Consider the following 54,576-nt stretch of genomic DNA (forward strand, 5'->3'; position numbering starts at 1 on the left):
ATCCGGTCGCGGACCTGCGGGTCGTCGCTGTAGAGCAGGACGGTCTTGGTACTCATGCGCTCATCCTAAGCGGTGAAGTGATCTCGTGGTCGTGCGGTGCGCCGTCCGCGTCGGCCTGCGCCGACCCGGCCGCCGCGGCGGCGTCGGCAGCCGCCTGCGCGGCCTCCTCGCGGTCCAGCTGGCGGTCGATGCGGGCGGCCTCCTGGCGGGACTGCTTGATCCACTGGACGACGAGGACCGCGAGCATGGTGACCGAGACGAGCTCGCCGCCCGCCCACAGCACGCCGCCCGCGGTCACCTGGTCGGCCCAGGGATCCATCCAGGACAGGTTCAGCGACGGATACCAGTCGCCGCCGAGGAGGGTCTTCTGCTGCATGATGGTGAGCCCGAGCACGGTGTGAAACGGAACACTCAACAGCATCAGCAGCGCGCGGGCCGGATACGGCCAGCGTCCCGGCAGCGGGTCGCGGCCCAGCAGGGGCCAGAAGAACAGGCAGCCGGTGGCGATGAAGTGCGCATGCATCACCTCGTGCAGCCACTCGTGCCGCAGCGTCTGCTCGTACAGGCTGGTGAAGTACAGCGCGAACGGGTTGGCCACGAAGATGCCGAACGCGACCAGCGGGAACGCCAGCACCGCGGCGACCTTGCTGTGCAGCGCCGCCAGCAGGGTGCGGCGGGGGCGTGCGGGCAGCGTACGCAGGGCGAGCGTGACCGGCGCACCCAGCGCCAGGAAGATCGGCGCGACCATGGACAGCGCCATGTGCTGCAGCATGTGCACCGACAGCAGCGTGGTGTCGTAGCCGCCGATCCCGCTCACGGTGACCAGGGCCAGCGTGCCCAGACCGGGACCGAGGAAGGCGATGGTGCGCCCCACCGGCCACCGGTCGCCGCGCATTCGCAGCCGGTGGGTGCCGTAGAGATATAGCGCACCCGCCAGCAGCAGGCCGACCGCGAGCCACGAGTCGAGCCGGGCTCCGGTCACCAGTGTCGCCACGGTGAACGGGGGAGTCTCGGCGGTCAAGGTCGCAACGTGCGAGGTCAGCGCGATGAAATGATCGACAGGCGGCACCACCCGAGGCTAGACCGTCGTCGGCGGCGGCACTTCGCCGGGTCGCGACACGCCGCCAACCAGGCACCCCGACGCTCACCGATGCAGGTAGGGGGCAATAATGACCGCGTGACTGCCGCCTCAGCCATCGACAAGAGCAGGATCCACTCCCTGACCAGGCCCAACATGGTCAGCGTCGGGACGATCGTGTGGCTCTCCAGCGAACTCATGTTCTTCGCCGCGCTTTTCGCGATGTTCTTCGCGATCCGCGCCGCGGACTACGATCAGTGGATCCAGCACTCCCACGTGCTCAATCTCCCGTACGCGGTGTTCTTCACGACGATCCTGGTGCTGTCTTCCATCACCTGTCAGATCGGCGTGCTGCGCGCGGAGCGGGGTGACGTGTACGGGCTGCGGCTCTGGTTCACCATCACGTTCCTGATGGGCCTGACGTTCGTGCTCGGCCAGGTGAACGAGTACCGCGTGCTGGTCAGCGAGGGCATCAAGATCAACGCTGACGGGTTCGGGTCGATGTTCTACCTGACCACGGGCTTCCACGGCCTGCACGTGACAGGCGGTCTGATCGCCTTCATCATCTACATGATCCGCACCACCATGGGACGGTTCACGCCGGCGCAGGCGACCTCGGCGATCGTGGTGTCGTACTACTGGCACTTCGTCGACGTGGTCTGGGTCGGCCTCTTCTTCATGATCTACCTGCTGGAGCGGATGTGAGCTCGGCCATGACACCAGACACCCCACGCCCGGCGGCGGGTGCGCCCAAGCAGCGCGGCCGAGCACGCCGGCGGCTGAACTCGGCGCTGCGCATGTTCGCCGCGCTGGTCTTCGCGGGCGGCATCTACGCGATCGTCGCGCCCGGCGGAGCCCAGGGCGCCGCCCCGCTCACCCCGGCCGCCGAGGCCGGCAAGGCGCTGTACGACGTGAGCTGTATTACCTGCCACGGCGCGAACGCGCAGGGCGTGGCCGGCCGCGGTCCGAGCCTGATCGGCGTCGGTTCTGCGGCCGTCGAGTTCCAGGTGGAGACGGGCCGCATGCCGGCCGCCCGCCAGGAGGCACAGGCCGAGCGCAAGGACCCGCAGTACACCGTGGACCAGGCCCGGCAGCTCGGCGCGTACATCCAGGAGCTGGGCGGCGGCCCTCAGCTCCCGGAGGGTGAGGACTTCGCGTCCAAGGGCGACATCGCCCGCGGCGGTGAGCTGTACCGGATCAACTGCTCGTCCTGCCACGCCTTCTCCGGCGGCGGCGGCGCGCTGTCCAGCGGCAAGTTCGCCCCGAGCCTGGAGCCGGCCACCGACCGGCAGATCTACGCGGCGATGCTCACCGGACCGCAGAACATGCCGGTCTTCGGTGACAACGAGCTGTCGCCGCAGGACAAGTTCGACATCATCGCCTACGTGCAGAACCTGAAGAGCGACAGCGACCCGGGCGGCTGGGGCCTCGGCCGGTTCGGCCCGGTCACCGAGGGCCTGGCCATCTTCCTGGTCGGCGTCGTGGCTCTGGTTTTCGCAGCGCTGTGGATTGCGGGTAAGTCATGAGTGACACGAACACCCAGGTGCGCGACGCCGCGGGCGTCGACCTGGACAATCCGAACCTGACCAGGTTCGACATCGTGCGCGAGGGTGCGCGGCGCGACGGCGTGGAGATCGTCCACTACGAGCCGCAGTACCCGCCGGGCTCGAAGGGCGAGCGGCGCATGACCCGCATCGTCGCCTTCTTCTTCCTGCTCACCGGCATCATGTCGACCCTGTTCGTGATCGCCTTCATCTGGTGGCCGTGGGAGTACCAGCTCGGCCCGCACGCCAGCAAGTACTACACGCCGGTCCTCGGCCTGACCCTGGGCCTGGCCCTGGTCGGCGTCGGTCTGGGCATCCTGACCTGGGGCAAGAAGCTGCTCCCGCACGAGATCGCGATCCAGGAGCGGCACGACGGCCCGTCGTCGCCGGAGGAGCAGAAGCTCACCGGCACCACGCTGCAGTACCTCGGCGACGAGATGGGCCTGGGCCGGCGGCCGATCCTGAAGTGGTCGCTGCTCGGCCTGGCCCCGCTGGGTCTGGCCGCCGCGGCCGTGCCGATCGGCGCGCTGATCAAGGACCCGCACCACCCGGACATCCTGTTCAAGACGGGCTTCGCCGGCGCCACGCCGCAGAACCCGATCCGGCTGATGCACGACGACGGCACGCTGGTGCGGCCCGAGGAGGTGAGCACCGGCGGTCAGATCACGGTGTTCCCGAACATCCCGGGTGGGGCCAGCAACCACTACGCCGACTCGCCGACGCTGCTCATCCACCTCCGGGAGGACGACGCGGCCAAGCTGAACGGCCGGCTCTACACGATCAACCAGGGCAGCACCTGGAGCAGCTTCGTGGCCTACTCGAAGATCTGCACCCACGCGGGTTGCCCGGCGAGCCTGTACGAGCAGCAGACCAACCGTCTGCTCTGCCCCTGCCACCAGTCCCAGTTCCTCATCACCGACAACGCCCGGCCGATCTTCGGCCCGGCGACGCGGTCCCTGCCCATGCTGCCCATCAGCGTGGACAAGGAGGGCTTCCTCGTGGCGACCGGCGACTACAAGGTGCCGGTCGGGCCGGCGTTCTGGGAGAAGGACTGACCATGAAGCGTCGCAAGGTTGACCTGAAAGCCCTCCCGGGCAAGACCGCGCAGGAGGTGGACACCCGGCTGCCGGTCGCGACCCCGTTGCGCGGCATGCTGAACAAGGTGTTCCCCGACCACTGGTCGTTCCTGCTGGGCGAGATCGCGCTGTTCTCGTTCATCATCCTGCTGCTGACGGGCACGTTCCTCGCGCTGTTCTTCGAGCCCTCGCTGCAGGAGGTGCACTACGACGGCTCGTACCTGCCGCTGCAGGGCGTGGGCATGTCGCGGGCGTACGAGACGGCGCTGGACCTGTCGTTCGACGTGCGCGGCGGCCTGATCATGCGGCAGATGCACCACTGGGCGGCGCTGCTGTTCATGGCCGCGATCGTGGTGCACATGTTCCGGATCTTCATGACCGGTGCGTTCCGCAAGCCGCGCGAGCTCAACTGGATCATCGGTCTGAGCATGTTCTGGCTGGGCTTCACCGAGGGCTTCGCCGGCTACTCGCTGCCCGACGACGCGCTGTCCGGCACCGGCCTGCGCATCGCCTCGGCGATCATGCTGTCCATCCCGGTGATCGGCTCCTGGGTGACCACGTCGCTGTTCGGCGGCGAGTTCCCCGGCGAGATCATCCTGTCCCGGCTGTACATCCTGCACGTGTTCCTGCTGCCGCTGATCCTGCTCGCGCTGGTCAGCATCCACCTGGGTCTGGTCTTCGTGCAGAAGCACACCCAGTGGCCGGGGCCGGGCCGGACGAACAAGAACGTGGTCGGCGAGCGGTTCGTGCCGCGCTACGTCATCAAGCAGGGCGGCTTCTTCATGCTCGTCTTCGCGGTCATCGCGCTGATGGGCGGCCTGTTCCAGATCAACCCGATCTGGCTGTTCGGCCCGTACGAGGCCGCGGTCGTGTCCGCGGGCAGCCAGCCCGACTGGTACGTCATGTTCCTCGACGGCTCGACCCGTCTGATGCCCGCCTGGGACATCAGGGTCCTCGGCTACAACATCCCACCGCTGTTCTGGCCCACGGTCGTGCTGCCAGGCATCCTGTCGGTGCTGCCGATGGCGTATCCGTGGATCGAACGGCGCTGGAAGAAGGACTACGCGTCGCACAACCTGCTGCAGCGTCCGCGTGACGTGCCGGACCGCACCGGTCTGGCCGCCATGGCGCTGGCGTTCTACCTGGTGCTGACGATCTCCGGCGGCAACGACATCGTCGCCGACAAGTTCCACATCAGCCTGAACGCGATGACCTGGGCGGGCCGCATCGGCATCCTGATCCTGCCGCCGCTGGCGTACTACTTCGCCCGCCGTCTCTCGCTGGGCCTGCAGCAGCACGACCGCGAGGTGCTGGCGCACGGCGTCGAGACCGGCATCATCAAGCGGCTGCCGGACGGGCGGTTCGTCGAGGTGCACCAGCCGCTGGTCGCCCCCGACGAGCACGGCCACACCGACCTGCCGTACGTCGGCTGGACGGTGCCGAAGAAGATGAACCGCCTCGGCGCGCTGGGGCCCGCCGTCCGCGGCTTCTTCCGGCCGATCGAGCAGCCGGCGCCGCCGCAGCAGGAGGAGCAGCCGCGCGAGGAAGTCACCTCCGGCAAACCCTGATCCGGCAACGGTTTGACGACGAAGGGGCACCCGCCGCGGCGGGTGCCCCTTCGTCGTCCGGGCGGTCGCGTGGGCACGGTCACACGGGCGGACGAGCCGATCCGGACGGATCTTGCAGGAGGGCCATGGCATAGTCGTGACTCATCCGACCCCCGGGAGGCAGCACATGTTCACGGCACACCAGGACGGCAAGCGCGGCACGGGCACCGCACCGGCGACGCGCGGGACCGCCGTTCCGCAGGGTGTCGCCCGGCACGCGATCTTCAACCGCGCGTGGTCCGTGAACTGCTGCGCGTCGACGCACACCGGCACGGGCTGCCGTCCGATGTCGCTCATGCCGAACTGATCCCGGCCCCGCCCGGCACGCTCGATGCCGCCCGGGCTCGCCCGCCCGTCGTAGTCTTCGCACAGGGACGGCGACGTGGGGGAGCGGCGATGCAGGACGCACTGGCGGCGATGCAGGCACTGGCCACGACGGCGGGGCGGGCCGATCCCTACCCGCACTACGAGCGGCTGCGCTCGGCCGGGCCGGTGGCGTCGCTGGGCGACGGGTTCGCCGTCGTCACCGGGTATGCCGAGGCCGACCAGGTGCTGCGGGACGCCTCGTTTCGGGTCACCGACGCCGTCGCGCTGGACCTGGCGATGCCCGGCTGGCGCACCGTCGCCTCCTGGCAGTGGTTGAGCCGCACCATGCTGTGGCACAACGCGCCCGACCACACCCGGCTGCGCCGGCTGGCCGGCTCGGCGTTCACCGCCCGCCGGGTCGCGGCACTGCGCGCCGACGTCACCGCGCTGGCCGAGGAGCTCGTCGAGCCGATCGCGGCCGCGGGCGGGCCGGTGGACTTCATGGACACGGTGGCGTATCCGCTGCCGGTGTCGGTGATCTGCGCTCTGCTCGGGGTGCCCGCCGCCGACCGGGACTGGTTCCGGCCGCGGGCCCATGACCTGACCCTGGCCCTGGAGGTGTTCGCCGGCGACCCCCAGGAGCTGGCCCGCGCCGACGCGGCAAGCGACGAGCTGGCGGAGTACTTCGTCGACCTGCTGGCGCGGCGGCAGCGCGAACCCGGCGACGACATGATCAGTGATCTGCTGGCGGCGGGCGCGGACGGCCGGATCGGCGGCGCGGAACTCGTCGCGCACCTGGTGCTGCTGCTGGTCGCCGGGTTCGAGACGACCACCAACCTGCTCGGCAACGGCCTGGCCATGCTGCTCGACCGGCCGGAGCACCTGGCCCGGCTGCGCGCCGACCCGGACCTGACCGCGGCGTACGTCGAGGAGATGCTGCGCCTGGACCCGCCGGTGCAGGTGACCTCGCGATACGTCGGACAGGACACCGAGCTGGCCGGAGTCGACCTGCGCGAGGGCACCGAACTGCTGGTGGTGCTCGCCGCGACGGGCCGGGACCCGCGCCGCTTCACCGCGCCGGACAGCTTCCTGCCGGACCGCCCGTCCGTGCCGTCACTGTCGTTCGGCGCGGGCGCGCACTACTGCCTGGGCGCGCCGCTGGCTCGGCTGGAGGCCCAGGTCGCCTTCCCGCTCCTGCTGGCCAAGCTGCCCCACCTGCGCTCCGCAGGCGTGCCCACCCGCCGCGACCGCCTCGGTTTCCGCGGCTACGCCACCCTGCCCATCACGGCCTGACGCCCCGCACCGCCTCTTGACCGTCGGACTTGCCTGGCACCTGTGCGTATCTTGGGCCCACATTCGCCCAGGTGCCTGGCAAATCGAAAGACCTTGGTGCGGATCCCGCCCGCGCCGGTTGCGGCGGGTGGTCAGTGGCGGATCGGGAGCCAGGCGGTGATGCGGGGGGCCAGGGCCGCGCCCGCCTTGACCCACTTGAAGTGGTCCAGGGGTGCGGCGGCGTCGGCGGAGCTGAGGTGGTCGCGGTGGACCTGCGCCCCGGGCAGGGCGGCGACCAGGTGGTCGGTGGTCTCCGGCGGGGTGTACTGGTCGTCGTCGACGCTGATCGCGAGCACCGGCAGGTCCACCTGGGACAGGCCCTGCCGGACGCCCAGGTGGGCGGGGAACAGGCCGTGGCGGGCGGTGTGGGCCCAGTCCTTGATGACGCCGCGGGCCTGGCGGCCGCCGAAGCCCCAGCCGGGCCAGACCCGCAGCACGGCGGAGACGGCGTTGACGAACTGGGTCATGGCGAGCACGCCGAGCCGCTGCCCGCGCGGGTAGGTGCGCCAGTACGGCAGCCCGACCGCGATCAGGACCAGCCCGTCCACGCTGTGGCCAGCCCCGCGGGCGGCTTCGCGGGCCAGGTGCAGCACGCAGACCTGCCCGCCGAGCGAGTGTCCGAGCAGGACCGTGGGCCGCCCGGCCCGGTGTTCGGCGAGCGCGTCGAGCACCGCGGCGACGTCGTCGGCGAGCTCGGTGTAGCCGTACCGGCTGTCCCGCGCGGGGCGCGGCGCGCTGGTGCCGGTGCCGCGCAGGTCGGCCACCGCGACGCCGAGGCCGGCCTCGTTCAGCGAGTGCGCGAAGCGGGTGTAGTAGCCGGCCGGCACGCCCATCGCCGGGAAGATGACGACCAGGGGCGCGTCGGGGGCCTGCGCCGGGTGGAGCTGGACGCCGAGCCGGTCGCTGCCGCGGTCCACGGTGAGCTGCATGGCAGCAGCCTAGACCGCGACGTTACTCGCAAGTAAGAAGCGCCGGGTGTGACGCGGGCCGCTCCGCGGGGGTCGCCCGCGTGCTCAGAAGCCGATGGCGAACGCCTGCTCCAGGTCGTGGCGCGAGTACGAGCGGAACGCGATGTGCGTGTCGGTGTTGAGCACACCGGGCACCTTCGAGATGCCACCCGCGATGACCTCGGCGATGTGGTCGAACTCGCGCACCCGTACCACGGCGATCAGGTCGACGCCGCCGGCGACGGAGTACACCTCGCTGACACCCTCCAGGTTGGCCAGCTCCTCGGCGACCTCCGGGATCGCGTCGGTCGCGCAGTCGATGAGAACGATCGCTGTGATCACCGGAGACTCCTCGCGTCGTGCGTCTGTCGATCATGAAGTTGTGGCCGCGACACGCCGTCGACCCGTGCCACAAGTTCATGATCACTGTATCGGGTCTACGGGGTCATGCTATGCCGCGGGGACGGTGAGGTCCCGGCCTACCCGGATCACGCGGTGCAGGTTCTCGTGCGGGGCGACGTACGCGCCGGGCCACAGCACGCAGTCGCGCACGGCACCGTCCACCCGGGAGCCGGCCCCGAGCACGCTGCCGTGGGCCTCGCCGGTGACCTGCACATCGTCGCCGAACAGGTTCACGCCGCCGGCGGCGTGCAGGTTCGCGGCGAGGTAGTCGGCGGGCGTGCCGCAGTCGAGGTAGCGGCCCGGCAGCGGGATCACGTCGAGCCGCCCGCTCTGCTCGGCCGGGCGCCAGGTGGTGCGCACCAGTTCGCGCGGCTTGTCGGGCAGGGCCGCGACGTCGGCGGCGGGCAGCAGCGAGGCGCCGGCGAAGTTGTAGCCGTGGAACGGGTCGGGCAGCCCGGCTTTGACGCCGTGCATCCGCACCCGGCTGCCGTCCCAGCCGGACAGCAGCGCCGCCAGGTCCTCCGGGGCGTCGGCCGCGACGTAAGCGTCGGCGTTGAGCACCAGCACCGCCCGCCCGTCGATCCAGCCGTGCAGGTTGCCCAGCGCGCCGGCGGTGCCCAGCGGTTCCTCCTCGAAGGACAGCCGCACCTGGCCGTCGACGTGCTCGGCGATCTGCCCGGCCAGCCAGTGCGTGTTGACCGCGACCCGGTCCGGGCCGGTCAACCCGACCTCGGCCAGCCGTTCGAGCGTGCGGTCCAGCAACGTCATGTTGCCGACCGGCACCAGTGCCTTGGGCCGCAGCATGGTCAGCGGCCGCAGCCGCGTGCCCAGCCCCGCGGCCAGCACCACGGCGCAGACGTCGTCGGGAGCTCTCATCGCGCCACGTCCACCTCGTCGCGCAGGTGCGCCTCCGGCCCGATGCCGTAGTGGCCGAGCAGCCGGGCCGTCGCCGGGGTCACCACCGGCAGCTCGTCGAGGGCGTGCCAGCGGGCCTCCCACACCTCCGCGCCGTCCACGCTGAGCGCGGTGCGGGCGGCGGGCACCCGGGCCGTGAAGACCATGTCCACCCAGTGCCCGCGGTGGTGCACCACCGCGTTCGGCACCGCCGGGGTGACCTGGTCGGGAGTGAGCCGGATGCCGGTCTCCTCGCCCGCCTCGCGGCAGGCCGCCATGATCGGGGCCTCCCGCCGCTCCAGCAGCCCGGCGGGCAGTGTCCAGCCGCGTCCCGGCGGCTGGCGCAGCAGCAGGATGCGCTCCGGGCCGTCGGCCTCGCTGTCGAAGATGAGCACCACCGAGCCCACCGAGTAACGCGCCGTCACCAGCTTGACCATCCGGCTCCGCCAGCGTGGCGGGATGCGGTAGAAGACGCCGTAGCCGAACGAGACGAGTTTCGTGCGCAGCGGCGAGCGCCGCTTCACCAGGCTGCCGGGATCGGCCGTGCGGGGCTCGTTCTTCACCTTGCCAGGCTAGTCGACGAGCGTCGCGGCGGCGTGGCAGCGGCTTCGCCGCGCGGGGCGACCACGTTCACCGGGGCCGCACGGCCCGCGTCGTTCTGGTTGTCGACGCTGGCGATGAGCTGATCGACGATGGTGTCCGCGGACACCCGGTGCTCGGCCACCGCGATCAGCAGCGTGTCGAGATCGGGGTAGTCCAGCGCCTGGGCGAGGCTGATCAGCCGCTGCTCGTCGGCGAGCGCCCGGTCCCGGCGGCGCAGGGCCAGCCCGATCGCGGCCCGGCCCAGCTGCAGCCGGTCGCTGACGGTGCCGGCGGCGACCTCCGGTTCGGTGAACCGGCGGCTCAGCCGCAGCCGGGCGTTGGGGGCCTTGACGAACTCGAGCCACTCCCGGCGCGGGCCGGGATGGTTGCGCGCCCGGCTGACCAGGATGTCGACCACGTCGCCGTCGGTCAGTGCGGCGTTGAGCGGGGTCAGCACGCCGTTCACGGTCGCCGCGACACAGCGGTCGCCGGTGCGGGTGCCCAGCTCGTATGCCACGTCCACCGGGCTGGCGCCCTCGGGCAGCAGCAGCTGGCGTCCCCAGGCGAAGACCTGGATCTGCTGCTCGGCCAGGTCGCAGCGCAGCGTCTCGACGAACTGCACCGCGTCCGGCGCGGCCTGCTCCAGGTCCAGCGCACGGCGCAGCCAGGCGTGCTCGCCGTGCTGGCGCGGCGCGGGCGCGACCTCCCGGGGGGCGGTGCGCGGGTTGAACACGCGCAGCGCCCCGCCGCGCCGCGACGGGCGGGTCGGGTAGCGGAACGGGGCGACGACGCCGTACTCCACCGCGCGGTGCATCTGCTCGGTGCGGATCAGCACCTCGACCATCTGGTCGCCTGGGCCCAGCACCGTGGTGTGCAGCGAGCGGTAGAGGTTGTTCTTCGGCGCCGCGATGAAGTCCTTGAACCGGCCGGGGATCGGCTTCCACTGCTGGTGCACCGCGCACAGGGCGGCATAGCAGTCGGGGTCGTCGCCGTCGAGGATCACCACGATGCGGGGCAGGTCCATCGGCACGGGGCTGCCCGCCTGCTGGGTGTCCTTCCAGATCGAGTAGTAGTGCCGCGGCCGCGGCTTCACCCGGCCGTCGAGCTTCTCCTTGCGCAGCGCGCCCCGGCCCAGCGTGACCAGGTTCTGGACGTAGTCGTTCCAGTCCGGGCGGTTGGAGACCATGCCGTCGATGCGCTCGTATTCCTCCGGGTCGAGGAAGAGCAGCACCTTGTCCTCGAGCTCGCGCTTGAGCGCCTGGATGCCGAGCCGGTCGCAGAGCGGCACCAGCACCTCGCGGGTCGCGCCGGCGATGCGGGCGCGTGAGGCCGCCGAGCGGGCGTCGAGGGTCTGCATGTTGTGCAGCCGGTCGGCGAGCTTGATGACGAGGACCCGGATGTCCTGCCCCGCGGCGACGATCATCTTGCGGATGGTCTCGGCCTCCGCGCGGGCGCCGAAGTGCGCCTTGTCGAACTTGGTGACCCCGTCGACCAGGTGCGCGACGTCCGGGCCGAAGTCCGCGCGCAGCTGCGCCAGGGTGTAGCTGGTGTCCTCGACCGTGTCGTGCAGCAGCGCCGCGGCCAGGGTCGTGCCGTCCATGCCGAGGTGGGCCAGGATCTCCGCGACGGCCAGCGGGTGGGTGATGTAGGGGTCGCCGCTCTTGCGCATCTGGCCGCGGTGCATGCGCTCGGCGACCAGGTAGGCGCGGCGCAGCAGGGCGACGTCGGAGCCGGAGTGCACCTGGTGGTGTGCCTTGATCAGAGCGGTGACCGGGTCGGCGGGGACGGTGGACCGTTCCCGTGCGTTCGGCCAGCTGAGCATCGCTCTGAGCCGGGTGGTGAGCATGCTCTCCCCGGCCCGGCCCGTGACCGGAATCCCCGCTGCCACCGTGGCGGCTTCCGCGTCCACTGAGGACACCCCCCTCACCGCGTGGAGGTGGAGCGTCGCGTGGCACGTACGCGGCCTCGACGCCCCGTCACGACTGCCCACTTCCGAGAGATCTCTGGATATCGCTCCATAGCCTAGTAACGAACGTCGTAGCCGAATGGTCAAGACCTTTCATGCGTTCGGTCAAGTAATGGCCGAACGGGTATGTCGACAGTGACGCTGCGGGGGCTAGCGCCCCGCCTGAAGGAGCATCTTCCAGCGCGCCGCGCCGCGGGCCGGGGAGGCCCAGCCCGACGTCGCCTCCACCAGGCGGGTCTCCGGGCGTTCGAGCCAGTCCAGGATCCGCTCGGTCTCCTCGGGCGTGGCCGCCGGTGTCGGGCCGGGCGCGGCGAGCACCGTCTCGGCGGTGGGCCGCAGCACGTCCAGGGTCCGTCGCGGATGGACGCCCGGCTCCGCGGTCGCCGCGGCGGCCAGCCGGCCCCGCCGCACGATGGCGATCTCCCAGGCGTTGCGCTCGGTGCGCCGGGCGGCGATCAGCTCCTCGATCGACGTCAGCGCGGACAGCCGCTGCATGCGCACGGCCGCCCGCAGGAAGGCGGCGAGCCGGTCGCGCACCGCCGCGGCGTCCTCGTAGCGCTGCGCGTCGGACAGCTTGCGGATGCGGGCCAGCAGCGGGTCCACCACCGCGTCCGGGTCGCCGTCGAACGCGGCCCGCAGCGGCGCGGCGGCCTGCGCGTCATACTCCTCGACGCTGATCGACAGCTGGCAGGGGGCCGGGCACTTGCCGAGCTCGGCCAGCGCGCAGGCGGGCGAGGCCTTGCGCGCCGACAGCCGGGGCGTGCACTGGCGCAGCGGCAGTGCCTCGTGGATGGCGTCCACCGCGGCCTGCGCCGTCGCCCGCCCGGCGAACGGCCCCAGGTAGGCGGCGCCGTCGGCGGTCAGCTGCCGGACCACGGACAGCCGGGGGAAGGCCTCGGCGGTCAGCTTCAGCCACTGCACCCGCTCGGGGTGCTTGGAGCGCCGGTTGTACGGCGGCGCGTGCACCGCGATCAGCCGCAGCTCGCGGACCTGCGCTTCCAGCGCGTGGGCGCACTCGACCGCGTCCACCCGCACCGCCGCGCCGAGCATCTCCTTGATCCGGGCCCGGCGCTCGGCGGCGGTGAAGTAGCTGCGCACCCGGGTGGCGATGTCGTTGGACGTGCCGACGTAGAGCGGGCGGTCGTCGGCGGCCCGGAACAGGTACACCCCCGGCGCGTGCGGCAGGTTCTCGGCCAGGTGCTTCTTGGCCCGCTGCACCGGCGCGACCGCCTTGACGAACTCGATGGTGTCGCCGAGCGTGTGCACCTTGTGCCCGCCGAGCCGGGCGATCAGCGCGTGCAGCACCCCCACGGTGGCCCGCGCGTCGTCCATCGCCCGGTGGTTGGGCTGGTCGCCGACCCGGAAGTAGGCGGCCAGGGTGCCCAGCTTGTTGTTGGGCACCTCGTCGCGCAGCAGCACGCGGCGGGCCAGCGCGACGGTGTCCACCACCCGCGGGTTGGGCCAGCGGTAGCCGTGCGCGGCACAGGCCGCCTTGAGGAAACCGGTGTCGTACGGCGCGTTGTGCGCGACCAGCACCGCGCCGGACAGGAACTCCAGTAGCGAGGGCAGCACCGCCTCGATCGGCGGGGCCTCGATCGTCATCGCGGTGGTGATGCCGGTCAGCACGGTGATGAACGGCGGGATAGGCACGCCCGGGTTGACCAGCGTGCCGAAGGAGCCCAGCTCCTCGCCGCCGCGCACCTTGACCGCGCCGATCTCGGTGATGCCCGCGCCGTCGGGCGCGCCGCCGGTGGTCTCCAGGTCGAGCACGACGAACGTGGTGTGCCGCAGGTCCAGCTGCAGGGGATCGGCCAGCATGCCGTCGAGGGTGGGCTGTTCGAATCGGTCACCGGGCGCGGCGGGGCGCGCGGACGGCACCTGGGACGGGGACGGCACAGACCGGACGCTAAACGTCCGGTACGACATGGGTGGTCGGCGGAGACGGCGAGCCGCGAACCTGAGCGACAAGATCGGTAAGTCGGTGGAACACTAGGACCATGTCAGCCGCTGAACTTTCGTTCGACGCCTCCTCCGGTGACCCGGTGGGGGCGGCTGACTTCATGCCTGAGCCGATCCTCTCCGAGCCCATCCGCCAGCGCGTGGTCGCCCTGGCGGCGGCCGTGCTGACCGCCCTGCCCAACGACGAGATGCCGGTCGCGCTACGCAAGGTCGCCAAGTTCGCGCCCAACCGCCGGGCCCGGCTCGGCGGCGCGGCCATCGCGGCGCAGCTCACCGCCGACTCGGTGTTCCGGCAGCGGATCAGCGGCCGGGTGCTGGCCGACGCGGGCGAGCTGGGCTCGGCGGTGCTCGGCGGCATGGCGCCGGCCGCCGCCGACCCCATCGAGGTCGCCGCGCTGGCCTACCTGGCCCGCCCCGCGGGCTGGCGCGAGCTGCTCGACGCCGCCGGGCAGGCGGTCGCCGCCGAGGCGGAGAGCACCGCCGTCGCCGAGCACATCCGCGACGCCGAGACGCGGGCCGCCCGTGCCGAGCACGACCGCGCCGTCGCCCGGGTCGAGGCCGACAAGCTGCGCGACGAGCTGGCCCGGGTGCGCGACGAGCTGGGCCAGGTGCGTGAGGAGGCCCGCGCGAGCGGCAAGGCGTTACGTGACGCGCAGGCCCAGCTCAAACGGGCCAACGAGCTGCTCTCCATCGAGAAGGGCCGGGCCGCCAAGGGGCATGGCGACCACGAGGCCGAACTGCGCCGGCTGCGGTCCCGGCTTGCCGACGCCGAGGCGGCGGCGGGGGACGCGCGCCAGGCCGCCCGCGACACCCGGGCCGTCGACGAGGCGCGGCTGTGGCTGCTGCTGGAGACCATCGGGCAGGCCGCCGTGGGGCTGCGCCGGGAGCTGGCGCTGGACCCGGCGAAGGTGCTGCCGGGCGACACCGTCGCGGCGGCGTACGCGGACATGGCCGGCGCCCCCACCGCGACCAACCGCGCCCAGGACGCCGACGACCCGGCGCGGCTGGCCCAGCTGCTCGCGCTGCCCAAGGCGCACCTGGTCGTCGACGGCTACAACGTGACCAAGCGCGGCTTCGCCGAGATGTCGCTGGAGCAGCAGCGCAACCGGCTCGTCAGTGGCATGGGCGGGGTCGCCGCGCAGACCGGGGCCGAGGTGACCGTGGTCTTCGACGGGGCCGAGCGGGTGCACGGCCTGCCCGCCCCGCCGCGCGGCGTGCGGGTGCTGTTCTCGCGCAAGGGCGAGACCGCCGACGAGGTGATCCGCCGCCTGGTCCGGGCCGAGCCGCCGGGCCGCCCCATCGTGGTGGTCTCCTCCGACCGCGAGGTCGCCGACGGCGTACGCCGCCACGGCGCGTACCCCATGAACTCCGAATCGCTGGTCCGCCGCCTCACCCGTAGCTGAGGCCCGTCCGGCCTTAGGATCGGGCGATGACGGTGCGGGGCTGGGCCTGGCTGACGTTGATCGTCCTATGTGGCGCGCTGGCGGTGGCCGTGGCGCTGCTGGTGCCGTGGCACCGGCCGCCCGCGCCGCGCGCCGACCAGCTCGCCGCGCTGGCCACGCTGCCCACCGACCGGGTCGAGCAGGCCCGGCAGCTGCGCGGCGAGCTGCGCTGGATCACGTACCCGGCGATGCTGGTCGGGCTGGGCGTGGCGCTCCTGCTGGGGCTGACCCCGCTCGGCTCCTGGCTGGTGGGGCTGGTGCCCGGCCCGTGGCTGGCCAAGGTGCTCGGCGGCGGGCTGCTGGTGCTGCTGGCCGCGGACCTGATCACGCTGCCGTTCGCGGCCTGGCGGCACACCGTCGCGGTGCGCTACGGGCTGTCCACCCAGGGCTGGGGCGGCTGGGCGGTCGACCTGCTCAAGGGGTACGCCGTCGGCGCGGTGCTCGGCGCGGTCGCCCTGCTCGGCTTCTACGGCCTGACCCGGCTGCTGCCCCGCTGGTGGTGGGCCGTCGGCGCGGTCGGCGCGGCCGGGCTCGTGGTGCTGCTCAGCTTCGTGTTCCCGGTGCTGGTCGAGCCGGTCTTCAACAAGTTCACGCCGATGGCCGACGGGCCGTTGCGCACCGAACTCATGGAGCTGGCCCGGCGCGACGGGGTGCCGGTGCGCGACGTGCTGGTCGCCGACGCGTCCCGGCGCACCACCTCACTCAACGCGTACGTCAGCGGCATCGGCCCGACCCGGCGCATCGTCGTGTACGACACGCTGCTGCGGGAGGCCCCCCAAGCGGAGATCGTCGCCGTCGCCGCACACGAACTGGGCCATGCGAAACGCGGCGACGTGGTGATCGGCACGGTCATCGGCGCGCTCGGCGCGGCGATCTTCGTGGTCGGGCTCTACCTGCTCGGCGCGTGGAGCTGGCTGCTGCACCGGGCCGGGGTCCAGTCGATCGCCGAGCCGCGCGCGATCGGGCTGCTGCTGGCCGTCGCCACGGTGGGCGGGCTGCTGGCGGGGCCGGCCCAGGCGTACGTGTCGCGACTGCTCGAAGCGCGCGCCGACGAGCACGCACTGGAGCTGACCGGGGACCCGGCCGGGTTCGAGCAGATGCAGGGGCGGTTGTCCCTGGTCAACCTCGGCGACCCCGACCCGCCCGCCTGGGAGCAGGCCCTCTTCGGCAGCCACCCCACCACGGTCGAACGCATGGCCGCCGCCCGCGCGTACGCCCGCGACCACTGACCGGCGTCGCGGTGCAAGATCGGTGTTTGCGGTCATGACCTGTGGGTGAAGCGCAGATCATGACACCAAAACGCGATCTCGGCGTTGCCGGGCGGGAATCGCACGCCCGGTAGGCTGCGCGGATGCGCTCGCTGCTGGTGACCAACGACTTCCCGCCCCGCCCCGGGGGCATCCAGCAGTTCCTGCACAACCTCGCGATCCGCCAGCCCGACGGCGAGCTCGTCGTCTACGCCTCGACCTGGCGCGACCCGAAGCAGTTCGACGCCGAGCAGCCGTATCCGGTGGTCCGGGACCGGACCGGGGTGCTGCTGCCCACACCGCGGGTGGCCCGGCGGGTAGCCGAGCTGGCCCGGGCGGAGGGCTGCGACCGGGTCTGGTTCGGCGCGGCCGCGCCGCTCGGGTTGCTGGCGCAGGGCCTGCGCAGGCGGGCGGGGATGCGGCGGGCCGTCGGCATCACGCACGGGCACGAGATCGGCTGGGCGGCGCTGCCGGGTGCGCGCAGCGCGCTGCGCCGCATCGCCGACGGCAACGACGTGCTCACCTACCTCGGCGAGTACCAGCGCGTCCGGCTGGCCAAGGCATTGGGGGAGCGGACCAGCCTGCAGCGGCTCGCACCCGGCGTGGACTCGGCGATGTACCACCCCGACGTGGACGGCGCGGCGGTGCGGGCGCGGCACGGGCTCACCGACCGCCCGGTGATCGTGTGTGTGTCTCGGCTGGTGCCGCGCAAGGGCCAGGACACGCTGGTACGCGCGCTGCCACTGGTGCGCCGCGCGGTGCCGGACGCGGCGCTGCTGCTGGTCGGCGGGGGACCGCACCGGCCGACCGTGCAGCGGCTGGCCCGCGAGCTGGACGTGGCCGACCATGTCGTGCTCACCGGATCGGTGCCGTGGGCGGAGCTGCCCATGCACTACGCGGCCGGGGACGTGTTCGCCATGCCGTGCCGCACCCGCAACCGGGGCCTCGACGTCGAGGGCCTGGGCATCGTCTACCTGGAGGCGTCCGCGGTGGGCCTGCCGGTGATCGCCGGCGACTCCGGTGGTGCGCCGGACGCCGTCCGCGAGGGCGAGACCGGACACGTGGTGGCCGGCCGTGACGTGGACGCGCTCGCCGCCCGCCTGGTCGAGCTGCTGTCCGACGACGCGCTGCGGACCAAGATGGGCGCGGCGGGCCGCTCCTGGGTCGAGCAGGAGTGGGGCTGGGACCTCCAGGCCCGCCGCCTACGCGCCCTCCTCACCGCCGAAACCCCCTGACCCGCACCCCGAATCCACCCGAACGACCGACCCGATTCGTGCGCCCGGTGGCGGCGGCTGGTCAGTCCTCGCGGGGCCACTCGTGGACGGGGATGTTCTGGTGCATGTGGGCCATGTAGCGCAGGAGCATCTCGCGGAGGGCTTCGGGGCGTTCCAGGCCGCCGCGTTCCAGACGGTGGACCGTGTCGATCTGCCAGGTCGCGCCGTTGCGGCGGAGCAGGCAGCGCTGCTCGATGATGCCCAGCAGCCGGTCCCGCTCGCGCGCCTCGACGCCCCAGCTCTCCAGGCCCTGGTGGGCCAGCGGCAGCAGCCGCCGCAGCACCAGCTCGTACGCGGTGAGGTAGCCCAGGTCGGGCCAGAACAGGTGGGCGCCGATGCCCTGGCGCGCGCCGGTGTAGAAGTTCTCGTCGGCCTGCTTGAACGGCATCCGGGACCACACCGGCAGGCCGCCCTCGGCCAGGGTGCGGACCAGCCCGAACCAGAACGCCGCGTTGGCCATGATGTCGACGACGGTGGGGCCCGCGGGCAGCACCCGGTTCTCCACCCGTACGTGCGGCATGCCGTCGGAGACGTCGTACACCGGGCGGTTCCAGCGGTAGATCGTGCCGTTGTGCAGGCGCAGCTCGGTCAGTTCGGGCACCTCGCCGCCGGCGAGCTGGTCGGCGGGGTCGTCCTCGGTGCTGATCGGCAGCAGCGCGGGGAAGTAGCGGACGTTCTCCTCGAACAGGTCGAAGACCGAGGTGATCCAGCGCTCGCCGAACCAGACCCGCGGGCGTACCCCCTGGGTCTTGATCTCTTCCGGCCGGGTGTCGGTGGCCTGCTTGAACAGCGGGATGCGGGTCTCGTGCCACAGCTCGTGCCCGAACAGGAAGGGCGAGTTGGCGGCGATGGCCAGCTGCACCCCGGCGATGGCCTGTGCGGCGTTCCAGTACGCCCCGAACTGCGCCGGGCTGACCTGCAGGTGCAGCTGTGCGCTGGTGCAGGCGGCCTCGGGCGCGATGGTGTCGGCGGTGACGGTGAGCGGGTCCGGCCCGTCGATGCTGATGCGCAGGTCCTCGCCGCGGGCGGCGAACACCTGCTCGTTGATGAGCGCGTAGCGGGGGTTGGCCGACAGCGCCGCGCCGGTCAGGTGCTCGGGGCGCAGCGTCGGCAGGATGCCGATCATGGTGGTGTGCGCGCCGACGGTCTGCGCCTTGTCCTCGGCAGCGTTCAGGCTGGCCCGGATCTGCTGCTCGTACGCCGTCAGGCCGCCCTTGGCCAGCTCCCGCGGCGGAATGTTGATCTCGATGTTGAACTGGCCGAGTTCGGTGACGAACGCGGGGTCGGCGATGGCGGCGAGCACCTCGGCGTTGCGCATCGACGGGTGGCCCTGCTCGTCGACCAGGTTGAGCTCGATCTCCAGCCCGGTGAGCGGGCGCTCGAAGTCGAACTGGGACTCGCCCAGCATCAGCGCGAACACGTCCAGGCACCGGCGGACCTTCTCCCGGTACAGCGCGCGGTCCGCGCGGGTGAAGACGTGCTGCTGCACCTTCTCGCCCATCGGGCTCACCACCCTCAGCGGGGTCCTCCGTTAATGTCCCATAGATCCCTGCCCGGCGGGAGGCGGTCGGAAACATGGGGAGCCCGCACGCGCGAAGGGCGCCCGACCGCCGTGCGGTCGGGCGCCCTTCGCTTCAGGAGCCCGTCGAGCGGGCTCCGCATGTCTAGGCCAGCCGGGCCAGTTCGGCCGTGATGGCCTCGCGGAGCTGGTCGTACTCCTCCGCCTTCGGGGAGACGAGGGTGTCGTGCTCCTCGGCGAAGCGCACCTCGTTCGGGTAGCGCCACACCGGGGTGTCGCGGAACTCCCGGGCCTCCCACGAGTAGCGGGGGTGGATGTGCGCGTGCAGGTGGTGCAGCGAGTTGCCGAGGATCTCGTAGTTGAGCCGGCGGAACGCGGGGTCGAAACCGTTGCAGGCGGCGAAGACCGCCTCACCCAGCAGGCCCATGTCGGCCAGGAAGTCCGCGCGCTGGGTGCGGGACAGGTCGGTGAGGTGGTCGGCGCCGTCCACGTCGGACAGCAGCACGCAGTATCCAGGCAGGTGCTGCGTGTCGCCGAAGACGGCGTATCCGCTGTTGAGCTTGGCCATGACGAGGGGGTTGTCGCCGCGCCGGGCCGCACCCAGCCGGTCGGTCCGCCAGTCGGTGAGCAGCTCGTCGCCGCTGGCGTGGGCGTGCCGGCCCATCAGGACAGGTTCGGGGCGTCGGGCGCCTGCAGCAGGCCGAGGCGCAGCGCGGTCATCAGGGCCTGGGCGCGGTTGGCGGCGCCCAGCTTCTCGTAGAGCTTCGAGATGTGGGTCTTGGCCGTCGACTCGCTGACGAACAGCTGCTTGGCGATGCCGGAGACGCTCATGCCCTCGGCGAGCAGCTTCAGCACCTGGCCCTCGCGCGGGCTCAGCTGCGGGCCGCTCGGGGTCAGTCGGCGCTTCATGGCCTCGGCCAGGTCGGCGGCGGTGAACGCGCTGGGCGCGCTGGCCGCGTGGCGGGCCGCCGCGACGACCTCGTCGGCCGGGGCGGTCTTGGGCACGAACGCGCTGGCGCCAGCCTCGAGCGCGCCGAAGAGCTGGTCGTCGCCGGCGTACATGGTGAGCACCACGATGCCCATGGTCGAGCTGGACTTGCGCAGCGTGCGGGTGGCCTCCAGGCCGCTGCCGTCGGGCAGGCGGAGGTCCATGATCACTACGTCGGGGTGCAGGGCGCCGGCCTGGCGTACGGCCTCGGCGGCGGTGCTGGCCTCGCCGACCACCTCGAACTGGCGGTCCCGCTCGAACGCGTGGCGAAGCCCCTTGCGGATCAGGTCATGGTCGTCGACGAGCAGGACTTTGGTTCGTCCTGTCGGCACAGTACTAGTGGACATGCCCGCTTTCTCCCCTTCTGGCACCCGCGCTCTGGCTGTGCGGGTGACACACGTTATCGCGTCGCCCGGCCCTCTTGTCGAGAGGAACCGCCCACGACCACGGCGACGGTGGTCCCCACCGGGTCCCGAGGCCTGATCTCGAGTCGGCCCCGGATACGTTCCGCCCTCTCCGCCATGATCGCAAGACCGTAGCGTCCGTCCGTACGCTCATCGGGTATGCCGCGGCCGTCGTCGGACACTTCGATCAGCCCGTATGGCGGGTCGACGGTGCAGGTCACCCACAGGTTCGCGGCATTCGCGTGCTTCCGCGCGTTGGTGATCGCCTCCTGCGCGATGCGCAGCAGCTCGGACTCGATCGAGGCCGGCAGCCGGCCCGCCTCGTCCAGCGACAGGTTCACCTTCAGCCCGGCCTGGTTGCCCGAGATGCGGGCGAACTCGGCGATGGCCGCGGTGAGCCCGCCGTGCCGGTCCACCTCGCTGCGCAGCTCGAACAGGCTCAGCCGCAGCTCGGTGATGACCCGCGTGATCTCGGCGCGGAGCACCCGCAGCTCCTCGGCGGTGTCCTTGGCGTCCTCGGGCAGCGTCGCCTGCGCGTTGTCCACGCCGTACCCGATCATCACGAGTTCCTGGGCGACGCCGTCGTGGATCTCGCGGGCGAGCCGCTGGCGCTCCTCGTTGGTGGCGATCGAGCGCACCTCCTCGAACAGCAGCGCGGCCTCCAGCCGCAGTGCCGCCGGGGTGGCCGCGGCGACGATCCGGCCGGTGAGCGCGGGCGGGTAGCCGTTGGTGCCGTCGCGCTCCAGGGCCACCAGGCCCACCGTGCGCACGCCGGCGATCAGGGGCACCACCACGGCCGAGACCGGGCCGGTCTGGTCGAAGGAGCGCAGCTGGGAGCGCCCGGAGACCTGCGGCTGCTGGCTGGCCCACGCGTCGGCGATGGCCGAGTCGGCGTCGAGGCTGGTCTCCCAGGCGGCCCGGGTGGAGGTGTCGTCGGCTTCCACGCCGAACTGGGCCAGCACCACCAGGCGTCCGGCCCCGCTGGCGGCCAGCACCGCGGCCCGCTGCGGGCGGCCGATCGGGCGCAGCTCCTCCAGCAGGTGCTCGGCGATGCTGCCCGGGTCGAGGGTGGCGCCGGGCAGCTGGCGGGCCACCTGGCGCAGCTGGGTGAGCAGGCGGGTGGCCTCCGCGTACGGCTGGGGGGTGCGGCGGATCAGCGCGGCCCGCTGCATGGCGCCGGTGGTGATGGTGCCGACCGCGGCCAGGATCAGCCACTGCGCGCAGGCGGCCAGGTAGCCGAAGTGGCTCAGCTGCCGGGTGCCGTCGGGCAGCACGGTCAGCCAGCCCGCCACGGCCAGCGTCAGCGCGGCGACGCTGAGCAGCCCGGCCGACTCCAGCGGGCGGTGGTTGAGCATCGCGGCGGTGATCGGCACGGCCAGGTAGGGCAGGATCGCCGAGGCGCCCGCCCCGTCGGACAGCGCGTACATCTGGTCGGCGGCCAGCGCGACGGCGCTCGCGCCCAGGCCGACAAGGACCGTCTCGGCGAACCTGCCCAGCGACGCGAGCACCGCGTGCCGGGGCGTGAGCACGCCCGGCAGCCCGGCCAGTGCCAGCAGGGCGACCCAGCGCAGCTCCGCCCAGTCCTTGGTGGCGGCCATGATCAGCACGCCCACCAGCAGCAGCATGGTGCCGCGTACGGCGATCGCGATCAGCTGTGAGGCCGGGATGCGCCGGAGCCGGCGCTTGGGGCGCTCAGCGGTGGTAGATGGCATCGATCTCCTCCGCGTACTCCTTCATCACGACCGCGCGCTTGACCTTCAGCGACGGGGTCAGCTCGCCGGTCGCCTCGGTGAAGTCACGCGGCAGGATCCTGAAGACCTTAATGCCCTCGGCCGCCGACACGGCCTTGTTGGCCTCGCTGACCGCGGCCTGGATCTCGGCGCGCAGGTCGGCGTCGTCGACGAGGTCCGAAACGGGCGTGTCCGGACGGTCGCGCGCGGCCAGCCAGCCCGGCAGCGCCTCGGGGTCGACGGTGACCAGCGCGGCGATGAACGGCTGCCGGTCGCCGACCACCATGCACTGGCTGACCAGCGCGTGGGCGCGCACCCGGTCCTCCAGCACGGCCGGTGCGACGTTCTTGCCGCCCGCGGTCACGATGATCTCCTTCTTGCGCCCGGTGATGCGCAGGAAACCGTCGTCGTCCAGCGAGCCCAGGTCTCCGGTGTGGAACCAGCCGTCGGCGTCGATCGCCTCGGCGGTGGCCGCCGGGTTGTTCCAGTAGCCCGGGAAGATGACCTCGCCGCGGGCCAGGATCTCGCCGTCGTCGGCGATGGCGATGGTCACCCCGGGCAGCGGCTGGCCGACCGTGCCGATCTTCTGCGCGCCGGCCCGGTTGAAGGTGATCGCGGGCGAGGTCTCGGTCAGGCCGTAGCCCTCCAGCACGTTGAGCCCGACGCCGCGGAAGAAGTGGCCCAGCCGCTCGCCCAGCGGCGCGCCGCCGGAGATCGCACTGTGGCAGCGCCCGCCCAGGGCGGCCCGCAGCTTGCCGTAGACCAGCTTGTCGAAGACCGTGTGCTTGATCCGCAGGCCCACCCCGGGACCCGACGGCGTCTCCAGGGCCTGGCTGTACGCGATCGCGACGGCCTCGGCCTTGTCGAAGATCGCGCCCTTGCCGCCGCTGTGCGCCTTCTGCCGGGCGCTGTTGTAGACCTTCTCGAACACCCGCGGCACGCTCAGCAGGAACGTGGGCCGGAACGCGCCCAGGTCGTCGACCAGGTTCTTCACGTCGGCGGTGTGGCTGGTGCGCACCCGGCCCTGCACCACGCCGATCTGCAGCAGCCGCGCGAACGCGTGCGCCAGCGGCAGGAACAGCACCGTCGAGGAGCCCTCCTGGAACAGGATGTCCAGCGCCGGGATGGCGTTGCCGATGTCGGAGAGCATGTTGCGGTGCGTCAGCACGCAGCCCTTGGGCCGGCCGGTGGTGCCGGAGGTGTAGACGATGGTGGCCGGGTCGTCGGCGCTGCCGGACTTGCGGCGCACCTCGATCTCGGCCGCGTCGACGCTCTCGCCCCGCGTGACCAGCGTGGACAGGTCTCCGCCGTCGATCTGCCAGAGCCGGGTCAGCGCGGGCGCGGCCTCGCGGACCGTCGCGGTGTGCGCCGGGGTCTCGGTGAAGCAGCCGACCGCGCCGGAGTCGGCCAGGATCCACTGCACCTGCTCGGCGCTGGAGGTCTCGTAGATCGGCACGGTGACCGCGCCGCAGGCCCAGATCGCGTAGTCGATCAGCGTCCACTCGAACCGGGTGCGGCTCATCAGGGCGACCCGGTCGCCCGGCTGCACGCCCGCGGCGACCAGGCCGCAGGCCAGCGCCACCACCTCGGCGTGGAACTCGGCGCAGGTGACGTCCGCCCAGCCGGACCCGGCGCGGCGGGAGAACTGCACCAGCTGGGGCGTCTGTGCCGCGTTGTCCCACACCGGGTCGGTCAGCCGGTCGGTGTCATCGACGATCACCGCCGGGGCCTGCGAAAACTGCCGCACCAAACGCTCCTTGAGCTGCTCGTTCGGGCCACTGGCGCGTCCGCGCCGCCCGGCGGCCAGCGCCGCTGCCGCCCCCGGCACTGTAGAACGTCGTCCCGGTCCCTCTGCAAACGCTGTCCCTGTTCCGACGGGTTGCCGCCCGTCCGTCGTGGCGGGTCGGCTATGCCCCGGCCGCTACGGGTAGCCTGCTGTTCATGGCGGAATCCTCCTCCCAGTCGATCGTGATCAACGCCGACCCGGCCCGCATCGCCGAGGTCATCTGCGACTACCCCTCGTATCCCCGGTGGACCCAGGCCATCAAGGTCGCTGAGGTGCTCGAGGAGTACGAGGACGGTTACCCGGCCACCGTGCGCTTCGTCATCGACGCGGGCATCGTGCAGGACGAATACACCCTGGCCTACGACTACGCCGAGGACATCTCGCGGATCGAGTGGCACCTGGTCGCGCCGTCCAAGATGCAGAAGGCGCAGGACGGGTCCTATGACATCACCGACAACGGCGACGGCACCTGCACGGTGACCTACACGCTGTCGGTGGACCTCTCGATCGGCATGCTGGGCATGTTCAAGAAGAAGGCCGAGAAGGCGATCATGGATACCGCCTTGAAGGAGCTCAAGAAGCAGGTCGAGGCGGCCTGAGCATGGACATCTCGCCGGGCACTGCCCGAGAGGAGGCGGAGCGGCTGGTGGCGGCGGTGCTCGCGGCCGCGACGCTGGCTGCCAACGCCAACCCGCACCTGGCCACGGGCTCCCCGGAGTGCTGCGTGTGTCCACTCTGCAAGGTGATCGCGGCGGTCCGCGACCCTGACCCGGAACTGGTCGAGCGGGTCGCGACCGGAGCCGGCGACCTGGCCGCGGGCCTGGCCAGCTTCCTGCGCAGCGTCTCCACGCACCGCCCCGGCGACGCGGCCTGGCGCGACGCCACGGCGCAACCGGGCGCCGCGGGCGAGGGCGCCGCAGCGGCCCCGAGCGCAGCCGACGGCGACGGTCCGAGGGGTCCGGCCGCCGCCGCACCGCCCGCCGCCTCGGCGGACGCGCCGTCGGCCCGGCCGATGGCCAAGAAAGCGGTCAAGAAGATCGTCAAGAAGGTTGTCACTAACCCGACACCCTCTGTTTCCGAGTCGGAAACACCCCCGTCACCCGCGCGGGTTAAGGCAGCAAAAAAGGCCGTCCGCAAGGCGGAGCCGCACCCGCCGCCGGAGTTGTGACATCGATCTTCGGCGGGCGACGCTCGCGGGGGGTCCTTCCGGCGTTAGGGTGTTGCCCAAGTAGCACGGCGTGGGCTCCCCAAAAGCGTCACCGCCGGCAAGCCCAGCAAGGAAGGGTTCGGCCGTGGCACTCACCATCGGCGTGGACATCGGTGGCACCAAGGTGCTTGGCGGTGTGGTCGATCCTGACGGCACCGTCGTCGCGACATGCCGTCGCGACACCCCGGCCGGCGACGTCGCCGCGACCCGGGACGTGATCATCGATGTGGTGAAGGATCTGTCCGCCGAGCACAAGGTGGACGCGGTCGGCATCGGCGCCGCCGGATGGATTGACGCGACCCGGTCGACGGTGCTGTTCGCACCGAATCTGGCCTGGCGTGACGAACCGCTGCGCGACTATGTCGCCAAGGCGGTCAACCTGCCCGTGGTGGTGGAGAACGACGCGAACGTGGCCGCGTGGGCGGAGTTCCGCTACGGCGCGGCGGCCGACGCCGAGGACTCGATGGTGATGTTCACCGTCGGCACCGGCATCGGCGGCGGCATCGTGCTCGGCGGCGGTCTCGTGCGCGGCGCGCACGGCATCGCGGCGGAGATCGGCCACATGCTCGCGGTGCCCGACGGCCACGTCTGCGGGTGCGGCCGGCACGGCTGCATCGAGCAGTACGCCAGCGGCAACGCCCTGGTCCGCTTCGCCCGCGCGGGAGCGCAGGCCGAGCCGGATCGGGCGGCGCTGCTGCTGGGCAAGGCCGGCGGCAAGGTGGAGAACATCACCGGTCCGATCGTGACCGCGGCGGCGCAGGCCGGCGACGAGGTGGCGATCGACGCGTTCACGCAGATCGGATACTGGCTGGGCCAGGGTCTGGCCGACCTGGTCCAGATCCTCGACCCGCAGGTGCTGGTGGTGGGTGGCGGCGTCATCGACGCCGGCGACCTGCTGATGACCCCCGCCCGCCAGTCCTACCTGGACAGCCTCGCCCAGCGAGGCCGCCTCCCGGTGGCCGAACTCCGCGCGGCCAAGATGGGCAACGTCGCCGGCCTGGTCGGCGCCGCCGACCTGGCCCGCCTCTAACCCGCACCACCCCGGCCCGGCAACACCGGGTCGATCATGAACCTATGGACGTGTTCGGCGGCGTGTCACCACCCTGCCGCCGTGATCATCTGTGCCGCGCCCCGGCGGGCGGGGACGATCACGGTGCCGGGGTGGCGACACGCCGTCCAGCACGTCCATAAGTTCATGATCAGCGGGCGGGGGTGGGGCATGCTGGGCGGCATGTCGGTGCGGGTGGTGTCGTACAACGTGCATTCGTTGCGGGACGACCTTTCCGCGCTGTCCGCGGTGGTGCGGGGGCTGGCGCCGGATGTGCTGATCGTGCAGGAGGCGCCTCGGCGGTGGCGGTGGCGGACCAAGTGCGCGGATCTGGCGGCGTCGTTCGGGATGTTCATGGCCGCGGGGGGCATGCCCAGCCTGGGTAATGTGATCATGACCAGCCTGCGGGTGCGGGTGCTGGACCAGTGGTGCATGCGCTATCCGCTGACGCCGGGCCGGCACATGCGGGGGGCGTGTTTCGCGCGGCTGGAGGTGCCGGGGCGGGCACCGTTCGTGGTGGTCGGGTCGCACCTGTCGACCGACGACGCGGAGCGCCCCGCCCAGGCGGCGCTGCTCAAGCCCGCGCTCGCGCTCGACGACCCGGTCGTCGTGGGGCTGGACCTCAACGAGTGCCCGGACGGCAGCTCCTGGCAGCTGCTCACCGACCGGCTGGCCGACGCCGCGGCGCTGGCCGACCGCGAGGACCGCCACACCTTCCCGACCCCGAACCCGACCCGCCGGATCGACGCGATCCTCCTGGACCCACGCCTGGAGCTGGGCAGATACCGGGTGGTCACGTCGGACGAGGCAGACCGGGCCAGCGACCACTACCCCTTGGTCGTGGACCTCGTCTAGGAATCCGCGCTTTACAACCTCTGCCGCAAACGGGAAAGATGCTCTGCGTCTTACCTAGTCGTGGAGGTCGTGGGTGACGTATTCGGCCGGTTACGGCGATCCCGAGTCGGGTGGTCCCGCGACGGCGTGGCGTGACGGCTGGCCGGTCTACGACCGCAGCGGCACGGTCTGCGTCATCGGCGCGGGCCCCAGCGGGTTGACCGCGATGAAGAACCTCAAGGAGCACGGGTTCGGCGTCGACTGCTACGAGCGCGACACCAGCGTCGGCGGGGCCTGGAACTGGCGGCACGACCGCAGCCCGGTGTACGCGAGCACGCACCTGATCTCCTCGAAGCCGTTCAGCCAGTTCCCGGACTTCCCGATGCCGGACAGCTGGCCGGACTACCCCAAGCACACCCAGGTGCTGGAGTACCTGGAGCACTACGCCGACCACTTCGACCTCAGGCCGCACATCTGGTTCGGCACCGAGGTCGTCAAGGTCGAGCCGGCCGAGGGCGAGCGCTGGGACGTGACCACGCGCAGCACGGGCGGCTACGGCGGCGAGCGCATCCACCGGTACGCGGCGGTGGTCATCGCCAACGGCCACAACTGGTCCCCGAAGCGCCCGGAGTACGAGGGCCTGGAGGACTTCAAGGGCGAGGTCATCCACGCCGCGCAGTTCAAGGACGCCGCGCAGCTGCGCAACAAGAAGGTCCTGGTGATCGGGGCGGGCAACACCGGCTGCGACATCGCGGTGGAGGCGGCCCAGCAGGCCGCGCGCTGCTGGCACTCGACCCGCCGGGGCTACTGGTACACCCCCAAGTACACCCTGGGCCGCCCGGCCGACCAGGTGAACGACCTGATGCTGTGGCTGAGGCTGCCGCTGCGGGCCCGCCAGTTCCTGGCCCACCGCACGCTGAAGTCGACGGTGGGCGACCTGACCCGGTTCGGCCTGCCCCAGCCCGACCACAAGATCTACGAGACGCACACCATCGTCAACAGCCAGCTGGTCTACTACCTGGGCCACGGCGCGGTCTCACCCGTGCCGGACGTGGCGCGCTTCCACCGCAACAGCGTGGAGCTCAAGGGCGGCGAGGTGATCGAACCGGACCTGGTCGTGCTGGCCACCGGCTACCACCCGTCGTTCGAGTTCATCGACGGCAGCCTGCTCGGCGTCGACGCGTCGGGCCGCCCGCGGCTGGCCATGCACGCCTTCCCCAAGCGCCAGCCGACGCTGGCGGTGGCCGGGCTGCTGCAGCCGGACTCCGGGCTGTTCCCGCTGGTGCACTGGCAGATGGTGGCGTTCGCCCGGATGCTGCGGGTGCGCGAGGCGGCCCCGGCGAAGGCGGTCGCGGTGCAGCGCAAGCTGGAGGCGGAGCTGGACCGGCGGTGGACCACCGCGAAGGTGAAGGACTCCACCCGGCACTGGTTCGAGATCAGCCACACGACGTATCTCAAGGCCATCCAGCGCCTGCTCGACGAACTCGGCCTGGAGGGGGCGAAGTGAAGGTCATGCGCGCCCGCGAGTGGGCGTTCCCGATCGCTTCGGTGCGCCGTGAGGTGCGCCGCGCCACCCCCGAGGTGGACGAGGGCAGGCCGCCGGTGCTGTTCGTGCCCGGGTTCGGCCACGGCGCGTGGGTGTTCGCCGAGCACTGGCTGGAGCACACCGCCGACCGCGGCTTCCCGGCGTACGCGGTGAGCCTGCGCGGGCACGGCGACAGCGCGAAGGCGCCGAAGGCGACGCTGCGGGCGTACGCCCACGATGTGGCCCAGGTCGCCGCCTCCCTGCCGCGCCGCGCGGTGATCGTGGGGCACGGGGCCGGCGCCCTGGTGACCGCGCACGCGCTGGCGCGTTACCCGGCCCGCGCGGCGGTGCTGCTGTCGCCGGTCTTCGGCGGGACGGGCACCGCCCTGCGCAACCCGATGCTCAGCCTGCCGGCGCTGTTCGGCGGCGGCCTGCGGCTGCCCGCCGGGCAGCTGTTCAGCCGGGAACTGCCGAGCAACGCCGCCCGCGGGTACGCCGCCCGCCTGGGCCGGGCCTCGACCCGGGCGCAGTGGCAGCTGCTGCGCGGCCGCACCCCGCAGCCGCCGGTCGGCGACCCGCCGGTGCTGGTGGTGGGCAGCCCCGACGACCGCATCGTGTCCGACACCGCGCTGCGCCGGGTGGCCCGCGGCTACGGCGGCGCGCCGCTGCTGTTCCCGGGCATGGGCCACGACCTGATGCTGGACACCCGCTGGCGGGAGCCGATCGACGCGATCCTGGACTGGCTGGAGAAGTCGGCCTGAGCAGGCGAGCCCGCTGCGCGGGCTCGCCTGCTCAGACAGGAGCCCGTCGGAGCGGCCGCTCGGTGTACAGACGTAGCGCAGCGCAGGCTGGACGACCGATCAAGGCCGCGGAGCGGGCTCCGCTAGACAACAGCGCCGTCGTCGGGGGGCAGTTCGTCGTCCTCGTCGCCGGGGCGCAGCCGCATGATCAGCGCGGTGGCCCCGCCGAGGATGCAGACCAGGGCGAACAACATGCTCACCCGATCGTTGAAGGGCAGCAGCCGGGTGTCGAAGAACAGCACGAACCCGAAGACGATCGACAGCACGGCGACGATCGCGGCGAACGGCACCCGCGGCAGCGGCGGGGGCGGCGGCGGCACGAACTCGTCCGGAGTGTCGTCGGGCAGCCCGCTGCCGAACGAGTCGAGCGAGTCGAGCAGCGACGGGTCGCCGGGGGAGACCCCTCGCGGGTCGCCGGTCAGCGCGGGGCGGTTGAGGATCGGGCCGCCGGCGGGCCACACCGGGCCGGCGGGCGCGGGCGGGCCGGCTGGCGGCTCCTCGCCGGCGGGCCAGGTCCGGGTGGTCAGGGGCGTGTCGAAACCGGCGACGATGCGAGCGAACTCGGCATCCACCTGTTCGGGCGTCGCCTCGTTGCCGGACGGCCCGGGACGCGCGGGTTCGGCCGGCGTGCGGTCCGGATCGTCCGTGGCTGGCACCTGGCACACTCCTTGGCGGGATAGGGGCTCGTCGTGGGGCCGGTGGGCATCGCTTCAAATCCTGACACGTGACACCCGTGTTCCGGCAGTAGGCTCTGCGATGCATGCCACAAACTCGGTATGTCCCGGCCGGCCCCTCCGAGCCGGATCGTCAAGCGCCACACCACGTTCGCCGATCGACTTGGACGGGACTCAGTGCTCTACTGGCTGCTGAAATACATCTTCCTCGGCCCCCTGCTGCGGTTGATCTTCAGGCCGCAGGTCGAGGGTCTCGAAAACGTGCCGGACCGGGGCCCGGCGATCCTCGCCAGCAACCATCTCTCGTTCTCCGACTCCATCTTCATGCCCCTGGTGGTCAAGCGGAAGGTCACATTCGTGGCCAAAGCGGAATACTTCACCGGCAAGGGTCTCAAGGGCCGGCTGACGAAGATGTTCTTCGTGGGCACCGGCACCATCCCGGTGGACCGCTCCGGCGGCCGCGCCGCGCAGGCCGCCCTGGACACCCAGTTGCGGGTGCTGCGCGCGGGCGGGCTGGCCGGCATCTACCCCGAGGGCACCCGCTCGCCGGACGGGCGGCTGTTCCGGGGCAAGACCGGGGTGGCCCGGCTGGCGCTGGAGAGCGGGGCGCCGGTGGTGCCTGTGGCGATGCTCAACTCCGACGTGGTGCAGCCCACCGGCAAGCTCATCCCCAAGGTGATGCGGGTGCGCATCCGCTTCGGGACGCCGCTGGACTTCTCCCGCTACGCGGGCATGGCCGGGGACCGGTTCGTCGAGCGGGCGATCACCGACGAGATCATGTACGAGGTGATGGAGCTCTCCGGCCGCGAATACGTCGACACGTACGCCGTGAAGATCAAGAACGTCGCGGCGGCGGTCTGAGCGGGGTCAGCACGTCGGCACCCAGTACCGCAGCCGGCTGCCCTCGGTCTGCCAGAGCAGGCCGCCCGCCTTCTCGACGACGCGGCGGGACGGGGTGTTGGCGGCGTCGACGGTGAGCAGCGCGCACTCGATGCCGAGCCCGGCCGCCACCGGCAGCGCCGCGGCCAGCATCGCGCCGCCGTGCCCCTGCCCCCGGGCCGACGGCCGCAGGTCGTAGCCGATGTGGCCGCCCGCGCGGCGCAGGTCGTCGGTCAGCCGGTGCCTGATGCGGATCTCGCCCAGGAAACACGCGCCCTCGACCCACCAGAGCGTGGTCTGCGGCACGTCCGCGCGCCGCCGCCGGGCCGACCACTCGGTGGCGTCCAGCGCCAGCTGCTCCAGGTGGGCGTCGAACCCGCCGGCCAGCACCGCGTCGTAGCTGGGCTTGCGGTGGCTGCCCGCGGCCTGGTACTCGGTGATCGCGGTGAGGTACGAGTCGCGGACGCGGGGGGTGGGCGGCACGAGTTCGGGCACCGGCCCATCCAAACAGAGATCCGTCAGCTCAGCAGACCCGTCGCCCGGTTGCGGGCGGCGAACTCGCGCAGCTCGGTCAGGCCGTCCTCGCCGAGCGTGCCCGCCCGGGCGGCCCAGGCCAGCGAGAGCATCCGGTTGCTGGCGTCGCCGATGCGGGCGAAGTGCCCGGCCGCCTCGACGTGCTCGCCCGCGACGGTGGCCAGCGCCGCCCGGACCCACGGCGTACGCCGCGGCGAGCGCGCCAGCATCGTCCGCACCCGTTCCCGCTCGGCGGGCCCGAGCAGCGCCGCCGCATGCCCGGCCGCCGCCACCCACTCGCCGAACGGCAGCATCACCCGGGCCTGCCAGTCCCGCTCCAGCTCACCGAGCAGCGCGGCGGCCTCCTCGGCGCGGCCCTGCAGCGCCCGGCACAGCGCGGCGGGCGCCGCGGCGCCCCGCAGCACGCGGTGGAAGCCGCTGCGGCGGGCGAAGTAGAGCATCTTCTCGATGGCGTCGTCGTCGGGCTCCTCGCCGCGCAGCACCCCGATCCAGGACGAGGTGAGCACGGACATGGCGTCCCACTCCGCCGCGTTGGAGCGCATCGTCTCGCCGATGGCCCGCATCTGGGTGTCCCAGTCCCCGGCGAAGAAGGCGTCGGCCGCCTCGCGGTGGAAATTGGTGGCCAGGCTCAGCCCGCCCGCGATGTCCACCGTGCGCTGCTCGGTGAGCAGCCGGTGGTGGCGGGCCAGATCGCCCTCCTCCAGGCAGGCCCAGGCGAAGTTCTGCACCGCCCGGCGGCGGCTGGTCAGCCGGTGCTCGCGGCAGTGCTCGGTGAGCAGCTCCAGCTCGCTGAACCCGGTCGGGTCGCCCGCGATGTAACGCGCCGTGGCGGAGGTGATGCGGGCGTTGGCGTGCACCTCGGCCAGGCCCAGCCGGTCGGCGATGTCGGCGGCCGCTTCGGCGGCGGCGATCGCCGGCTCGGTCTCGTAGTTCATCATGTGCACCCGGGCCAGCTCCAGCAGCGCCTCGGCCTTCTCCAAGGTCTCCGGCAGCTCCTCGTAGCGCTCGACCGCCGCGTCCAGGTGGGCCAGCGTCGCGGCGCGGTCCGCGCGGCTCCACGCGATCGTGCCGAGCAGCGTCAGCGCGCGGGCGGCGCCGGCCCGCTCGCCGAGCCGGTCCAGCTCCTCGGCCAGCTCGGCCAGCCGCTGCGGGCCGCCGCCGTCGGCGAACGACTCCCCGGACCGGAACAGCGACAGCTCGGCGGCGAACAGGTCCAGCAGCGGGTCGTGCGCCAGCTTCAGGCTGAGCGCGCGGTCCAGCAGCGTCGCCGCGGCGTCCAGGGCGTGCAGGGCGTACGCGCGCCGGGCCGCCCGGTGCAGCGCGGCCCGCGCCGCCGGGGCGTACGGCTCGGAGTCCATGCCCAGCGTCCGGGCGATCTCGTGGGCGGCCCAGCGGTGGTTGGCCAGCACCTCGGCGAGGTCGGTCGCCCGGTTGTCGGTGATCTGCTCCAGCCAGTCGGCGGTGCGCTGGTGCCGGGAGACCCGCTCGGTGCGCGGCAGCCGCTGGTAGCAGACGTCACGGACCAGGACATGGCGGAAGGCGTACTCCGGCTCGCCGGCCATCGCCGAGGTCGGGTGCTCCGCGACCAGGTCCCGCTGCTGCAGCCGCTGCAACGACCGGGCCACCACGTCGACGGGCAGGCCCAGCGCCCCGGCCACCGCGCCCGGCCAGAACTGGGTGCCCACCACCGCAGCGGCCTGCAGCACCGAGCGGTCGGTCGAGTCCAGCAGGTCGAGCCGGTTGGCGATGACCGCCTGCACCGTCTGCGGCATCGGGGTGGCATCGCCGTCGGCCAGCGCCCAGTTGCCGCCGACCGGCCGCAGCTCGCCCCGCTCGACCAGCATGCGCACGAACTCGTGGGCGTAGAGCGGGTTGCCGCCGGCGAGCTCCACCAGTGGGGCGACCCCGGTGGCGGGGAAGACGGCCTGGCCGAACATCAGCCGGTACATGGCGGCGATGTGCTCGTCGTGCATCGGGCCCAGCGACACCGAGACGGTGCCGGTGACCGCGCTGGTCCAGCCCGGCTGGCGCTCGCGCAGCTCGGGCCGGGCGGTGGCCACGACCAGCAGCGGCACGCCGGGGCCGATGCTGCCGAGCATCTCGACGAAGCGCAGCATGGCCTCGTCGGCCCAGTGCATGTCCTCGAAGACCAGCACGGTCGGGTTGGCCGTGGTCATGGCCAGCAGGAAGCGCCGCCACGCCGACTCGGTCTCGCCCGGGGTCAGGCCCGCGCCGGGCAGGCCGACCAGCGGGCCGAGCGCGTCGCCGAGCCGGGCCGCCTCCAGCTCGCCGCACATGGCTCGCAGCGCGCTCTCCAGCCGGTTGCGGGCGGTCGCCTCGTCGTCGGTGTCGAGGATGCCGACCTGCGCTTTCACGATCTCCGCCAGCGCCGCGTAGGTCACGTTCTCGCCGAACGGCGGGCAGTGCCCGACCCGCCAGCAGATCGTGGTCTCCGGGATGCGCTCGGCGTGGCGGGCCAGCTCGCGCAGCAGCCGGCTCTTGCCGATGCCGGCCGGCCCGAACACGGTGACCAGCTGTGGGCTGCGGTCGCGGATGGTGCGGTGCAGCGCCGTGACGAGCAGGCCACGCTCGTGGTCGCGGTTGACCATCGGGGTGGACTCGTCCCGGTCGCGCCGCTGCAGCCGCGCGGACACCGCCAGGAAGACCCGGCTCGTGGCGCTGCGGCCCTTGAGCGTCCTGGGCGGCAGCTCGTCGTACTCGATGTCGTCGGCGCTGGCCCGGGCGGTCTCGGCGCACACGAACACCGCGTGCGGCGGGGCGGCGGCCTGCAGCCGGGCTGCGGTGTTGACGACGTCGCCGGCCACGATGGCCTGGCCGCCGTCGCGGGCGGCGCCCACGTCGACCAGCGCCTCCCCGGTCGCGACTCCGGCCCGGAAGGTGGCCGCGTGGGCCAGCGGCCCACGGCTCAGCACCCGCTGCGCCTCCAGCCCGGCCCGCACCGCGCGCAGCGCGTCGGTCTCGGTGGCGACCGGCGCGCCGAAGATGGCCATCACCGCGTCGCCGATGTACTTCTCCACCACGCCGCCGAACTGGCGGACCACCTGGCGCACCGCGCTGAAGTACTCCTGCTGCAGGGTGCGCACCTGCTCCGGGTCGGTCTGCTCGGCGTACGTCGTGAAGCCGACCATGTCGACGAACAGCACGCTGACCTGTCGCCGGTCCTCCCGTGCGGGCGGGCCCTGCGCCGCGGCCAGCGGGTTGCCGCAGCCGGTGCAGAAGAGGTCGCCGAAGGCCACCGTACGTCCGCAGTGGACGCAAGGTGGCGTGAGGTTAGCCCCGCAGCCGCCGCAGAACCTGTCGTCCGGGCCGGCCGCGCGGGAGCAGTGCGCGCAGGTTGGGGTCTTCACGTCTCCGCCAGGTCGCCGGAGGTCCAGTATGGCTTGACCACCCGGGTCGATTCCTTACCGCTGTAGCTAACGCGACAAGGGGTCCGCGCCAACACCGCCGCGCGGCTACAGTTTCGTGCACTGACAGACCGCGGCCTGCGCGCCGGGGTCTCGTGTGGCGCTGATGGCGTTATCGGGGGTCCCGCCGAGGCGGGCCGCCGGTGCGCGCCGCCAGCGGACGCTAACCAATCGATGGTCGTACGTGGGAGGCCGAACGATGTTGGTGCGACTGGCGCTCGCCTGGACCGATCCCTTCGGGATCGCGCACGGCGTGGGCGAGCTTGTGGACATCGACGCGGTCACCCTCGCGGAGCTCGAAGAGCAGGGAGTGGTGGAGAACATGACCGAAATCCAGCCGACACCCGACCAGCCGCAGAAGGCGTGGGTCGGCCCCGGTGCCCCGCCGGCCGGTGACAAGGCATGGGTGGGCCCCGGTGCGCCGCCGACCGGTGACAAGGCGTGGGTGGGCCCTGGCGCGCCGCCCGCGGACGACCCGGACGCGGAGACCGACGAGCAGCCGTGACCGCCTGACGGCGGCGTCACCGCACCGCCGTTGCACATCATGACCAGGCGCACGGCGTGACGCAGGGGGCGGGCCGGGCGACCGGCCCGCCCCCTGCCGGTCATTTCAGGCGGTGGTGCAGGCCACCCCGTTGAGCTTCACGTTGCTCGGGGCGGTGGACGGCCCGGAGCCGGTGAAGCTGACCGTCCAGCTCTGCGCCGGGGCCAGATTCGGGGCCCAGCCGGGGGCGGTGACCGTCACCGTGCCTCCGCTGCTGGTGAACGTGCCGTTCCAGCCGTTGACGATCACCTGGCCGCTGCCGAGGGTGAAGGTCAGCACCCAGTTGGTGAAGGTGGTGCTGCCGGTGTTGGTGAGCACCAGTGAGGCGTTGTAGCCGTTGGGCCACGAGTTGTCGATCCGGTACACCGCCCGGCAGCTCGTCCCGGTGCCCGGACTGGCTGACGCGCTGGGGCTGGGCGGCGTGCTCGGCGACGGGCTCGCGCTGCGGCTCGGGCTCGGGCTGGGGCTCGCGCTGGCCGAGGGGGACGGCGACGGGCTCGCCGAGCGGGACGGGCTGACGCTCGGCGACGGGTCGACGACCCCGCTCCTGGCCTTCATGTTCGCCGAGTGCTGCCGGAACACGGTGTGCTCGGGGCAGCCCTGGCCGGAGTCGAACCCGCCGCAGTTGCTGTTCGCGGGGAACCACCAGAACGCGTCGCCGTCGCCGCCGGAGGCCTCCATCTCGGCGTACATCTCGGACCACCAGGTGGTCTTGTCGTCGTGCACGTTCCACTCGCCGAGGAAGAACGGCTTGCCGACGACGGTGTGCGCGTCGCTGATCCAGCGCCGCAGCAGGGCGCGGGCGGAGGCGAAGTTCAGGCCCGCCCAGCCCTCGGTGGGGTACATGTGCCCCGAGGTGAAATCGATGTACGGCGAGGACTGGATGTAGGTCCACGGGCCGCCGGAGTCGCCGCCGTAGCCGTACTTCGTCTCCTGGCCCTCCTGGCCGGTGCCCAGCAGGTGGTTCGGATCCAGGCTCTTGACCAGCGCGCCCATCTCGTCGACCCAGGCCCGCAGGGTGGTGCCGGTGATGTTCTCGTCGGGGGTGGCGTCGGGGTAGCGGGGCTCGTTCATGAGTTCCCAGGCCAGGATGGTGGGGTCGTTCTTCCAGGCCACGCCGGTGAACGAGTTCGTCCTGGTCAGAGCCTTGGTCACGTAGTTGCGGTACTGCGTGAAGCAGCCCGGGCAGGCGGTCTTGTTGAAGAAGCGCCAGCGGTTGGCGTATCCGGTGGGCAGGCCCTCCCAGGACAGGCGCTTGTCGATGCCGCCGTACGCCTCCCAGAAGTTCTCGAACACGGGGACGAGCCGGATGTTGTGGTCCCGGGCGGACTTCATGACGTAGTCGAAGAGGATGAACGCCTCCTCGGTGTAGACGCCCTCCGCCGCCTCGAAGCCCATCCAGTCCTCGTGGCTGAACATCCACAGCCGCAGCACCGACACGTTGTCGCTCTGCAGCCGGGTCATGTGCGCATCGATCTTGGCCTTGTCCACGTACTGCTCGCCGGGCAGCCAGTCGTAGCCGAAGGTGAACACGTCGTAGGTGTTGGCGCCGGCGAAGTAGTAGGGCTTGCCGTCCAGGCAGAAGCGGATGCCGCAGCGGGTGACGAAGCTGTCGCGCGGGTCGGCCGCCTGGGCGGCGGGGGAGCCGACGAACGGCAGGGCCAGGGCCAGCGTGGCCGTGACCGCTGCCAGCGCGGCCAGCAGGGCACGCCGTGGGGAGCGGGACATGGGGTCTCCTCGGGAACGCGGCCGCTCTCAGCGATGCGGGCACATCGCGGGCGATGGGAACGACCGTCAATGGAAGCGCTCCCATATTAGGGCCGGGCGCGCGTCAGGTAAAGCGGTTCAGTAGAGGCCGCACCTGTTGCGCCGCAACGGCGGCCGTACCCTGCTTGAACCGCTTTTGCGACGCCGGCCGCCGTCATGGCGGCACCCCGGCGTGAACGGATCAAGGCTCCGTCCCGGTGCGGGGCGGAGCCTTGATCCGTGGTGCTGCGGCGTCAGCGGTCCTGCATGCCGGCGCGGCGGCGCAGCGCGGGGACGTCCATCACCACGATGCGGCGGCCCTAGGTGCGCAGCCATCCCCGGCTGGCGAAGGAGCCGATCGCCTGGTTGACGCTCTGCCGCGAGCCGCCAGCCATCTCCGCCAACTGGCTCTGGTTCAGTTCGATCGTGATCATCGGAGCCTGGCTCTCCCCGGCCAGCCGCACCAGCGTCTTGGCGACGCGGCCGGGCAGGTCGAGGAAGACGTGGTCGGCGTTCTGCTCGGTCAGCCGGCGGATCAGCGCGCCCAGCGAGCGCATGACCGCGTCGAGGATGCGCGGGTTCGAGTGCACCAGCTCCATGAACGCGCCGCGCGACAGCGCCAGCGCGGTGCAGTCCTCCAGTGCCTCGGCCGAGAGCGAGCGGGCCGCACCGTCCAGAAGGGACACCTCGCCGAGCACGTCCGGCGGGCGCATCACGGACAGCACCGCGCGCTCGCCGGTCGGGGAGGTGCGGAAGACCGCCACCGATCCGCGCTTGAGCACGATGAGGGACTCGCCGGGGTCGTTCTCGACGAACAGCAGCTGCCCCTTGCGGAAGGTGCGCGGCACCGCCGCGGCGATCACCCGCTGCCGTACCTCAGGCTCCAGACCAGCGAACATGTCGACCCCGGTGAGCGCGTCCGCAGCTTCCGGAATGCGAATCTCCACCGCCTACCCCTTCCGTGTTCCCACCCCCACCGGCATCCACGGTCGTGGCGGCCGGTGCAACCCTGGACAGATCATCGCGTGCGTGAGCCGCCACGTCCACTCCGTGCGTCGCCATCGGCACCTGTCCATTGCCGGATCTACCGCAACGCAGACACCCGCGACGGATACGACAGCGTGCTGCCACATGTGATAATCCGCCCGTGCTGGCTGACGATACGATCCGCACGACACTTCGGACGGCATGGCACCTTCAGCCGGACGGCTGCACTCCGCTGGACGGTGAGCCGACGACATCGACCAGGTCGGTTGCCGCAGGTGACCAGCGGTACCTGGCAGTCCTGGTCGCGGGCGTGGAGCGCCCCCGATTCGAGGCGGGGCTGGCCGCTGCCGAACATCTCGCCCGGCAGGGTCTGGACACGGGCGCCCCGGTGCGCGCCGCGGACGGCGCGCTGTGCGTGCCCGCCGACGAGCACGTGCTCGCGCTGCTGGAGTTCGTGCCCGGCCGCCCGCTCGACGGCGCGGACCCGGTCGACCAGCAGTGGTGGGGCGACCGGCTCGGGGCGGCGCACCGCGGGCTCGCCGGGTTCCGGCACCCCGGCCTGCCCGCCTGGCATCCGCTGCGACCGGACGCGCCGTATCTGTCCGTCGCGGGCTGGCTGCGGCCGGCGATCGCGGGCGCGGTAACCGCGCTGACGAAGCTGCAGGTCACCGACCGGCTCACGGTCGGCCCGCTGCACGGCGACCCCCGCCCGGAGGCGTTCCGGCTGGACCCCGCGACCGGCCGTATCGGGCTGGTCAGCTGGGGTCGCGCGCGGTTCGGCCCGCTGATGTACGACGTGGCCTCGGCCGTGCGGCATGCCGGCGGCCCGGCGCGGGCTCGGGAACTGCTCTCGGCGTACGAGGACAGCGGCCCGGTGCCGGTCGCGGAGATCGAGGGCAGCCTCGACACCCTGCTGCGCTTCCGCTGGGCGATGGAGGCCGACGCCTGCGCCCGACGCCTGGCCGACGCCGCGCCCGACGCCCCCGTCGACCGCTGGCGCACCGCCCTGGACCAGGCCCGCATCGCCCTGCTCGACGACTGAGCGTGAGGAAGGGCGCCTTCCACAACGTATGGCGATGTGCAGGTGCGCCTTCAGGCGCGGAGGTGGGTGAGGACCAGGGGGTCGATGTGGCCGGGGACCATGCGCTCCTCGAGGTTCTCGATGCCGGCCCAGTCGGACAGGGCCGCGTCGAGATCGGACTGCGCGTGGCCGCGGGCGGCGAGCAGGGCGCGGACCTCGTCGGCGACGGCGTCGCGCAGGGGCAGCAGGGTGGCCGGGTCGGGCTTGTCGAACAGCAGCGTGTGGATGTCGAGCAGGCGGGCCAGCTCGGCGCACGGGTCGGGGTGGTCGTCCACACGCAGGTCCACCACGACGTCACTGGTGCCGCCGTAGCCCTGGCCGGGGGCGACGACGAGCAGCGCCGCGCTCTGCCGCCCGCGCTTGTCGCCGCCCGCCCCGTCGCCCGCACGCAGCGCCGCGAGCAGCCGCCGCGCCAGCGCCGCCGACGGTGCCGAGGACAGCCAGGCGGTCTCCATCGCGGCGACCACCTCGGGTCCGGCGAGGATGTTGCCCTGGATCGCGTACCCGTCGCCGGTGCGGCCGCCCGCCCAGCCGTGGCAGTCCGCGCCGGTGAACGTCGCGCCGTCGCCGGTGCGGCCCACGACGCCGAGCTGGCGGGATTCGCGGCCCGGGTCGGCGGCGGTGAGCCCGGCCACCACGTCGCCGGCCGCGGTGCCGGTGCGCAGCAGCGCCAGTCCCTGCGGCCGGTAGGCCAGGTTGGCGTAGGACTGCGTGGCCAGTGCGCCGACGGCGGCCTCGGCGGCGGGCACCGCCGCCCCGACGGCCAGGAACTTGCTGGCTACGGCGACCCCGTGTGCGACCCCGTCGGCCGAACGCGCGACGATCGAGAACGTCATGGCGTCAGGGTAGGGGTCCGCGACGCCGGGCGTACAGCAGAGATCCTCACGACAGGGGAAACCGTGGCCTACCGCTATTTCTACGACTGCGAGTTCATCGAGGACGGAGTCACCATCGACCTGGTCTCGATCGGCGTGGTCGACGAGTTCGGGCGGGAGTTCTACGCCGTCTCCACCGAGTTCGACCCGTCCCGGGCCATTCCTTGGGTGCGCGACAACGTGCTCAACCTGCTGCCGTCCCCGGCGGACAAGGCGTGGCGCTCGCGCGAGCGCATCCGCACCGAGCTGCTGGAGTTCCTCACCGAGCCGCTGCAGGGCCGCCCGCAGGAGACGATCGAGCTGTGGGCCTGGTACGGCGCGTACGACCACGTGTGCCTGGCGCAGCTGTGGGGGGCGATGGTGACGCTGCCCCGGGCCATCCCGCGCTTCACCAAGGAGCTGCGCCAGCTGTGGGACGACAAGGGGCGCCCGACGCTGCCCGAGGCGGCGACGGCCCGGCACGACGCGCTCGTCGACGCCCGGCACAACCTGGCCCGCTTCCGGGCGATGACGGCGCGTAAGCGCAAGGACGCCAAGCCGCCCGCGGTGGACGCCGGGTGAATGCCCGGTGACAGGCCGGGACGGCACGGCCCGGGCTGCCGCGCGCGTGTCACGCACGGGTAACCTTGCCATGACGACACTGTTGCGCTCGCCTGGTGAACGGCTTGCGGCCCCGACATCCGGACAGCGGCGGGGCGTGCTGGCCTAAGCCCGGTGATCCCAGTACAGTGCGCATTTGCGGCCCGCCCCGGCCGGCAACGTAGCCGTGATCACTCGTCTCCCGGGGCCCGGCAACTGACTACCCGTAATCGGGAGGACGAGAAAATGCGTATCGGCGTACTCACCGGCGGCGGCGACTGCCCCGGTCTCAACGCGGTCATCCGCGCCGTGGTCCGCAAGGGCGTGGGCACCTACGGGCACGAGTTCGTCGGGTTCCGCGACGGCTGGAAGGGACCGCTGGAGGGCATCACCCGCCCGCTGGGCATCCCTGAGGTCCGCGGCATCCTGCCGCGCGGCGGCACGATCCTGGGCTCGTCCCGCACCAACCCCTTCAAGATCGAAGGCGGCGTGGAGCGGATCAAGCAGAACCTGGCCGACATGGGCGTGGACGCGCTCGTGGCGATCGGCGGCGAGGACACCCTCGGGGTGGCCACCAAGCTGACCGAGCTGGGCGTGAACGTCGTCGGCGTGCCGAAGACGATCGACAACGACCTGGGTGCGACCGACTTCACGTTCGGTTTCGACACCGCGGTCAACATCGCCATGGAGGCGATCGACCGGCTGCACACCACGGCCGAGTCGCACCACCGCACCGTGGTCGTCGAGGTCATGGGCCGCCACGCGGGCTGGATCGCGCTGCACGCGGGCCTGGCCGGCGGCGCGAACGTGATCCTGCTCCCCGAGCAGAAGTTCGACCTGGACAAGGTCGTCGAGCACGTGGAGACCCGGTTCAAGACCAACTACTCGCCGATCATCGTGATCTCCGAGGGCGCCATGCCGACCGACGGTGACATGATCACCCTCAACGGCGAGCTGGACGCGTTCGGCCACGTGCGCCTCGGCGGCATCGGCAACTGGCTGGCCGACCAGCTGGAGAAGCGCACCGGCAAGGAGGCGCGCGCGGTCGTGCTGGGCCACACCCAGCGCGGTGGCACGCCCACCGCCTTCGACCGGGTGCTGGCCACCCGCTTCGGCCTGCACGCGATCGACGCCGTCCACGAGGGCGACTTCGGCAAGATGGTGGCCCTGCGCAGCACCGAGATCGTCCGCGTCCCCCTCGCCGACGCGACCCGCGAGCTCAAGACCGTCCCCCCGCACCGCTACGCCGAGGCCGAAGCCTTCTTCGGCTGACCCGGTCAACCCCACGGCGGGTTGATCATGAACTTATGGACGTGTTCGACGGTGTGTCGGCACCCCTAACTTCATGATCAACCCGCTCTGCTCATGGAGGGAGCGCGGATGTACACCGTTGCCGTGATCGGGGCGGGGAAGATCGGTGAGGTGCTGCTGTCGGGGCTGGTGAAGGCCGGGTGGCCGGTGGACCAGATCGTCGCGACGGCGCGGCGGGAGGAGCGGGCCGAGCAGCTGCGCAACCGGTACGGCATCAGGGTGCTGGACAACGCCGAGGCGGTGGCCGCCGCCGACGTGGTGGCGATCGCGGTCAAGCCGCAGGACGCCGGGGCGCTGATGGCCGAGCTGGGGCCGCAGATACCGGCCGGCAAGCTGGTCGTCTCACTGTGTGCCGGTCTGCCGACCGGGTTCTTCAGCAAGTGGCTGGCCGAGGGCACGCCCGTGGTGCGGGTCATGACGAACACCCCCGCCCTGGTCGACGAGGCGATGACGGCGATCTCGGCCGGGCCGCACGCCACGGCGCACCACCTGGGTATCGCCGAGGAGCTGTTCTCGCCGCTGGGCCGCACCATCCGGGTCCCGGAGAGCCAGCAGGACGCGGTCACCGCGCTGTCGGGCTCCGGCCCCGCGTACTTCTACTTCCTGGTCGAGGCGATGACCGACGCGGGCATCCTGCTCGGGCTGCCGCGCCAGGTGGCGCACGACCTCATCGTGCAGACCGCGATCGGCTCGGCCATCATGCTGCGCGACTCCGGGGAGCACCCGGTGAAGCTGCGCGAGGCGGTGACCTCGCCCGCGGGCACCACCATCTCGGCCATCCGCGAGCTGGAGAACCACGGCGTGCGCGCCGCGTTCCTGGCCGCGCTGGAGGCCGCCCGCGACCGGGCCAAGGAGATCGCCGACCAGGCGTCCTGACCAGGTTCACGTGATCGGAGTACCCCCGCAGGATCATTCACGCCTGCGGGGGTTCCTGCTGTTCGGACCGTCGCTTTAGGCTCGGAGCAGGGAGTTTGAGCCGAACCCCCGGCCCGCTCCGCCACCGGAGCCGCACGCAAGGAGACGGCCATGCGACGTGCCGCCACAGTCATCGGGACCACCCTCGCCGCCCTCATGATCTCCGCCCCGGCCTATGCGTACGCACACGACAAGGTCACCAACCCCGTGCTGCACGCGATCCTCGACGTGCTCACCCTCGCGGTCGTCACCGCTCCGGTGTGGACGGCCTTCGCCTGGTCCCGCGGCCGCCGCTCGGCAGCGCTGATGCTGCTGATCGGTCTGGTGCAGATCCCGGCGGGCGTGCTGGCGTTCGTGCCCATCCCCGACCCCGTGCTGCACTCGATGGCCCTGGTCACCAGCCTCGCCATCACGGTCACCTCGATCGTCTACGTAAGGCGTGAGGTCGCCGTCGCGGTCGAAGCGGCCGGCTGAGAGACCCGCTGCCGGGGCGACCCGGCAGACGGTGCGAACCCGCTGTCGGCTGTGTGCGACGAGTCGCGGACGGCCGGCGGCGGTACCGCGCAACCGCCCGATCCGGAGCTGCTGCCGGGTCGGGCGGTGGTGCGCAGGGCCACCCGCTCCCCGTCCAGGTCCAGTTCCAGCTGCTCGCCGCTGCGCCGCACGCGCGGGCAGCCTGGGTGCGGCGGGCCCCAGCCCCCGTCGGTGCGCCGGTAGGCCGTCCACCGGCAGTGCTCCTCCCCGACGTACCCCCAGGCCATGAAGAGCTCGATGCCCAGGTAGCGGTAGAGCCCCACCGTGGCGGTGCGCCCGTCCTCGGGCCGGCGGAAGAACTCACCGGTCAGCCCCGGCACGACGTGCCCTTCGAGGTCGATGTCGGACACGATCCGGTGCGGCGCGTACTCCGCCAGCCGCGGCAAGGCGGTCATGCCTTCTCCTCGCAGCGCTCGTCGTCGCCATGACGCGTCTTCGACGTGTTTCGCCCGCGGTGCTCGCTCATACTCGATCAACGAGGCCGCGCCCTGGTGGCGACACGTTCGCGCAGGGTGATCTCAGCGTGCGGAATGCGCCACGTCGGCTGCGGTGGGCAGCGGGCACGGCCTTACCCTTGAGGCCATGCGCCACGAATGGCATGAGCTCAGGCACCCCGGTCTCGAACTGGGCGACAACCGGCAGCCCGGCGAGTCCGGCGTCACCATCGGCCGGCCCACCAGCCTCGCCACGGCGGAGGACCTCGGTCTGGACCACTGGCGCACCCTGCCGCGGGCGCAGATGCCGCCGTGGGAGGACTACGACGAGGTCGAGCAGGTGTGCCGGGTGCTGGACTCGGTGCCCTCGATCGTCGCGCCCTACGAGGTGGACCAGCTGCGCCAGCGGCTCGCGCAGGTCTGCGAGGGCAAGGCGTTCCTGCTGCAGGGCGGCGACTGCGCCGAGACGTTCGCCGACAACACCGAGAGCCACCTGCTGGCCAACGCCCGCACCCTGCTCCAGATGGCGGTGGTGCTGACGTACGGCGCGAGCATGCCCGTGGTCAAGGTGGCCCGGGTGGCCGGGCAGTACACCAAGCCGCGCTCGCAGGCGCTGGACTCCCTCGGCCTGCCCGCCTACCGCGGCGACATGATCAACTCGCTGGAGCCGACGCCGCAGGCCCGGGTCGCCGACCCGCAGCGCATGATCCGGGCGTACGCCAACGCGGCCGCCGCGATGAACATGCTGCGCGCGTACCTGGGCGGTGGCCTGGGCGACCTGCACGCCGTGCACGACTGGAACCGTGACTTCGTGCGCACCTCCGCCTTCGGGGAGCGCTACGAGGCCATCGCCCGCGAGATCGACCGGGCGCTCGCGTTCATCCGCGCCTGTGGCATGACCGACGAGGAGGCCCTGCGCACGGTCACCCTCTACGCCTCGCACGAGGCGCTGGCGCTGGAGTACGACCGGGCGCTGACCCGCATCGCCGACGGCCAGGCGTACGGGCTGTCCGGCCACTTCCTCTGGGTCGGCGAGCGCACCCGCGACCTCGACGGCGCGCACCTGGACTTCATCTCCCGCATCGCCAACCCGATCGGCGTGAAACTCGGCCCGACCACCACGCCCGAGTACGCGCTGCGCCTGTGCGAGATGCTCAACCCGGACAACATCCCCGGCAAGCTCACCCTGATCAGCCGGATGGGCAACCACCAGGTCCGGGACAGCCTGCCCCGGCTGGTCGAGACGGTGCGCGACAACGGCGCGAAGGTCGTCTGGCAGTGCGACCCGATGCACGGCAACACCCACGAGTCGTCCAACGGGTACAAGACCCGCCACTTCGACCGGATCGTCGACGAGGTGCTGGGCTACTTCGAGGTGCACAAGATGCTGGGCACCCACCCGGGCGGCATCCACATCGAGCTGACCGGCGAGGACGTCACCGAGTGCCTGGGCGGCGCGCAGGCCCTGGTCGACTCCGACCTGCCCGGCCGGTACGAGACCGCCTGCGACCCCCGCCTGAACACCCAGCAGTCCCTGGAACTGGCCTTCCTGGTCGCGGAGATGCTGCGCGGCTGACCCCCTGGGCGCGAGAGACTGCCGCGCCTTCCGGTTCATGGTCGCCGTTTCCGGTCATGATCTGTGCTCAGACCGCAGATCATGACCGGAAATGACGATCACCGGGCGTCAGCCTCCCGGTCCGTCCGGGGCCGCGTCCTCGTTCAGGTCGAGGCGTGGCATCCAGGTGCCTCGATGAAGAACGTCTCCGGCAGCAGCACCTCCGAGCTGCGTGCCGTTCCGAGCACGGAGAAGCGCACAGGCATGGTCCACCACCACCGGCGGCTGGAGCAGGGCCAGTCGGCTTGGCTGTCGCTGAATTGGTGGAGCCGCAGCGTGGCGAGGATGAGCAGTTCCTGTCCGGGGGCGAGGTCGACCGGTTGGAAGGGCGCTGCACCGGCCTGATCGCAGCAGCCGGCAGGCGTGCCCGGCAGTATGGCGAGCCGATCGACCAGCAGTTGCCCGTTGTCGCCGACTTCCTCGACACGCACCGGGACCGGGCCGGGATTGCGGACGGAGAAGTAGAGGTCGTAGGTCCGGCCGACCTCGAACCGGTAGAGGATGCCGCTGCGGTGAGGCTGCTGGAACGGCCTCGAATCCGTGCCGCCACCGCCGAACGAGCCCCCCTCCAGCTCATAGGTGCGCGCGAGGACCTGCCATGAGACCAGAACCAGCAGGGCCACCGCCAGGAGCCCGCGAACGAGCAGGGCGGATCTCTTCCCCGCGGCGAACTCGGTCATGGCGCGCAGCGTAGTGACGAGTGATGCTGTGCGCTGCCCCCTGCATGGTCGCCACCGCCGATGCGGTAGGAACGAGGCATGACGCAACTGGTTGATCTTCGCAGCGACACCGTGACCAAGCCGACCGCCGCGATGCGGGCCGCGATGGCCTCCGCCGAGGTCGGTGACGACGTGTACGCCGAGGACCCGACCGTCAACGCGCTGGAGCGCAAGGTCGCCGAGATGTTCGGGCACGAGGCGGCGCTGTTCGCCCCGACCGGCTCGATGGCCAACCAGATCGCGCTGCAGCTGATCGTGCCGCCCGCGCAGGAGCTGCTGTGCGACGCGAACGCGCACGTGGTGACGTACGAGATCGGCGCGGCCGCCGCCATCGGCGGCATCTCCAGCCGCACCTGGCCCTTCGCGGCCGGGGCCATCGACGTGGAGCAGGTCGCCTCGATGATCCGCCCCGACGGGTACCACGCCGTGCCGACCCGGGCGATCGCGGTCGAGCAGACCCACAACATGGCCGGTGGCGTCGTCATCGGGATGGACACGCTGCGCGGGCTGCGCGAGGCCGCCGACACCGCCGGGATCGCGATGCACTGCGACGGGGCGCGGATCTGGCACGCGCACATCGCCGACGGGGTGCCGCTGGCGGAGTACGGCGCGCTGTTCGACACGCTGTCGGTGTGCCTGTCCAAGGGCCTGGGCGCGCCGGTCGGCTCGCTGGTGGTGGGCAGCGCGGAGAAGATCGCGAAGGCGCGCTGGATCCGCAAGCGCATGGGTGGCGGGATGCGCCAGGCGGGCATCCTCGCCGCGGCCGGTGTCTACGCGCTGGACAACCACCTCGACCGGCTGGCCGAGGACCACATGCGGGCGCGGCGGCTGGCCGAGGCGCTGGCACCGTTCGGGGTGGTGGACCTGGACCGGGTACGCACCAACCTGGTCATCCTCGACCTGGCCAAGACGGCCCTGGACGCGCCCACGCTGGCGGCCCGCGCCCGGGAGCAGGGGGTGCTGGTCAGCGCGCTCGGGCCGCGCACCGGCCGCCTCATCACTCACCTGGACGTCGACGACGCGGCGCTGGACCGCGCCGTCGACGTGCTCACCAGGCTGCTATGACCAGGCGGCGGCGAACCGGGCCGAGCCGTCGGTGGCGTAGCCGGCGACGGCCCTGGTCAGCCGCCCGGCGGCCGCATTGGTGCCGGCCTGGTCAGCGACCTCGGCAGCCGTGATGCCGTGCCTGCCCTGGTAGGCGCCGGTGCCGCTCTGGAAGATCACCGAAAGCCGTACGCCGGTGCCGTCCTGTGTCGCGCTGAGGTAGACCACGCGCATGCCCTTGGCCGCGGCCGCGTCGAACTGCTGCTGGTACTCGGCGGGGGTGAGCCATGACTTGGCCAGCCAGGATCCGGCGCTTTCCTTGACGTAGAGCGCTGCCCACTGCGGCGTGCCACCTGGGCTTGCGACCGAGATCGCGACCGGGTGGTAACCCTGCGCGGTCAGGTCGGTGATGCGCTCCTGGTGCTTCGCCTGGGTGAGGCCGTGATAGGCCACCCAGGCCGGGCCGGCCGCCTTGCGCCAGATCGCGCCGTAGCGGATCTGGCCGCCGACGAGATAGCTCGTGAGGTGGCTGAGCCGGTAGCCGCCGGCTTTCATCTGCTCGAAGGTGGTCTGGTAGGTGCTTGCGGACAGGTTGTGCCGCGACTGCCACGCCGTGCCGTCCGCCGGTCGGAAGACCCCGTTGAGGAAGGTCTGGCCGCCCACCTCGTACCCGTCGCTGTAGGCCAGCCGGTAACCGGCGGCCACCACCTGGTCGAAGACGCGCTGCCAGTCGCCTACCGGTACGGCGAACCGAACGATCTCCTTACGCCCGGTCGGGACCGGCGCATCCGCCCCTGTGCTCGCCGCGACCGTGCCCGCGGTCGGTGCCGGAGCGGTGGTCGGGGCGGCGGTGGTCGCGACGGCCCCGGGCTGCGCGGTTCCCACGCCCGTGTCGGCCGCCTGTGCGGCCGCGCTGGGATCCGCCGGGGAACCCCACGCGCCCGCCGCCCCGGCCTCCTGCTGCTTGCTGCAGCCCGCGGTGAGTGCCAGTGCCAGCAGCAAAACCGTCGTCCATCGCCTCATCGGTACCTCCCCAGATACGTGCGACGGGCCGGTGCGTCCCGCACCGACCCGTCTGTGATCTTAGAGAAGACTGCGAAGTTCTCAGGGCTCCGGATGCTCCGTGACGTTCTGCAGGTAGAGGCCCTCGCCGAGGCTGGCGATCAGGCCGAGCTGGGTCTCCAGGTAGTCGATGTGGTGCTCCTCGTCCTGGAGGATGTCCTCGAAGATGTTGGCCGAGGTCACGTCGCCGACCGAGCGCATGTAGTCGATGCCGAGGCGCAGCCGCTCCACGGCCTCGACCTCGACCTTCATGTCGCACTCGAACTGTTCCTTGACGGTCTCGCCGATGCGCAGCGCGAAGAGCTTCTGGAAGTTCGGCAGGCCGTCGAGGAACAGGATCCGCTCGGCGAGACGGTCCGCGTGCTTCATCTCGTCGATCGACTCGTGCCGGGTGTACTTCGCGAGCTTCGTGTAGCCCCAGTTCTCCTGCATCCGGTAGTGGAGCCAGTACTGGTTGATCGCGGTGAGCTCGGCGGTCAACTGCTCGTTGAGGAACTCTATGACTCGGGCGTCGCCTTGCATGGTGAAGTAACCCCCCACGGGAACTCTCGTATAGGGGGTAAATCTACGCTTGTTGTCCGATTATGCGGCGATTGCCACAAGCGTGTCGGTCTTCTCCTCGTCGATCAAGTCACAGATGCGGTCCAGGCAGGAACCGCAGCCGGTTCCTGCACCACATGCCTCGCCGACGGACTCCTCGCAGCGCGCGCCCGCGCGGATCACCGAGCGCACTTCGCACTCACGAACCCGTTCACAGATGCACACGAACACAGCAGGGACCCTTCGGCACTGGAGGAGTGAGGCTCCGATCAAGCAAGCCTTGCCTCAGTAAGGGTGCCCTAAAGGAATTACCTAGCGCAAGCCCCTGAGCAGGGAAATGTCAGCGGCGTGGGTCTCACCCGGCGTCTCGACGATGATCGGCGCACCGGCGATGGCCGGGTGTCGGAACATCTCGGCGAACGCCTCCGAGCCGATCATGCCCTTGCCGATGGCCTCGTGCCGGTCGCGGGTGGACCCGACCGGGTCCTTGGAGTCGTTGGCGTGCACCAGACCCAGCCGGTCCGGGCCGCAGACCTCCACCAGGGAGTCCAGGGTGAGCGTCATGCCGCCCGGCTTGGCCAGGTCATGCCCGGCCGCCCAGGCGTGGCACGTGTCGAAGCACACGCCCAGCCGCGGGTGGCGGTCCACCGCGTCCAGGTAGGGCCCGAGGTCCTCCACGCGGGCCGCCAGCGACCGCCCGCCGCCCGCGCTGGGCTCGACCAGCAGCCGCGGGCCGTCGTCGGGCAGCGCGTCCAGCAGGGGCAGCAGGACCTGGCGCACCTGGCGCATCGCCGCCGGGGTGTGCTCGGCGTCGACCGAGGAGCCGGCGTGGAAGACCACGCCGTGCGCGCCGATCGCCGCGGCCCGCACCAGCGCGTGCGCCAGCACCTCGCGGGACTGCTCGACCGTCGCGGCGGTGGGGGAGCCGATGTTCACCAGCAGCGAGGCGTGCACGTACGACGGGATCCGGCGGGTGTGGCAGCCGGCGGTGAAGGCCTCGTCCTGGCGCGGGTCGCCGGCCGGGCGGGCCCAACCCCGCGGGTTGCCCACGAAGACCTGCACGGCCGTGGCCGCGACCGTGTCCACGTAGGCCAGGGCGGCCTTGGCCAGCCCGCCGGCCGTCGGCGCGTGCGCGCCCACCGCGTTCGTCATCCCAGCTGACATTCGATCACCACGTGCTGTCCCGGCTGTACCGCCGTGTTCGGGGCGGGGTCCTGGTTGACGACCTTGAACCAGTTCTTGTCGCCGAGCACCCCGCGGACCTCGACCTGCAGCCCCATCGAGGCCAGCAGACCCTCGGCGTCGCCGCAGCGCCCGTTGCGCACCTCCGGCATCGCCTTGACGTTCTGATTGTTGCTGACCTGCAGCGTCACCGCGTCATTGGGTTCCGCGCCGGCGCCGTTGGCGGGGGTCTGCTTCACCACGACGTCGAACGGCTTGTCGGACTCGACGCGCTCGACGACCACCCGCAGCCCCATCTTCTGCAGGATGTCGGTGGCCTCGGTGATCGACTTGCCCTCGACGAACGGCACGCTCAGCGGGGCCTTGCCCTTGCTGACCACGACCTTGATCTCGTCGCCGGGCTTGACCTGGGTGTCGGCCTTGGGGTCGGTCGACAGCACGGTGCCCTTCGGGGCGAGGTCGTCGTACTTCTCCCCGGCCTGCACCGCCTTCAGTTTCAGCGGCGCGGCCTGCAGGTCGGCGACGGCCAGTTCCCAGGACTTGCCGACCACGTCGGGCACCAGGTAGCGCTCGGGGCCGGCGGACAGGGTCAGCACCACCGTGCCGCCGCGCACGACCCGCTCGCCGGGCGGCGGGTTCTGCACGAGCACCACGTCCTTGGGCACGTCCTCCCGGTACTGCGGGTCCAGCAGCTTGTACTCCAGGCCCGCCTGGGTCAGCGTGGTGATGGCCTGGTCCCTGGTCAGGTTCGTCAGCTGCGGCGTCACCTCGTAGCGGCCGAAGCCCAGCCACCAGCCGCCGGTCAGCACCAGCAGGGCGAGCACGACCGCGCCGGCGGTCAATGCCGTGCGGCCTCGCGGGTCGGCCATCAGCTGCCGGTACTTCGCCCTGATCCGGTCGACCGGGCTGGCCGGGGCCGGCGCCGGGGCGCGGCGGCGCGAGCGCGGCGCGGGCTGCGCGTCGGGCAGCCGGGCCCAGGACGGGCGCTCGTGGGGCACGACGTGGTTGACCACCACGGTCTCCTGCGCCACCGGGCGCATCCGCTGCGTGGTGGTGCTCGCGGTGACGTTCTCCCGGGCCGCCTGCACGGCCGTCAGCAGTGCGCCGGCGTCGGTGGGCCGGCCGCCGGGGGAGCGGCGGGTGGCCGAGGCGACCAGCTCGTCCAGCACCGGGGGCAGGCCGGCGACGATGCGCGACGGCGGCGGCACGTCGCGGTCCACGTGCTGCCAGGCCACGTCGACGGGGCGCTCGGCGTCGTAGGGCACGCGGCCGGTGAGCATCTCGAACAGCACGATCCCGGCGCTGTACACGTCGCTGCGCGGGTCGGCGTGGCCGTCGGTGACCAGCTCGGGGGCGACGTAGGCGACGGTCGCCATGAGCTGCCCGCCGTTGGCGTCGTCCGCGCTGGCCTCGACGGCGCGGGCCAGGCCGAAGTCGGCCACCTTCGCGACGGCGTCGATGAGGTTGTGGCTGCCGCCGGTCGGCGCCTCGGCGACCAGCACGTTCTCGGGCTTGACGTCGCGGTGCACCAGGCCGGCGCGGTGCGCCGCGGCCAGCGCCGCCAGCATTTGCTCCATCACGGCGAGGGCCTCGACCGGGGTGAGCCGGCGGCGCTCGGCGAGGATGTCGCGCAGCGTGCGGCCGCGCACGTACTCCATCACCAGGTAGGGCAGGCCGGCGTGGGTGCCCTGGTCGTAGACGGCGACGACGTTGGGGTGGGTCAGCCGGGCGATGGTCTTGGCCTCGTCGGTGAAGCGGTCGAGGCTGAACGCCTGGCCGGCGGCATCGCGTACCTGCGCCGGGTGAATGATCTTCAGAGCGACGGTGCGCTCCAGGCGCTCGTCCACTGCTGTGTAGACGGTCGCCATGCCACCACGAGCTACGCGACCGCGGATGCGGTAGCGCCCGTCGACGAGTGTGCCGAGTAGTGGATCGGCGACCTGAGTGTCCATCGCAGCGCAGTCTAAGTCAGGTGGTGGCCGGCGTCGTACACCCGCGCGTGCGATCGCGTCGCGATCGGGCGTTTCTGCAGCATGTCAGGGGGTCGCCGGGTCCTCGTGAGCGTCCTGCGGAACCGGGTCCACCGGGTGCGAGGTGTCCGGCATCACGATCGCGGACGCCGACGCCAGCGCGGATGCCGACGCGGATGCCGACGCCGACTCCGACGCCGAGACGGACGGGCTGGGGCAAGGCGAAGGGCTCGGCGACGGCGACGGCTTGGGCGACGGCGAGGGCTTGGGCGACGGCGGCGGTGCGGGCGTCGGCGACGACTCGCAGTCGCACGGGGTCGGCGTGGGCGGGGGCGTACGCCGCGGGCTGGGACCCGGCGTGACGATCCGGCCGGCCGGGACGTCTTTCACCCGATCGGTGGGGCTCGGCGTCGCGTTCGCCTGCCGCCACGGCACCGGGTCCGCGGAGCCCGCGGGCACGGTCACGTGCGGCAGGGCGCCGGGCTGGCGCTCGTCGCCGAGCAGGGCGTCCACCCCCGCCGCGATCGCGTAGTAGCCGCCGACCCCGACCGAGGCGAGCACCAGCGCGCCGGCGGCGAGCACGACCCGGTGGCGGGCCTGGGGCGGCTGCGGGGCGGGCCCGGCACCGACCGCGGGCATCTCGGCGGTGTCGCCGTTCATCCGGCGCCGGGCGAGGTCGTAGCGCAGCGAGCGGCGCGCGCCGTCGATCTCCCGTTTGATCGTCTGCCAGGGATTCATCAAAGGCTCCTCTGCTCGGCCGCCACGGCGGCCGGGACGGGGATGCGGTGGTGGGCCCGGTCGGCGACGTGGCAAGGTGTGGAGGTGGCCGAAACTTCGCACTCGACGACCGACGCACCCACGACCTGGCTGCCCCTGCCGGACGTGGCCGAGCGCCTCGGCCTGTCGATCCTCAAGGTGCACCAGCTGATCAAGGACGGCTCGCTGCTGGCCGTACGCCATGAGGGCGTGCGCCAGGTGCCGGCGGAGCTGGTGGCCAACGACATCGTGCTCAAGCACCTCCCCGGCGTGCTGACGTTGCTGCGCGACGCCGGGTTCAACGACGAAGAGGCGCTGCGGTGGCTCTACACCGCCGACGACACGCTTCCGGGGACGCCCGCGGCGGCCCTCGGCGGCGACAAGGCCCGCGAGGTGAAGCGCCGGGCCCAGGCCGTGGCTTTCTGACGGTGTACGCGTACCTGGCGGTGCTGCTCGGCTGCCTGCTGTGCGCGCTGTGGCTGGAGCCGGTGCTGCAGGTCGGGGTGCTGCGCCAGTGGCGGCGGCTGCTGGTGGTCGCGGTGCCCGTGGTGCTGGTGTTCGGCGCGTGGGACCTCGCCGCGATCGCGGCCGGGCACTGGTCCTTCGATCACGACCAGGTGCTCGGGGTCTGGCTGCCCGGCGGGATGCCGCTGGAGGAGCTGCTGTTCTTCCTGGCGGTGCCGCTGTGCGCGATCCTCGGCTTCGAGGCCGTGCGCAAGGTGCTGGACCGGGCCGGGCGCTCGTGACGTACACCGCGGCCGCCGCGCTCGGCCTGGCCGGCGCGGTGGCGGTCGACCTGCTGGTGCTGCGCACCCGGGTGCTGCTCAGCCCGGTGTTCTGGGCGACGTATCCGATCGTGCTGGTGTTCCAGCTGCTCAGCAACGGAGTGCTGACCGGCCGCGGGGTGGTCCGCTACGCGCCCGAGGCGATCACGGGCCTGCGCATCGCGTACGCCCCCGTCGAGGACCTGGTGTTCGGGTTCGCGCTGGTGCTGTTCACGCTGTCGCTCTGGGTCCGGACCGGACGGCGGCGACGATCAGCGCGGCCGTGACCGCGAATGCCCCCACCGCCTTGGTCAGCACCGGCACCCCGAGCCCGTTCGGCAGCGTCAGGAACGCGCAGACCACCGCCCCCACGGCCAGCCACCGCCGACGCCGCGGATCGGTCTCCGCCGCGGCCAGCACGGCCAGCGGCGCGAGCGCGTACCAGGGATAGAACACCGGCCCCAGCAGCGCCGTCGCCGCCATCACCCACCCGCAGGCCCGCACGACCGCCCCCACGTCACCCCGCCGCCGCCACGCGTGCACCAGCCCCCACACCCCGACCGCCGTCAGCGCCACCAACCCCAGCGCCCGCCCCCCGGCCACCGCAGCGTCAACCCACTCACCCCGCCCGACCAGCCGCAACACATACCCCGCGGCCATGCCCACCGCCGTCGGCGCCGAACTCCACTGCACCAGCTCCCCGGTCCCCCGCAACGCCGAAACCCACCCCAGCCCCAACCCACTCACCACGCTGACCCCCGCAAACGCGACGACCCCCGCCACCACTCCGCCCCACCACCGCCGCCCCAGCAAGATCAGCACAAACGGCACCACCACCACCGCCGTCACCTTGACCCCCACCGCCCCCGCCACCACAACCCCCGCCCCAACCGCCCCCCACCACGCCGC

53 protein-coding genes and 2 pseudogenes (1 of these 55 running past the window's edge) are annotated in these 54,576 nt (G+C 72.1%); 27 read left to right on the plus strand and 28 right to left on the minus strand.

Annotated elements, in window-relative coordinates:
- Both HAV39_RS28905 and HAV39_RS28910 read right to left on the minus strand, forming a co-directional pair.
- Positions 1-56, minus strand: the 5' portion of a protein-coding gene (locus HAV39_RS28905; RefSeq protein ID WP_120316189.1) for a response regulator. It extends 340 nt beyond the left edge of the window; only the first 56 of its 396 coding nucleotides appear in the window; the start codon lies at positions 54-56; the stop codon falls past the left edge of the window.
- On the minus strand, positions 53-1,048 hold the full coding sequence (locus HAV39_RS28910) for a cytochrome c oxidase assembly protein (RefSeq protein ID WP_239120186.1): 996 nt from the start codon (positions 1,046-1,048) through the stop codon (positions 53-55). The genes HAV39_RS28905 and HAV39_RS28910 overlap by 4 nt, the downstream gene beginning before the upstream one ends.
- 129 nt (positions 1,049-1,177) lie before the next feature.
- On the opposite strand from HAV39_RS28910, the gene ctaE reads away from it, so the two are divergent.
- The 6 genes from ctaE (at position 1,178) to HAV39_RS28940 (ending at position 6,904) form a co-directional block, all read left to right on the plus strand.
- The gene (gene ctaE, locus HAV39_RS28915; RefSeq protein ID WP_120316188.1) at positions 1,178-1,783 is read left to right on the plus strand and encodes an aa3-type cytochrome oxidase subunit III; all 606 of its coding nucleotides are present in this window, start codon (positions 1,178-1,180) and stop codon (positions 1,781-1,783) included.
- Between the two features lie 8 nt (positions 1,784-1,791).
- Positions 1,792-2,604, plus strand: a complete 813-nt coding sequence (gene qcrC / locus HAV39_RS28920) for a cytochrome bc1 complex diheme cytochrome c subunit (protein WP_120321385.1) — start codon at positions 1,792-1,794, stop codon at positions 2,602-2,604.
- Positions 2,601-3,677, plus strand: a complete 1,077-nt coding sequence (gene qcrA, locus HAV39_RS28925) for a cytochrome bc1 complex Rieske iron-sulfur subunit (RefSeq protein WP_191842347.1) — start codon at positions 2,601-2,603, stop codon at positions 3,675-3,677. The genes qcrC and qcrA overlap by 4 nt, the downstream gene beginning before the upstream one ends.
- Before the next feature lie 2 nt (positions 3,678-3,679).
- Positions 3,680-5,266 (plus strand): cytochrome bc1 complex cytochrome b subunit, encoded by a 1,587-nt coding sequence (gene qcrB / locus HAV39_RS28930; RefSeq protein WP_120316186.1) that lies wholly within the window; start codon positions 3,680-3,682, stop codon positions 5,264-5,266.
- Positions 5,267-5,432: 166 nt separating this feature from the next.
- Positions 5,433-5,612, plus strand: a complete 180-nt coding sequence (locus tag HAV39_RS28935; RefSeq protein ID WP_191842348.1) for a hypothetical protein — start codon at positions 5,433-5,435, stop codon at positions 5,610-5,612.
- Positions 5,613-5,701: 89 nt separating this feature from the next.
- On the plus strand, positions 5,702-6,904 hold the full coding sequence (locus HAV39_RS28940) for a cytochrome P450 (protein ID WP_191842349.1): 1,203 nt from the start codon (positions 5,702-5,704) through the stop codon (positions 6,902-6,904).
- Between the two features lie 131 nt (positions 6,905-7,035).
- On the opposite strand, the gene HAV39_RS28945 is transcribed toward HAV39_RS28940, so the two are convergent.
- From HAV39_RS28945 to HAV39_RS28970, 6 genes are all read right to left on the minus strand, one after another.
- The gene (locus tag HAV39_RS28945) at positions 7,036-7,872 is read right to left on the minus strand and encodes an alpha/beta hydrolase family protein (protein ID WP_191842350.1); all 837 of its coding nucleotides are present in this window, start codon (positions 7,870-7,872) and stop codon (positions 7,036-7,038) included.
- An 84-nt stretch (positions 7,873-7,956) separates the two neighbouring features.
- Positions 7,957-8,232, minus strand: a complete 276-nt coding sequence (locus tag HAV39_RS28950) for an Lrp/AsnC family transcriptional regulator (RefSeq protein WP_120316182.1) — start codon at positions 8,230-8,232, stop codon at positions 7,957-7,959.
- Positions 8,233-8,340: 108 nt separating this feature from the next.
- Positions 8,341-9,168 carry a nucleotidyltransferase family protein gene (locus HAV39_RS28955; protein WP_191842351.1) on the minus strand — a complete coding sequence of 276 codons (828 nt, stop codon included), beginning with the start codon at positions 9,166-9,168 and terminating at the stop codon, positions 8,341-8,343.
- On the minus strand, positions 9,165-9,710 hold the full coding sequence (locus tag HAV39_RS28960; protein ID WP_191842385.1) for an NUDIX hydrolase: 546 nt from the start codon (positions 9,708-9,710) through the stop codon (positions 9,165-9,167). The genes HAV39_RS28955 and HAV39_RS28960 overlap by 4 nt, the downstream gene beginning before the upstream one ends.
- A 35-nt stretch (positions 9,711-9,745) precedes the next feature.
- Complete coding sequence (locus HAV39_RS28965; protein WP_373311572.1) at positions 9,746-11,686, minus strand: RelA/SpoT family protein; 1,941 nt, start codon at positions 11,684-11,686, stop codon at positions 9,746-9,748.
- Between the two features lie 198 nt (positions 11,687-11,884).
- The gene (locus tag HAV39_RS28970; protein ID WP_239120185.1) at positions 11,885-13,552 is read right to left on the minus strand and encodes a DEDD exonuclease domain-containing protein; all 1,668 of its coding nucleotides are present in this window, start codon (positions 13,550-13,552) and stop codon (positions 11,885-11,887) included.
- 179 nt (positions 13,553-13,731) lie between these two features.
- On the opposite strand from HAV39_RS28970, the gene HAV39_RS28975 reads away from it, so the two are divergent.
- The 3 genes from HAV39_RS28975 (at position 13,732) to HAV39_RS28985 (ending at position 17,617) form a co-directional block, all read left to right on the plus strand.
- Positions 13,732-15,096 carry an NYN domain-containing protein gene (locus HAV39_RS28975; RefSeq protein WP_191842353.1) on the plus strand — a complete coding sequence of 455 codons (1,365 nt, stop codon included), beginning with the start codon at positions 13,732-13,734 and terminating at the stop codon, positions 15,094-15,096.
- Positions 15,097-15,122: 26 nt separating this feature from the next.
- Positions 15,123-16,364, plus strand: a complete 1,242-nt coding sequence (locus HAV39_RS28980; protein ID WP_191842354.1) for a M48 family metallopeptidase — start codon at positions 15,123-15,125, stop codon at positions 16,362-16,364.
- A gap of 122 nt (positions 16,365-16,486) precedes the next feature.
- Positions 16,487-17,617 (plus strand): glycosyltransferase family 4 protein, encoded by a 1,131-nt coding sequence (locus HAV39_RS28985; protein WP_191842355.1) that lies wholly within the window; start codon positions 16,487-16,489, stop codon positions 17,615-17,617.
- A 61-nt stretch (positions 17,618-17,678) separates the two neighbouring features.
- Here HAV39_RS28985 and HAV39_RS28990 read toward each other — a convergent pair whose 3' ends face one another.
- The 5 genes from HAV39_RS28990 to HAV39_RS29010 all read right to left on the minus strand — a co-directional run bounded on the left by HAV39_RS28990 (position 17,679) and on the right by HAV39_RS29010 (position 24,044).
- A complete protein-coding gene (locus HAV39_RS28990; RefSeq protein WP_191842356.1) occupies positions 17,679-19,157 on the minus strand; it encodes a glutamate-cysteine ligase family protein in 1,479 nt (492 codons plus the stop codon).
- A 163-nt stretch (positions 19,158-19,320) separates the two neighbouring features.
- On the minus strand, positions 19,321-19,839 hold the full coding sequence (locus tag HAV39_RS28995; RefSeq protein WP_120316172.1) for an HIT family protein: 519 nt from the start codon (positions 19,837-19,839) through the stop codon (positions 19,321-19,323).
- Positions 19,839-20,510: a response regulator transcription factor gene (locus HAV39_RS29000; RefSeq protein WP_120316171.1), complete on the minus strand. Its 672-nt coding sequence runs from the start codon at positions 20,508-20,510 to the stop codon at positions 19,839-19,841. Before HAV39_RS29000 ends, HAV39_RS28995 begins: the two co-directional genes overlap by 1 nt.
- A 53-nt stretch (positions 20,511-20,563) precedes the next feature.
- Entirely contained in the window at positions 20,564-22,279 is a 1,716-nt protein-coding gene (locus tag HAV39_RS29005) for a sensor histidine kinase (protein ID WP_120316170.1), read from the minus strand.
- The gene (locus HAV39_RS29010) at positions 22,260-24,044 is read right to left on the minus strand and encodes an AMP-dependent synthetase/ligase (RefSeq protein ID WP_191842357.1); all 1,785 of its coding nucleotides are present in this window, start codon (positions 24,042-24,044) and stop codon (positions 22,260-22,262) included. Before HAV39_RS29010 ends, HAV39_RS29005 begins: the two co-directional genes overlap by 20 nt.
- 194 nt (positions 24,045-24,238) lie before the next feature.
- Here HAV39_RS29010 and HAV39_RS29015 point away from each other — a divergent pair, with 194 nt between their 5' ends.
- From HAV39_RS29015 to HAV39_RS29040, 6 genes are all read left to right on the plus strand, one after another.
- The gene (locus HAV39_RS29015; protein ID WP_120316168.1) at positions 24,239-24,682 is read left to right on the plus strand and encodes an SRPBCC family protein; all 444 of its coding nucleotides are present in this window, start codon (positions 24,239-24,241) and stop codon (positions 24,680-24,682) included.
- Positions 24,683-24,684: 2 nt separating this feature from the next.
- Positions 24,685-25,251, plus strand: a complete 567-nt coding sequence (locus HAV39_RS29020) for a hypothetical protein (protein ID WP_191842358.1) — start codon at positions 24,685-24,687, stop codon at positions 25,249-25,251.
- A 124-nt stretch (positions 25,252-25,375) separates the two neighbouring features.
- Positions 25,376-26,320: an ROK family glucokinase gene (locus HAV39_RS29025; RefSeq protein ID WP_191842359.1), complete on the plus strand. Its 945-nt coding sequence runs from the start codon at positions 25,376-25,378 to the stop codon at positions 26,318-26,320.
- Between the two features lie 165 nt (positions 26,321-26,485).
- Entirely contained in the window at positions 26,486-27,193 is a 708-nt protein-coding gene (locus HAV39_RS29030; RefSeq protein WP_239120152.1) for an endonuclease/exonuclease/phosphatase family protein, read from the plus strand.
- Positions 27,194-27,266: 73 nt separating this feature from the next.
- Positions 27,267-28,679, plus strand: a complete 1,413-nt coding sequence (locus HAV39_RS29035) for a flavin-containing monooxygenase (RefSeq protein ID WP_191842360.1) — start codon at positions 27,267-27,269, stop codon at positions 28,677-28,679.
- 5 nt (positions 28,680-28,684) lie between these two features.
- Positions 28,685-29,458, plus strand: a complete 774-nt coding sequence (locus HAV39_RS29040; protein WP_191842388.1) for an alpha/beta hydrolase — start codon at positions 28,685-28,687, stop codon at positions 29,456-29,458.
- A 122-nt stretch (positions 29,459-29,580) separates the two neighbouring features.
- Here HAV39_RS29040 and HAV39_RS29045 read toward each other — a convergent pair whose 3' ends face one another.
- Positions 29,581-30,153 carry a hypothetical protein gene (locus HAV39_RS29045; protein ID WP_191842361.1) on the minus strand — a complete coding sequence of 191 codons (573 nt, stop codon included), beginning with the start codon at positions 30,151-30,153 and terminating at the stop codon, positions 29,581-29,583.
- A 195-nt stretch (positions 30,154-30,348) separates the two neighbouring features.
- Between HAV39_RS29045 and HAV39_RS29050 the strand changes: the two genes are divergently transcribed.
- Positions 30,349-31,032 carry a lysophospholipid acyltransferase family protein gene (locus tag HAV39_RS29050; RefSeq protein WP_191842389.1) on the plus strand — a complete coding sequence of 228 codons (684 nt, stop codon included), beginning with the start codon at positions 30,349-30,351 and terminating at the stop codon, positions 31,030-31,032.
- A gap of 6 nt (positions 31,033-31,038) precedes the next feature.
- On the opposite strand, the gene HAV39_RS29055 is transcribed toward HAV39_RS29050, so the two are convergent.
- Both HAV39_RS29055 and HAV39_RS29060 read right to left on the minus strand, forming a co-directional pair.
- The gene (locus HAV39_RS29055; protein WP_191842362.1) at positions 31,039-31,545 is read right to left on the minus strand and encodes a GNAT family N-acetyltransferase; all 507 of its coding nucleotides are present in this window, start codon (positions 31,543-31,545) and stop codon (positions 31,039-31,041) included.
- Between the two features lie 23 nt (positions 31,546-31,568).
- On the minus strand, positions 31,569-34,952 hold the full coding sequence (locus tag HAV39_RS29060; protein WP_191842363.1) for an AAA family ATPase: 3,384 nt from the start codon (positions 34,950-34,952) through the stop codon (positions 31,569-31,571).
- Between the two features lie 256 nt (positions 34,953-35,208).
- On the opposite strand from HAV39_RS29060, the gene HAV39_RS29065 reads away from it, so the two are divergent.
- A complete protein-coding gene (locus tag HAV39_RS29065; RefSeq protein ID WP_191842364.1) occupies positions 35,209-35,514 on the plus strand; it encodes a hypothetical protein in 306 nt (101 codons plus the stop codon).
- Between the two features lie 105 nt (positions 35,515-35,619).
- Here HAV39_RS29065 and HAV39_RS29070 read toward each other — a convergent pair whose 3' ends face one another.
- Entirely contained in the window at positions 35,620-37,281 is a 1,662-nt protein-coding gene (locus HAV39_RS29070) for a cellulose binding domain-containing protein (protein ID WP_191842365.1), read from the minus strand.
- Positions 37,282-37,553: 272 nt separating this feature from the next.
- Positions 37,554-38,246: pseudogene (locus HAV39_RS29075) on the minus strand (Crp/Fnr family transcriptional regulator).
- A 200-nt stretch (positions 38,247-38,446) separates the two neighbouring features.
- Here HAV39_RS29075 and HAV39_RS29080 point away from each other — a divergent pair.
- Positions 38,447-39,328 (plus strand): phosphotransferase enzyme family protein, encoded by an 882-nt coding sequence (locus HAV39_RS29080; RefSeq protein ID WP_191842366.1) that lies wholly within the window; start codon positions 38,447-38,449, stop codon positions 39,326-39,328.
- A 50-nt stretch (positions 39,329-39,378) separates the two neighbouring features.
- Here the strand turns inward: HAV39_RS29080 and HAV39_RS29085 are convergent, their stop codons facing one another.
- Positions 39,379-40,203 carry a DUF1028 domain-containing protein gene (locus HAV39_RS29085; RefSeq protein ID WP_191842367.1) on the minus strand — a complete coding sequence of 275 codons (825 nt, stop codon included), beginning with the start codon at positions 40,201-40,203 and terminating at the stop codon, positions 39,379-39,381.
- 63 nt (positions 40,204-40,266) lie between these two features.
- Here HAV39_RS29085 and HAV39_RS29090 point away from each other — a divergent pair, with 63 nt between their 5' ends.
- The 4 genes from HAV39_RS29090 to HAV39_RS29105 all read left to right on the plus strand — a co-directional run bounded on the left by HAV39_RS29090 (position 40,267) and on the right by HAV39_RS29105 (position 43,521).
- The gene (locus HAV39_RS29090; protein ID WP_120316158.1) at positions 40,267-40,803 is read left to right on the plus strand and encodes a polyadenylate-specific 3'-exoribonuclease AS; all 537 of its coding nucleotides are present in this window, start codon (positions 40,267-40,269) and stop codon (positions 40,801-40,803) included.
- A 264-nt stretch (positions 40,804-41,067) separates the two neighbouring features.
- Positions 41,068-42,093, plus strand: coding sequence for a 6-phosphofructokinase (locus HAV39_RS29095; RefSeq protein WP_120316157.1), 1,026 nt, complete (start codon positions 41,068-41,070; stop codon positions 42,091-42,093).
- A 108-nt stretch (positions 42,094-42,201) separates the two neighbouring features.
- The gene (proC, locus tag HAV39_RS29100; RefSeq protein ID WP_191842368.1) at positions 42,202-43,008 is read left to right on the plus strand and encodes a pyrroline-5-carboxylate reductase; all 807 of its coding nucleotides are present in this window, start codon (positions 42,202-42,204) and stop codon (positions 43,006-43,008) included.
- Between the two features lie 150 nt (positions 43,009-43,158).
- Positions 43,159-43,521, plus strand: coding sequence for a hypothetical protein (locus tag HAV39_RS29105; protein WP_120316155.1), 363 nt, complete (start codon positions 43,159-43,161; stop codon positions 43,519-43,521).
- Here the strand turns inward: HAV39_RS29105 and HAV39_RS29110 are convergent.
- Positions 43,476-43,976 (minus strand): hypothetical protein, encoded by a 501-nt coding sequence (locus HAV39_RS29110; protein WP_191842369.1) that lies wholly within the window; start codon positions 43,974-43,976, stop codon positions 43,476-43,478. The genes HAV39_RS29105 and HAV39_RS29110 overlap by 46 nt on opposite strands.
- A 187-nt stretch (positions 43,977-44,163) precedes the next feature.
- Here HAV39_RS29110 and HAV39_RS29115 point away from each other — a divergent pair, with 187 nt between their 5' ends.
- Positions 44,164-45,591, plus strand: a complete 1,428-nt coding sequence (locus HAV39_RS29115) for a class II 3-deoxy-7-phosphoheptulonate synthase (RefSeq protein ID WP_191842370.1) — start codon at positions 44,164-44,166, stop codon at positions 45,589-45,591.
- Positions 45,592-45,734: 143 nt separating this feature from the next.
- On the opposite strand, the gene HAV39_RS29120 is transcribed toward HAV39_RS29115, so the two are convergent.
- A complete protein-coding gene (locus tag HAV39_RS29120; RefSeq protein ID WP_191842371.1) occupies positions 45,735-46,310 on the minus strand; it encodes a hypothetical protein in 576 nt (191 codons plus the stop codon).
- A 78-nt stretch (positions 46,311-46,388) separates the two neighbouring features.
- On the opposite strand from HAV39_RS29120, the gene HAV39_RS29125 reads away from it, so the two are divergent.
- Entirely contained in the window at positions 46,389-47,414 is a 1,026-nt protein-coding gene (locus HAV39_RS29125) for a threonine aldolase family protein (protein ID WP_191842372.1), read from the plus strand.
- Here the strand turns inward: HAV39_RS29125 and HAV39_RS29130 are convergent.
- The 6 genes from HAV39_RS29130 to HAV39_RS29155 form a co-directional block, all read right to left on the minus strand.
- Complete coding sequence (locus HAV39_RS29130) at positions 47,409-48,416, minus strand: hypothetical protein (protein WP_191842373.1); 1,008 nt, start codon at positions 48,414-48,416, stop codon at positions 47,409-47,411. The two genes, HAV39_RS29125 and HAV39_RS29130, sit on opposite strands and share 6 nt — an antisense overlap.
- Positions 48,417-48,497: 81 nt before the next feature.
- Complete coding sequence (gene bfr, locus HAV39_RS29135; protein WP_275413897.1) at positions 48,498-48,995, minus strand: bacterioferritin; 498 nt, start codon at positions 48,993-48,995, stop codon at positions 48,498-48,500.
- A gap of 42 nt (positions 48,996-49,037) precedes the next feature.
- A complete protein-coding gene (locus HAV39_RS29140; protein ID WP_120316150.1) occupies positions 49,038-49,226 on the minus strand; it encodes a (2Fe-2S)-binding protein in 189 nt (62 codons plus the stop codon).
- 81 nt (positions 49,227-49,307) lie between these two features.
- Positions 49,308-50,147, minus strand: a complete 840-nt coding sequence (locus HAV39_RS29145) for a deoxyribonuclease IV (protein ID WP_373311570.1) — start codon at positions 50,145-50,147, stop codon at positions 49,308-49,310.
- Positions 50,144-52,129, minus strand: a complete 1,986-nt coding sequence (gene pknB, locus HAV39_RS29150; RefSeq protein WP_191842375.1) for a Stk1 family PASTA domain-containing Ser/Thr kinase — start codon at positions 52,127-52,129, stop codon at positions 50,144-50,146. Before pknB ends, HAV39_RS29145 begins: the two co-directional genes overlap by 4 nt.
- An 84-nt stretch (positions 52,130-52,213) precedes the next feature.
- Complete coding sequence (locus HAV39_RS29155) at positions 52,214-52,885, minus strand: hypothetical protein (protein ID WP_191842376.1); 672 nt, start codon at positions 52,883-52,885, stop codon at positions 52,214-52,216.
- Positions 52,886-52,969: 84 nt separating this feature from the next.
- Between HAV39_RS29155 and HAV39_RS29160 the strand changes: the two genes are divergently transcribed.
- The 3 genes from HAV39_RS29160 to HAV39_RS29170 are packed head-to-tail and all read left to right on the plus strand — an operon-like array spanning position 52,970 to position 53,954.
- Positions 52,970-53,329 (plus strand): Rv2175c family DNA-binding protein, encoded by a 360-nt coding sequence (locus HAV39_RS29160; RefSeq protein ID WP_120321379.1) that lies wholly within the window; start codon positions 52,970-52,972, stop codon positions 53,327-53,329.
- A 2-nt stretch (positions 53,330-53,331) separates the two neighbouring features.
- Entirely contained in the window at positions 53,332-53,649 is a 318-nt protein-coding gene (locus HAV39_RS29165; RefSeq protein WP_239120148.1) for a lycopene cyclase domain-containing protein, read from the plus strand.
- Entirely contained in the window at positions 53,646-53,954 is a 309-nt protein-coding gene (locus HAV39_RS29170; RefSeq protein ID WP_191842377.1) for a lycopene cyclase domain-containing protein, read from the plus strand. Before HAV39_RS29165 ends, HAV39_RS29170 begins: the two co-directional genes overlap by 4 nt.
- On the opposite strand, the pseudogene HAV39_RS29175 reads toward HAV39_RS29170, so the two are convergent.
- A pseudogene (locus tag HAV39_RS29175) lies at positions 53,899-54,576 on the minus strand (polyprenol phosphomannose-dependent alpha 1,6 mannosyltransferase MptB); the annotation flags it as partial. The gene HAV39_RS29170 and the pseudogene HAV39_RS29175 overlap by 56 nt on opposite strands.

Source organism: Catellatospora chokoriensis (assembly GCF_011297315.1).
In the GTDB taxonomy this organism is placed as follows: domain Bacteria; phylum Actinomycetota; class Actinomycetes; order Mycobacteriales; family Micromonosporaceae; genus Catellatospora; species Catellatospora citrea.

Bases quoted from the DNA above. Each gene is read 5' to 3' on its own strand.
- qcrC (WP_120321385.1), top strand. From the start codon at position 1,792: ATGACACCAGACACCCCACGCCCGGCGGCGGGTGCGCCCAAGCAGCGC.
- qcrA (WP_191842347.1), top strand. From the start codon at position 2,601: ATGAGTGACACGAACACCCAGGTGCGCGACGCCGCGGGCGTCGACCTG.
- qcrB (WP_120316186.1), top strand. From the start codon at position 3,680: ATGAAGCGTCGCAAGGTTGACCTGAAAGCCCTCCCGGGCAAGACCGCG.
- HAV39_RS28935 (WP_191842348.1), top strand. From the start codon at position 5,433: ATGTTCACGGCACACCAGGACGGCAAGCGCGGCACGGGCACCGCACCG.
- HAV39_RS28940 (WP_191842349.1), top strand. From the start codon at position 5,702: ATGCAGGACGCACTGGCGGCGATGCAGGCACTGGCCACGACGGCGGGG.
- HAV39_RS28945 (WP_191842350.1), bottom strand. From the start codon at position 7,872: ATGCAGCTCACCGTGGACCGCGGCAGCGACCGGCTCGGCGTCCAGCTC.
- HAV39_RS28955 (WP_191842351.1), bottom strand. From the start codon at position 9,168: ATGAGAGCTCCCGACGACGTCTGCGCCGTGGTGCTGGCCGCGGGGCTG.
- HAV39_RS28970 (WP_239120185.1), bottom strand. From the start codon at position 13,552: ATGCTGGCCGATCCCCTGCAGCTGGACCTGCGGCACACCACGTTCGTC.
- HAV39_RS28975 (WP_191842353.1), top strand. From the start codon at position 13,732: ATGTCAGCCGCTGAACTTTCGTTCGACGCCTCCTCCGGTGACCCGGTG.
- HAV39_RS28980 (WP_191842354.1), top strand. From the start codon at position 15,123: ATGACGGTGCGGGGCTGGGCCTGGCTGACGTTGATCGTCCTATGTGGC.
- HAV39_RS28985 (WP_191842355.1), top strand. From the start codon at position 16,487: ATGCGCTCGCTGCTGGTGACCAACGACTTCCCGCCCCGCCCCGGGGGC.
- HAV39_RS28990 (WP_191842356.1), bottom strand. From the start codon at position 19,157: ATGGGCGAGAAGGTGCAGCAGCACGTCTTCACCCGCGCGGACCGCGCG.
- HAV39_RS28995 (WP_120316172.1), bottom strand. From the start codon at position 19,839: ATGGGCCGGCACGCCCACGCCAGCGGCGACGAGCTGCTCACCGACTGG.
- HAV39_RS29000 (WP_120316171.1), bottom strand. From the start codon at position 20,510: ATGTCCACTAGTACTGTGCCGACAGGACGAACCAAAGTCCTGCTCGTC.
- HAV39_RS29005 (WP_120316170.1), bottom strand. From the start codon at position 22,279: ATGCCATCTACCACCGCTGAGCGCCCCAAGCGCCGGCTCCGGCGCATC.
- HAV39_RS29015 (WP_120316168.1), top strand. From the start codon at position 24,239: ATGGCGGAATCCTCCTCCCAGTCGATCGTGATCAACGCCGACCCGGCC.
- HAV39_RS29020 (WP_191842358.1), top strand. From the start codon at position 24,685: ATGGACATCTCGCCGGGCACTGCCCGAGAGGAGGCGGAGCGGCTGGTG.
- HAV39_RS29030 (WP_239120152.1), top strand. From the start codon at position 26,486: ATGATCAGCGGGCGGGGGTGGGGCATGCTGGGCGGCATGTCGGTGCGG.
- HAV39_RS29040 (WP_191842388.1), top strand. From the start codon at position 28,685: ATGCGCGCCCGCGAGTGGGCGTTCCCGATCGCTTCGGTGCGCCGTGAG.
- HAV39_RS29065 (WP_191842364.1), top strand. From the start codon at position 35,209: ATGTTGGTGCGACTGGCGCTCGCCTGGACCGATCCCTTCGGGATCGCG.
- HAV39_RS29070 (WP_191842365.1), bottom strand. From the start codon at position 37,281: ATGTCCCGCTCCCCACGGCGTGCCCTGCTGGCCGCGCTGGCAGCGGTC.
- HAV39_RS29085 (WP_191842367.1), bottom strand. From the start codon at position 40,203: ATGACGTTCTCGATCGTCGCGCGTTCGGCCGACGGGGTCGCACACGGG.
- HAV39_RS29095 (WP_120316157.1), top strand. From the start codon at position 41,068: ATGCGTATCGGCGTACTCACCGGCGGCGGCGACTGCCCCGGTCTCAAC.
- proC (WP_191842368.1), top strand. From the start codon at position 42,202: ATGTACACCGTTGCCGTGATCGGGGCGGGGAAGATCGGTGAGGTGCTG.
- HAV39_RS29105 (WP_120316155.1), top strand. From the start codon at position 43,159: ATGCGACGTGCCGCCACAGTCATCGGGACCACCCTCGCCGCCCTCATG.
- HAV39_RS29110 (WP_191842369.1), bottom strand. From the start codon at position 43,976: ATGACCGCCTTGCCGCGGCTGGCGGAGTACGCGCCGCACCGGATCGTG.
- HAV39_RS29115 (WP_191842370.1), top strand. From the start codon at position 44,164: ATGCGCCACGAATGGCATGAGCTCAGGCACCCCGGTCTCGAACTGGGC.
- HAV39_RS29120 (WP_191842371.1), bottom strand. From the start codon at position 46,310: ATGACCGAGTTCGCCGCGGGGAAGAGATCCGCCCTGCTCGTTCGCGGG.
- HAV39_RS29125 (WP_191842372.1), top strand. From the start codon at position 46,389: ATGACGCAACTGGTTGATCTTCGCAGCGACACCGTGACCAAGCCGACC.
- HAV39_RS29130 (WP_191842373.1), bottom strand. From the start codon at position 48,416: ATGAGGCGATGGACGACGGTTTTGCTGCTGGCACTGGCACTCACCGCG.
- HAV39_RS29145 (WP_373311570.1), bottom strand. From the start codon at position 50,147: ATGACGAACGCGGTGGGCGCGCACGCGCCGACGGCCGGCGGGCTGGCC.
- pknB (WP_191842375.1), bottom strand. From the start codon at position 52,129: ATGGACACTCAGGTCGCCGATCCACTACTCGGCACACTCGTCGACGGG.
- HAV39_RS29155 (WP_191842376.1), bottom strand. From the start codon at position 52,885: ATGAATCCCTGGCAGACGATCAAACGGGAGATCGACGGCGCGCGCCGC.